At 70.6% G+C, this 57,459-nt stretch carries 51 protein-coding genes and 2 tRNA genes (1 of these 53 only partly in view); 13 read left to right on the top strand and 40 right to left on the bottom strand.

Annotation, left to right across the window (positions count from 1 at the left end):
• The 5 genes from mltG to ABZ098_RS42880 all read right to left on the bottom strand — a co-directional run.
• A protein-coding gene (gene mltG, locus ABZ098_RS42900) for an endolytic transglycosylase MltG (protein WP_356600135.1) crosses the window boundary here: on the bottom strand, positions 1-480 show its start. The gene continues 1,254 nt to the left of window position 1, outside the view; only the first 480 of its 1,734 coding nucleotides appear in the window; it begins with the start codon at positions 478-480; its stop codon lies beyond the left edge, outside the window.
• 123 nt (positions 481-603) lie between these two features.
• The gene (gene ruvX / locus ABZ098_RS42895; protein ID WP_031056400.1) at positions 604-1,068 is read right to left on the bottom strand and encodes a Holliday junction resolvase RuvX; all 465 of its coding nucleotides are present in this window, start codon (positions 1,066-1,068) and stop codon (positions 604-606) included.
• Entirely contained in the window at positions 1,068-3,740 is a 2,673-nt protein-coding gene (gene alaS / locus ABZ098_RS42890) for an alanine--tRNA ligase (protein ID WP_356600133.1), read from the bottom strand. The genes ruvX and alaS overlap by 1 nt, the downstream gene beginning before the upstream one ends.
• Complete coding sequence (locus ABZ098_RS42885; RefSeq protein WP_356600131.1) at positions 3,740-4,090, bottom strand: hypothetical protein; 351 nt, start codon at positions 4,088-4,090, stop codon at positions 3,740-3,742. The genes alaS and ABZ098_RS42885 overlap by 1 nt, the downstream gene beginning before the upstream one ends.
• An 8-nt stretch (positions 4,091-4,098) precedes the next feature.
• Positions 4,099-4,548 carry a DUF948 domain-containing protein gene (locus tag ABZ098_RS42880; protein WP_356600129.1) on the bottom strand — a complete coding sequence of 150 codons (450 nt, stop codon included), beginning with the start codon at positions 4,546-4,548 and terminating at the stop codon, positions 4,099-4,101.
• Positions 4,549-4,700: 152 nt separating this feature from the next.
• Here ABZ098_RS42880 and ABZ098_RS42875 point away from each other — a divergent pair, with 152 nt between their 5' ends.
• Positions 4,701-6,863, top strand: coding sequence for an AAA family ATPase (locus tag ABZ098_RS42875; protein ID WP_356600127.1), 2,163 nt, complete (start codon positions 4,701-4,703; stop codon positions 6,861-6,863).
• Between the two features lie 30 nt (positions 6,864-6,893).
• On the opposite strand, the gene rpsD is transcribed toward ABZ098_RS42875, so the two are convergent.
• The 3 genes from rpsD to ABZ098_RS42860 form a co-directional block, all read right to left on the bottom strand.
• Entirely contained in the window at positions 6,894-7,508 is a 615-nt protein-coding gene (gene rpsD / locus ABZ098_RS42870; RefSeq protein ID WP_015661793.1) for a 30S ribosomal protein S4, read from the bottom strand.
• Between the two features lie 295 nt (positions 7,509-7,803).
• A complete protein-coding gene (locus tag ABZ098_RS42865; RefSeq protein WP_356600125.1) occupies positions 7,804-9,159 on the bottom strand; it encodes a replication-associated recombination protein A in 1,356 nt (451 codons plus the stop codon).
• A 40-nt stretch (positions 9,160-9,199) separates the two neighbouring features.
• Positions 9,200-9,862: a vitamin K epoxide reductase family protein gene (locus ABZ098_RS42860; protein ID WP_356600123.1), complete on the bottom strand. Its 663-nt coding sequence runs from the start codon at positions 9,860-9,862 to the stop codon at positions 9,200-9,202.
• A 145-nt stretch (positions 9,863-10,007) separates the two neighbouring features.
• On the opposite strand from ABZ098_RS42860, the gene ABZ098_RS42855 reads away from it, so the two are divergent.
• Genes ABZ098_RS42855 through ABZ098_RS42840 form a run of 4 tightly spaced genes read left to right on the top strand, consistent with a single transcriptional unit; the run spans position 10,008 to position 13,532 of the window.
• A complete protein-coding gene (locus tag ABZ098_RS42855) occupies positions 10,008-10,874 on the top strand; it encodes an ABC transporter ATP-binding protein (protein WP_356600121.1) in 867 nt (288 codons plus the stop codon).
• The gene (locus tag ABZ098_RS42850) at positions 10,871-11,716 is read left to right on the top strand and encodes an ABC transporter permease (RefSeq protein WP_356600119.1); all 846 of its coding nucleotides are present in this window, start codon (positions 10,871-10,873) and stop codon (positions 11,714-11,716) included. The genes ABZ098_RS42855 and ABZ098_RS42850 overlap by 4 nt, the downstream gene beginning before the upstream one ends.
• On the top strand, positions 11,713-12,912 hold the full coding sequence (locus tag ABZ098_RS42845) for a sensor histidine kinase (protein ID WP_356600117.1): 1,200 nt from the start codon (positions 11,713-11,715) through the stop codon (positions 12,910-12,912). Before ABZ098_RS42850 ends, ABZ098_RS42845 begins: the two co-directional genes overlap by 4 nt.
• Positions 12,909-13,532 (top strand): response regulator transcription factor, encoded by a 624-nt coding sequence (locus ABZ098_RS42840; protein WP_356600115.1) that lies wholly within the window; start codon positions 12,909-12,911, stop codon positions 13,530-13,532. The genes ABZ098_RS42845 and ABZ098_RS42840 overlap by 4 nt, the downstream gene beginning before the upstream one ends.
• 2 nt (positions 13,533-13,534) lie before the next feature.
• On the opposite strand, the gene hisS is transcribed toward ABZ098_RS42840, so the two are convergent.
• Positions 13,535-14,797: a histidine--tRNA ligase gene (hisS, locus tag ABZ098_RS42835; protein ID WP_356600113.1), complete on the bottom strand. Its 1,263-nt coding sequence runs from the start codon at positions 14,795-14,797 to the stop codon at positions 13,535-13,537.
• Between the two features lie 11 nt (positions 14,798-14,808).
• Positions 14,809-15,531, bottom strand: a complete 723-nt coding sequence (locus ABZ098_RS42830; RefSeq protein ID WP_356600111.1) for an MBL fold metallo-hydrolase — start codon at positions 15,529-15,531, stop codon at positions 14,809-14,811.
• Between the two features lie 180 nt (positions 15,532-15,711).
• On the opposite strand from ABZ098_RS42830, the gene ABZ098_RS42825 reads away from it, so the two are divergent.
• Both ABZ098_RS42825 and ABZ098_RS42820 read left to right on the top strand, forming a co-directional pair.
• On the top strand, positions 15,712-16,530 hold the full coding sequence (locus ABZ098_RS42825) for a peptidylprolyl isomerase (protein ID WP_356600109.1): 819 nt from the start codon (positions 15,712-15,714) through the stop codon (positions 16,528-16,530).
• Positions 16,531-16,665: 135 nt separating this feature from the next.
• Positions 16,666-17,895: a DUF349 domain-containing protein gene (locus tag ABZ098_RS42820; protein ID WP_356600107.1), complete on the top strand. Its 1,230-nt coding sequence runs from the start codon at positions 16,666-16,668 to the stop codon at positions 17,893-17,895.
• A 67-nt stretch (positions 17,896-17,962) separates the two neighbouring features.
• On the opposite strand, the gene ABZ098_RS42815 is transcribed toward ABZ098_RS42820, so the two are convergent.
• The 16 genes from ABZ098_RS42815 to pgsA all read right to left on the bottom strand — a co-directional run bounded on the left by ABZ098_RS42815 (position 17,963) and on the right by pgsA (position 34,432).
• On the bottom strand, positions 17,963-20,497 hold the full coding sequence (locus ABZ098_RS42815) for a bifunctional (p)ppGpp synthetase/guanosine-3',5'-bis(diphosphate) 3'-pyrophosphohydrolase (RefSeq protein ID WP_356600105.1): 2,535 nt from the start codon (positions 20,495-20,497) through the stop codon (positions 17,963-17,965).
• Between the two features lie 280 nt (positions 20,498-20,777).
• Positions 20,778-21,317 (bottom strand): adenine phosphoribosyltransferase, encoded by a 540-nt coding sequence (locus ABZ098_RS42810; protein ID WP_356600103.1) that lies wholly within the window; start codon positions 21,315-21,317, stop codon positions 20,778-20,780.
• Positions 21,314-22,423 carry a protein translocase subunit SecF gene (gene secF / locus ABZ098_RS42805; protein ID WP_356600101.1) on the bottom strand — a complete coding sequence of 370 codons (1,110 nt, stop codon included), beginning with the start codon at positions 22,421-22,423 and terminating at the stop codon, positions 21,314-21,316. Before secF ends, ABZ098_RS42810 begins: the two co-directional genes overlap by 4 nt.
• A gap of 2 nt (positions 22,424-22,425) precedes the next feature.
• Positions 22,426-24,183 (bottom strand): protein translocase subunit SecD, encoded by a 1,758-nt coding sequence (gene secD, locus ABZ098_RS42800; RefSeq protein ID WP_356600099.1) that lies wholly within the window; start codon positions 24,181-24,183, stop codon positions 22,426-22,428.
• A gap of 132 nt (positions 24,184-24,315) precedes the next feature.
• On the bottom strand, positions 24,316-24,852 hold the full coding sequence (gene yajC / locus ABZ098_RS42795) for a preprotein translocase subunit YajC (protein ID WP_356600097.1): 537 nt from the start codon (positions 24,850-24,852) through the stop codon (positions 24,316-24,318).
• 174 nt (positions 24,853-25,026) lie between these two features.
• Complete coding sequence (gene ruvB, locus ABZ098_RS42790) at positions 25,027-26,097, bottom strand: Holliday junction branch migration DNA helicase RuvB (RefSeq protein WP_356600095.1); 1,071 nt, start codon at positions 26,095-26,097, stop codon at positions 25,027-25,029.
• Positions 26,098-26,107: 10 nt separating this feature from the next.
• The gene (gene ruvA, locus ABZ098_RS42785) at positions 26,108-26,713 is read right to left on the bottom strand and encodes a Holliday junction branch migration protein RuvA (RefSeq protein ID WP_356600093.1); all 606 of its coding nucleotides are present in this window, start codon (positions 26,711-26,713) and stop codon (positions 26,108-26,110) included.
• A complete protein-coding gene (ruvC, locus tag ABZ098_RS42780) occupies positions 26,710-27,252 on the bottom strand; it encodes a crossover junction endodeoxyribonuclease RuvC (RefSeq protein WP_356600091.1) in 543 nt (180 codons plus the stop codon). Before ruvC ends, ruvA begins: the two co-directional genes overlap by 4 nt.
• 117 nt (positions 27,253-27,369) lie before the next feature.
• Complete coding sequence (locus ABZ098_RS42775; RefSeq protein ID WP_053849910.1) at positions 27,370-28,122, bottom strand: YebC/PmpR family DNA-binding transcriptional regulator; 753 nt, start codon at positions 28,120-28,122, stop codon at positions 27,370-27,372.
• 49 nt (positions 28,123-28,171) lie between these two features.
• Positions 28,172-28,777 carry a pyridoxal 5'-phosphate synthase glutaminase subunit PdxT gene (gene pdxT, locus ABZ098_RS42770; RefSeq protein WP_356600088.1) on the bottom strand — a complete coding sequence of 202 codons (606 nt, stop codon included), beginning with the start codon at positions 28,775-28,777 and terminating at the stop codon, positions 28,172-28,174.
• A 6-nt stretch (positions 28,778-28,783) separates the two neighbouring features.
• A complete protein-coding gene (gene pdxS, locus ABZ098_RS42765; protein WP_123759535.1) occupies positions 28,784-29,689 on the bottom strand; it encodes a pyridoxal 5'-phosphate synthase lyase subunit PdxS in 906 nt (301 codons plus the stop codon).
• A 120-nt stretch (positions 29,690-29,809) separates the two neighbouring features.
• The gene (locus tag ABZ098_RS42760; protein ID WP_356600086.1) at positions 29,810-30,082 is read right to left on the bottom strand and encodes a DUF6210 family protein; all 273 of its coding nucleotides are present in this window, start codon (positions 30,080-30,082) and stop codon (positions 29,810-29,812) included.
• A gap of 159 nt (positions 30,083-30,241) precedes the next feature.
• Positions 30,242-30,784, bottom strand: coding sequence for a hypothetical protein (locus ABZ098_RS42755; protein WP_356600084.1), 543 nt, complete (start codon positions 30,782-30,784; stop codon positions 30,242-30,244).
• An 812-nt stretch (positions 30,785-31,596) separates the two neighbouring features.
• On the bottom strand, positions 31,597-32,769 hold the full coding sequence (locus tag ABZ098_RS42750) for a glycosyltransferase family 4 protein (protein ID WP_356600082.1): 1,173 nt from the start codon (positions 32,767-32,769) through the stop codon (positions 31,597-31,599).
• Entirely contained in the window at positions 32,766-33,683 is a 918-nt protein-coding gene (locus ABZ098_RS42745; RefSeq protein ID WP_356600080.1) for a phosphatidylinositol mannoside acyltransferase, read from the bottom strand. The genes ABZ098_RS42750 and ABZ098_RS42745 overlap by 4 nt, the downstream gene beginning before the upstream one ends.
• On the bottom strand, positions 33,680-34,432 hold the full coding sequence (gene pgsA / locus ABZ098_RS42740; RefSeq protein ID WP_356600078.1) for a phosphatidylinositol phosphate synthase: 753 nt from the start codon (positions 34,430-34,432) through the stop codon (positions 33,680-33,682). Before pgsA ends, ABZ098_RS42745 begins: the two co-directional genes overlap by 4 nt.
• A gap of 273 nt (positions 34,433-34,705) precedes the next feature.
• Between pgsA and ABZ098_RS42735 the strand changes: the two genes are divergently transcribed.
• Positions 34,706-36,904 carry an elongation factor G-like protein EF-G2 gene (locus tag ABZ098_RS42735; protein WP_356600076.1) on the top strand — a complete coding sequence of 733 codons (2,199 nt, stop codon included), beginning with the start codon at positions 34,706-34,708 and terminating at the stop codon, positions 36,902-36,904.
• Between the two features lie 206 nt (positions 36,905-37,110).
• Positions 37,111-38,775 carry a hypothetical protein gene (locus ABZ098_RS42730; RefSeq protein WP_356600074.1) on the top strand — a complete coding sequence of 555 codons (1,665 nt, stop codon included), beginning with the start codon at positions 37,111-37,113 and terminating at the stop codon, positions 38,773-38,775.
• 166 nt (positions 38,776-38,941) lie between these two features.
• Here the strand turns inward: ABZ098_RS42730 and ABZ098_RS42725 are convergent, their stop codons facing one another.
• Positions 38,942-39,502 carry an HIT domain-containing protein gene (locus ABZ098_RS42725; RefSeq protein WP_356600072.1) on the bottom strand — a complete coding sequence of 187 codons (561 nt, stop codon included), beginning with the start codon at positions 39,500-39,502 and terminating at the stop codon, positions 38,942-38,944.
• A gap of 511 nt (positions 39,503-40,013) precedes the next feature.
• On the opposite strand from ABZ098_RS42725, the gene ABZ098_RS42720 reads away from it, so the two are divergent.
• The gene (locus ABZ098_RS42720) at positions 40,014-40,625 is read left to right on the top strand and encodes a potassium channel family protein (RefSeq protein WP_356600152.1); all 612 of its coding nucleotides are present in this window, start codon (positions 40,014-40,016) and stop codon (positions 40,623-40,625) included.
• A gap of 28 nt (positions 40,626-40,653) precedes the next feature.
• Here the strand turns inward: ABZ098_RS42720 and thrS are convergent, their stop codons facing one another.
• From thrS to ABZ098_RS42705, 3 genes are all read right to left on the bottom strand, one after another.
• Positions 40,654-42,630 (bottom strand): threonine--tRNA ligase, encoded by a 1,977-nt coding sequence (gene thrS / locus ABZ098_RS42715; RefSeq protein ID WP_356600070.1) that lies wholly within the window; start codon positions 42,628-42,630, stop codon positions 40,654-40,656.
• A 90-nt stretch (positions 42,631-42,720) separates the two neighbouring features.
• A complete protein-coding gene (locus ABZ098_RS42710) occupies positions 42,721-43,959 on the bottom strand; it encodes a hypothetical protein (protein WP_356600068.1) in 1,239 nt (412 codons plus the stop codon).
• A complete protein-coding gene (locus ABZ098_RS42705) occupies positions 43,956-44,522 on the bottom strand; it encodes a DUF4365 domain-containing protein (RefSeq protein WP_356600066.1) in 567 nt (188 codons plus the stop codon). Before ABZ098_RS42705 ends, ABZ098_RS42710 begins: the two co-directional genes overlap by 4 nt.
• A 190-nt stretch (positions 44,523-44,712) precedes the next feature.
• Here ABZ098_RS42705 and ABZ098_RS42700 point away from each other — a divergent pair, with 190 nt between their 5' ends.
• Positions 44,713-45,438: a 3'-5' exonuclease gene (locus ABZ098_RS42700; protein WP_356600064.1), complete on the top strand. Its 726-nt coding sequence runs from the start codon at positions 44,713-44,715 to the stop codon at positions 45,436-45,438.
• A gap of 61 nt (positions 45,439-45,499) precedes the next feature.
• On the opposite strand, the gene ABZ098_RS42695 is transcribed toward ABZ098_RS42700, so the two are convergent.
• The 3 genes from ABZ098_RS42695 to ABZ098_RS42685 form a co-directional block, all read right to left on the bottom strand.
• Positions 45,500-45,913 carry a hypothetical protein gene (locus ABZ098_RS42695; RefSeq protein WP_356600062.1) on the bottom strand — a complete coding sequence of 138 codons (414 nt, stop codon included), beginning with the start codon at positions 45,911-45,913 and terminating at the stop codon, positions 45,500-45,502.
• 86 nt (positions 45,914-45,999) lie between these two features.
• Positions 46,000-46,071, bottom strand: a tRNA-Val gene (locus tag ABZ098_RS42690).
• Positions 46,072-46,110: 39 nt separating this feature from the next.
• Positions 46,111-46,557, bottom strand: coding sequence for an SRPBCC family protein (locus ABZ098_RS42685; protein WP_356600060.1), 447 nt, complete (start codon positions 46,555-46,557; stop codon positions 46,111-46,113).
• An 84-nt stretch (positions 46,558-46,641) separates the two neighbouring features.
• On the opposite strand from ABZ098_RS42685, the gene ABZ098_RS42680 reads away from it, so the two are divergent.
• Positions 46,642-49,029 (top strand): hypothetical protein, encoded by a 2,388-nt coding sequence (locus ABZ098_RS42680; RefSeq protein ID WP_356600058.1) that lies wholly within the window; start codon positions 46,642-46,644, stop codon positions 49,027-49,029.
• A 72-nt stretch (positions 49,030-49,101) separates the two neighbouring features.
• On the opposite strand, the gene ABZ098_RS42675 is transcribed toward ABZ098_RS42680, so the two are convergent.
• The 7 genes from ABZ098_RS42675 to ABZ098_RS42645 form a co-directional block, all read right to left on the bottom strand.
• Positions 49,102-51,840 (bottom strand): Tat pathway signal sequence domain protein, encoded by a 2,739-nt coding sequence (locus tag ABZ098_RS42675; RefSeq protein ID WP_356600056.1) that lies wholly within the window; start codon positions 51,838-51,840, stop codon positions 49,102-49,104.
• Between the two features lie 91 nt (positions 51,841-51,931).
• Entirely contained in the window at positions 51,932-52,528 is a 597-nt protein-coding gene (locus tag ABZ098_RS42670) for a hypothetical protein (RefSeq protein ID WP_356600054.1), read from the bottom strand.
• Positions 52,529-52,538: 10 nt separating this feature from the next.
• On the bottom strand, positions 52,539-53,411 hold the full coding sequence (locus tag ABZ098_RS42665; RefSeq protein ID WP_356600052.1) for a carbohydrate ABC transporter permease: 873 nt from the start codon (positions 53,409-53,411) through the stop codon (positions 52,539-52,541).
• Positions 53,408-54,364: a sugar ABC transporter permease gene (locus ABZ098_RS42660; RefSeq protein ID WP_356600050.1), complete on the bottom strand. Its 957-nt coding sequence runs from the start codon at positions 54,362-54,364 to the stop codon at positions 53,408-53,410. The genes ABZ098_RS42665 and ABZ098_RS42660 overlap by 4 nt, the downstream gene beginning before the upstream one ends.
• A 14-nt stretch (positions 54,365-54,378) precedes the next feature.
• Positions 54,379-55,668 (bottom strand): extracellular solute-binding protein, encoded by a 1,290-nt coding sequence (locus tag ABZ098_RS42655; RefSeq protein ID WP_356600048.1) that lies wholly within the window; start codon positions 55,666-55,668, stop codon positions 54,379-54,381.
• Between the two features lie 382 nt (positions 55,669-56,050).
• Positions 56,051-56,122: transfer RNA gene (locus ABZ098_RS42650), tRNA-Val, on the bottom strand.
• A gap of 76 nt (positions 56,123-56,198) precedes the next feature.
• The gene (locus ABZ098_RS42645) at positions 56,199-56,660 is read right to left on the bottom strand and encodes a TIGR02611 family protein (protein WP_356600046.1); all 462 of its coding nucleotides are present in this window, start codon (positions 56,658-56,660) and stop codon (positions 56,199-56,201) included.
• A gap of 191 nt (positions 56,661-56,851) precedes the next feature.
• On the opposite strand from ABZ098_RS42645, the gene ABZ098_RS42640 reads away from it, so the two are divergent.
• A complete protein-coding gene (locus tag ABZ098_RS42640) occupies positions 56,852-57,265 on the top strand; it encodes an SsgA family sporulation/cell division regulator (protein ID WP_004002642.1) in 414 nt (137 codons plus the stop codon).
• Positions 57,266-57,459 lie beyond the last annotated feature (194 nt).

The raw sequence follows: 57,459 nt of genomic DNA, 5'->3' as shown, positions 1-57,459 counted from the left end.
CGGCGGGTAGGCGTCCGGGCCACCGTACTGGTCCTGCTGCTCGGCGCCGTACGCGGCGGCCTGCTGGCCGTAGGGGTCCGACGGGTCGGCGGGGTACGGGACCTGCGCCTGGGTGCCGCTCGCCCAGCCGTTGTGGTCGTACGACTGCTGCGACTGGTCCTGGTAGGTCTGCTGGTCGTACTGCTGCTGACCGTACTGCTGCTGGTCGTACTGGTGGTTGTACTGCTGGTGCTGGTCGTACTGGCCGTCGTGCTGCGGGTACTGCTGCTGCCCCTGGCCATAGGCGGCCTGCTGGCCGTCGGCCCAGCCGCCGTTGTCGTACTGCGTCTGCTGCGGCTGCTGCGGGTAGTGCTGCGGCTGGCCGCCGTAGGGGGACTGCTGGCCCGCGTGGGCCTGCTGTCCACCCCATCCGTCATCCCCGTACAACGGGTCCTCCGGATGCCACGGTTCGGAGCCTTCGCCCCGGCCATACTCAGTCATCGATCCCCTAGAGCCGCGAGGCGGCGGTCTCCTGCTTCCACGATCCGGCTACCGGTTCCGCCTCTTTCTGTGCGGTGACTGTTCGAATGTCGCCGCATCGCGCGGAACGTTACCGTATCGCGATCAGATGACCACTTCGACGCCCTCGCCGGGTGCTTTACCTGACACCCGTTCGGATTCCAGGGCCTGCTGGAGAATGATCACGGCCGCTGCCTGGTCGATGACCGATCTGCCCTTTTTGGATTTCACTCCGGATGCGCGCAGTCCCTGGCTGGCCGTGACGGTCGTCATCCGCTCGTCGACCAGCCTGACCGGCACGGGCGCGATCCCCCGGGCGAGCTCCTGGACGAAGCCGCGGACCTTCACGGCGGCCGGGCCCTCGCCTCCCTTGAGGGAGCGAGGGAGACCGACGACGACCTCGATCGGTTCGTACTCCTCGACCAGCTGCTTCAGCCGGCGCTGGGCCGCCGGGACGTCCCGGCCCGGGACCGTCTCCACCGGGGTGGCGAGGATCCCGTCGGGGTCGCACGAGGCGACCCCGATACGGGCGTCCCCGACGTCGATCGCAAGCCTGCGGCCTCTGCGCATTACTTGGCCGTCTCCCCGACCGCGCGCTCCACGGCGTCCACGGCCTCACCGATCGCGGCCGCGTTCTGGCCACCGCCCTGGGCGACGTCCGGCTTGCCGCCACCGCCGCCGCCGAGGGTCTTGGCGGCGGTGCGGACCAGGTCACCGGCCCTGAGACCGCGCTCACGGGCGGCCTCGTTGGTGGCGATGACGGTCAGCGGCTTGCCGTTGTTGACCGTGAAGAGGGCGACGACGACGGCCCGGCCGCCCTGGATGCGGCCCCGCACGTCGAGGACGAGCTTGCGCAGGTCGTCTGCGGTGGTGCCGTCCGGGACCTGCCCGGTGACGACGGCGATCCCGCGGACGTCCTTGGCGGACTCGGCGAGACCGGCGGCGGCCTGGAGCACCTTCTCCGCGCGGAACTTCTCGATCTCCTTCTCGGCGTCCTTCAGCTTGCCGAGCATGGCGGAGACCTTCTCCGGGAGCTCCTCCGGACGGCCCTTGATCAGCTCCTGGAGCTGGGCGACGACCGTGTGCTCACGGGCGAGGAAGTTGTACGCGTCCACACCGACGAGCGCCTCGATACGGCGCACCCCGGAACCGATGGACGACTCGCCGAGCAGCTTGACCAGGCCGAGCTGCGAGGTGTTGTGCACGTGCGTGCCGCCGCACAGCTCCTTGGAGAAGTCGCCGATGGTCACGACCCGGACGCGCTCGCCGTACTTCTCGCCGAACTCGGCGATGGCACCCTGCTTCTTGGCCTCGTCGATGCCCATGACGTCGGCGCGGACGTCGAGGTCCCGGGCGAGCACCTCGTTGATCTTCTGCTCGACATCGGTCATCACGGCCGTGGGAACGGCGGACGGGGAACCGAAGTCGAAGCGGAAGCGGCCGGGCTGGTTCTCGGAACCGGCCTGGGCGGCCGTCGGGCCGAGCGCGTCCCGCAGCGCCTGGTGGGTGAGGTGGGTGGCCGAGTGGGCGCGGGCGATGGCGGTACGCCGGCGACTGTCGATGGAGGCGTGCGCCTTGGCCCCGACGGTCACCTCGCCGAACTGCACGACGCCCTTGTGGACGTACACGCCCGGGACCGGCTTCTGGCAGTCGCGGATCTCGATGACGGCACCGGAGTCGACCTTGATCCGACCGGTGTCGCCGATCTGGCCGCCGCCCTCGGCGTAGAAGGGCGTGCGGTCCAGGACGATCTCGACCTCGTCGCCCTCGGTGGCGGCCGGGGAGGAGGCGCCGTCGACGAGGATGCCGACGATCGTGGACTCGCCCTCGGTGTCGCTGTAACCGATGAACTCCGTCTCGCCGGTCCTGTCGGCGATCTCACGGTAGGCACCGGCGCCGGCGTGCCCGGTCTTCTTGGCCTGGGCGTCGGCCTTGGCGCGCTCCCGCTGCTCCTTCATCAGGCGGCGGAAGCCGTCCTCGTCCACGGACAGCCCCTGCTCGGCGGCCATCTCTAGGGTGAGGTCGATCGGGAAGCCCCAGGTGTCGTGGAGCAGGAACGCCTTGTCGCCGGCGAGGACCGTGCCACCGGCGGCCTTGGTCTCGGTGACGGCGGTGTCGAGGATGTTCGTGCCGCCCTTGAGGGCCTTCAGGAAGGCGTTCTCCTCGGCGACGGCGACCTTCTCGATGCGCTCGCGGTCGGTGACGAGCTCCGGGTACTGCTGGCCCATCATGGCGATCACGGTGTCGATCAGGTCCAGCACGACCGGACCGGTGGCACCGAGCAGGCGCATGTTGCGGATGGCGCGGCGCATGATGCGGCGCAGGACGTAACCGCGGCCCTCGTTGCCGGGGGTGACACCGTCGCCGATGAGCATCACGGACGTCCGCATGTGGTCGGTGACCACGCGCAGGGAGACGTCCGAGTCGTGGGCGTCGCCGTACGCGACACCGGTCAGCTCGGTGGCCTTCTTGATGACGGCCATGGAGGTGTCGATCTCGTACATGTTCTGCACGCCCTGCAGGATCATCGCCAGGCGCTCGAGTCCGAGGCCGGTGTCGATGTTCTTGCTGGGGAGCTCGCCGAGGATCTCGAAGTTGTCCTTGCCGATGCCCTCGCCGCGCTCGTACTGCATGAAGACGAGGTTCCAGATCTCCACGTACCGCTCGTCGTTGACGGCGGGGCCGCCCTCGACGCCGAACTCGGGGCCGCGGTCGTAGTTGATCTCGGAACACGGTCCGCAGGGTCCGGGGACGCCCATGGACCAGTAGTTGTCCTTCATGCCGAGGCGCTGGATGCGCTCCTTCGGCACCCCGACGACCTCGTGCCAGATGCGCTCGGCCTCGTCGTCGTCCTTGTAGACGGTGATCCAGAGCTTCTCCGGCTCCAGGCCGTAACCACCCTTGTCCTGGGGCGTGGTGAGCAGCTCCCAGGCGTACTTGATGGCGCCTTCCTTGAAGTAGTCGCCGAAGGAGAAGTTGCCGCACATCTGGAAGAAGGTGCCGTGGCGGGTGGTCTTGCCGACCTCTTCGATGTCGGGGGTGCGCACGCACTTCTGCACGCTGGTGGCGCGCGCCCATGGCGGCTTGACCTCACCGAGGAAGTACGGCTTGAAGGGGACCATGCCGGCGGGGACCAGGAGCAGAGTCGGGTCGTCCGCGATGAGCGACGCCGAAGGGACGACGGTGTGACCGCGCTCCTCGTAGAAGCTCAGCCAGCGGCGGCGAATCTCGGCCGACTCCATCAGTGGTCCTCATTCCGGTTGTACGAGTACGTCGTCCTGTCGCTGTCGACGGACTTCGGGTTGGTGCGGTTCTCGATGGCGGTGTACCGCCGGGGCGCGGGGAGCTCGGGGTCGCTGTTGATGCCCAGGGCCTCCCCCAGCTCCTCCTCCCGCTGGGCCATGTTGTCCCGGACGTCGAGCGCGAAGCCCACCGCGCGGTCCTTGATGCGGTGGCCCGTCTCGATCGCCTTGTTCGCCGCGGTGACGGCGAGGTTCTCGGGGGTGAGCTGTTTCAGCTTGCGGTTGACCTTGGTGGTGGCCCACACACCGGCGGCGACGCCCGTGCTGAACCAGAAGGTACGGCGGAACATGCTGGCTCTCAGTCCCTCTTTCCGCGGAGGTTTCGCTTGCCCCGCCCAGAGACCGTGCGGCCCACGATCACGGTACGCCGGGGCTCCCGGGCGGGCACGTCGTCCTTGCGGCCGCTGATCGCGCGGCGCACGCCGTAGCCGAAGGCCGCGACCTTGACCAGGGGGCCGCCGAAGGTGGAGGCGACGGTGGTGGACAGCGCGGAGGCGTTGGACGTGACCTCCTGGACGTCCGAGGCGATCGCGTCGACCCGCTCGATCTGCGTCTGCGCGGAGCGCACCGCGGTGGAGGCGTCGGCCAGCAGCGGGACGGCCTGGTCGGTCACGTCCGCCACGAGCTTGGTGGTCGCCTTGAGCGTCTGGGCCAGCCTCGCCAGCGCGACGGCGAGGAAGGAGACCAGGATCGCCCAGAAGACGGCCACCAGGATGCCGGCAACCTCTCCACCGGACACTGTGTGCACCCGCTCCCTGAATACGTGCTGTCTATGGAAAAAGTCTCCGCCGAGCCTATCGCGCCGGGGACGGCGGTCCGCACCGGATTACCCCGTGCCCGCACCCGAGTTGCCCATGACGATTGTACGGAGTGCATACGCTTGAGTACGCTCCGTGTCCCATGCGCAGTCATCGGCCCGACGGCACCGAGGTGAACGGCAATCTTCCGCTGGAGCTCGACGGCTTCGTGGGCCGGCGCGCGGAACTCCCGCGGCTGACACGGGTGCTCGACACCTCACGGCTGGTGACGGTGACGGGCCCCGGCGGTATCGGCAAGTCCCGGCTCGCGGCGCGGGTGGCGGGTGGCCGGTGCGCGCCGCCCGACGGGGTGTGGCGCGTCGAACTGGCCGCCGTACGCGATCCGGAGTTCGTCGACTACGCCGTCGTGGAGGCGCTGGGGCTGACGGACCACACCGCGCGGCCCCCGCGCGAGACGCTCCTGGCCCACCTCGCCGGGCGTGAACTCCTGCTGGTCCTCGACGGTTTCGAGCACCTGGTGGAGGCGTGCGCGGCCCTGGTCGTCGACCTGCTGGGGCGGGTGCCGGGTCTGGCCGTCCTCGCCGTGGGGCGACGGCCGCTGGCCGTCGCGGGCGAGCGGGTCTTCGCGCTGGGCCCCCTGGACGAGGACGAGGCCGTGGAACTGTTCGCGGAGCGGGCCGGGTCGCAGACGGTAGCGGCCGCTGACGACCCGCGGGTACGGGAGCTGTGCCGACGTCTGGACGGCATCCCGCTGGCGATCGAGCTGGCCGCGGGCCGACTGGGGGCGCTGTCCCTGGGGCAGTTGCTGGAGCGGCTCGACGACCGGTTCCGGCTGCTGACGGGCGGTGGCCGGGACACCCTGCCCCGCCATCGGACGCTGCGCACGGCGATCGGCTGGAGCCACGAACTGTGCACGCCCGAGGAGCGGTTGCTGTGGTCACGGCTGTCGGTGTTCGCGGGGCAGTTCGACCTGGAGGCCGCGGAGTACGTGTGCAGCGGCGGCGGTCTGCACTCCGACGACGTCCTCGACGTCCTGTCCGCGCTGCTGGCCCAGTCGGTGGTGGCCCGCGAGGAGACCGCGAGCGGCGTGCGCTACCGGATGCTGGACACGGTCCGGGCGTACGGCGCCGAGTGGCTGGAGGCGACGGGCGACGCGGTACGGCTGCGCAGGCGGCACCGCGACTGGTACGTGGGCCTGGCCACCTGGTGCGAGCTCGACTGGTTCTCGCCGCGCCAGAACGAGGTGGCCGCGCGGATCGAGGCCGAGCTGCCGAATCTGCGCTGCGCCCTGGAGTACTGCCTGACCGAGCCGGACGGGGCGGAGCTGGCCCGGCATCTCGCGGGCTCCCTCTGGTTCTGCTGGGTCGGCTGCGGCCGGCTCTCGGAGGGACGGCACTGGCTGGAGCGCAGCGTCGAACTGGAGCCGGGCCATGAGCACACCCGCCTGAAGGCCCTGTGGGTCCTCGGCTATGTGGCGATCCTCCAGGGCGACACCGTGGCCGCCCTGACGGCGCTGCGGGAGTGCCGGGAGGAGGCGGAGCGGTCCGCGAACCCGACGGCGGTGGCCTACGCCGAGCACCGCACCGGCTGTCTGGCGCTCGTCTCGGACGACATGCCCCGCGCAGAGGGGCTGCTGCGCTCGTCGCTTGACCGGTATCAGGAGATCGGCGAGCTCAACAGCAACGTGCTGATGGCCCAGGTCGAGCTGGCGATGGCCCGCGCCTTCCTGGGCGATCTGCCGGACGCGGTGAAGCTGTGCGAGGACGTGCGCCGGGTGTGCGAGGACCACGGCGAGCGGTGGGCGCGGTCGTACGCGCTGTACGTGCTGGCGTACGCGGCCTGGAGCGAGGGGGACGCGGCACGCGCGCGTGAGCTGCTGACCGACTGTCTGACCTGCGCGCACACCTTCCACGACCTGTTGGGCTCGGTGCTGTCCATCGAGCTCCTCGCCCTGGTCACGGTGGCGCAGGGCGACGCGGTGGAGGCCGCCGTGCTCCAGGGCGCGGCGGCCTCGCTGTGGCCGTCGGTGGGCCTGCCCCTGTTCGGCTCGGCCTACTACAACGCCCCGCACGAGCTGTGCGAGGCGACGGTCCGGGAGCGGCTGGGCGACGAACGGTACGAGGAGTGCGTACGACAGGGCCGGGCGCTCGGGCGCCAGGCTGCGGTGTCCCAGGCGCTGGGCCGCGGACGTCCGCTCGACGGGCTGCCGGCGCCGCGGGACGCCGTGCGGCGCACCGGGGTGAGCCTGGACACGCAGCAGCCCGCCGCCCCGCCCACCCGCAAGGGTGGGGAGACGGCGGGCTGAAGTGGTGCGGGTATTACGGCCTGCCGGTGATCAGCGGGCGTAGTACTCGACGACGAGCTGCTCGTCGCAGATCACCGGGATCTCCTTGCGGTTCGGCTCGCGGTCCAGGCGGAACGCCAGGGCCTTGAGGTTCACCTGGAGGTAGCGCGGGGTCTCGCCCTCGGGGGCGAAGCCGCCCTCACGGGCGATCGAGAAGAGGGTCTTCTCGCGGCTGCGCTCGCGGACCATCACGACGTCGTCGGGACGGACGCGGAAGGACGGCTTGTCGACCTTCTGACCGTTGACCTCGATGTGGCCGTGGACGACCATCTGGCGGGCCTGGTAGATCGTGCGGGCGATGCCCGAACGCAGGACCAGCGCGTCGAGACGACGCTCGAGCTCGATGATCAGGGCCTCGCCGGTCTTGCCCTGAACCTTGGAGGCACGCTCGTAGGCGCGGACGAGCTGACGCTCGGACACGTCGTACTGCGCACGCAGACGCTGCTTCTCGAGCAGACGGACCTTGTAGTCCGAGTTCTGCTTGCGGCCACGGCCGTGCTCACCCGGGGGGTAGGGACGGGCCTCGAAGTACTTGACGGCCTTCGGGGTCAGCGCGATGCCGAGGGCACGCGACTTCTTGACCTTGGGGCGGGACTGGTTCGCCACGATCTCTCATCTCTTGGTGTTCGGCTCGTCAGAGTTATGGGAGGTCGCAATCCGCAGCCGGGGAAACCCGCCGGATCCGCGAGGACCTGGTGGGCAGCCGCTCCCCTGGTCTGGGCACATACGTGCAGCACGCGAGTGGCCCACCGACCGGTCCCGTCGTGCGACGAGTGGTGGTGGGCTGCCCGCGACACCTTTCGAACGGTGCGCGACGCTCCTGGAACCCACAAGGGGTTCCGGCTGACCGTCCCGTTCTGACTGCACGGGACACAGCACTTCGAGGGATTCTACAGGGTGCTCAGGACCGCTTGCGACCGAGGTGCCTGCGGGTCCACTCCACGGCGTCCGCGTACCTGGCCTCGGCTCCGTGCCGGGTGGGTTCGTAGTACTCGCGGTCCTTGATGGCGTCCGGGGCGTACTGCTGCTCGGCGATCCCCTCGGGCAGGTCGTGCGGGTAGACGTACCCCTGCGCGTGCCCGAGCTTGGCGGCGCCCTTGTAGTGGCCGTCACGCAGATGCGGCGGCACCGGACCGGCCAGTCCCTTGCGTACGTCCTCCATGGCGGCGCCGATCGCCATGGTCGCCGCGTTGGACTTCGGGGCCAGGGCGAGGGCGATGGTCGCGTGGCTCAGCGTCAGCGCGGCCTCGGGGAAGCCGATCATCGCGACGGCCTGGGCGGCGGCGACGGCTGTGGGCAGCGCGTTGGGGTCGGCGAGGCCGATGTCCTCGCTGGCGGAGATCATCAGTCGGCGGGCGATGAAGCGGGGGTCCTCGCCGGCCTCGATCATGCGGGCCAGGTAGTGCAGGGCCGCGTCCACGTCGGAGCCCCTGATGGACTTGATGAGGGCGCTGGCGACGTCGTAGTGCTGGTCGCCGTCGCGGTCGTACTTCACGGCCGCGCGGTCGACCGTCTCCTCCAGCGTGGTGAGGGTGATCTCCGGCTCGCCCTTGTCGAGGGCGGCCCCGGCGGCGGCCTCCAGGGCGGTCAGGGCGCGGCGGGCGTCACCGCCGGCGATCCGCAGGAGGTGGTCCTCGGTGTCCTCGGGGAGGGCGACGGCGTCCTTCAGGCCGCGCTCGTCGCCGAGCGCCCGCTTCAAGAGGCCTCTGAGGTCGTCGTCCGTGAGGGGTTCGAGGGTCAGCAGGAGGGAGCGGGACAGCAGCGGGGAGATCACCGAGAAGTACGGGTTCTCGGTGGTCGCGGCGATCAGGGTCACCCAGCGGTTCTCGACCGCGGGGAGCAGGGAGTCCTGCTGGGCCTTGCTGAAGCGGTGGATCTCGTCGAGGAAGAGGACGGTCTCCTTGCCGAAGCCGCCGGTGGCGCGGCGGGCGCCGTCGATGACCGCGCGGACCTCCTTGACACCGGCGGTGATCGCGGAGAGCTCCACGAAACGCTTGTTGGTGGCCTTGGAGACGACGTACGCCAGGGTGGTCTTGCCGGTGCCGGGCGGGCCCCACAGGATCACCGAGGAGGGTCCGGCGGGGCCGCCGCTGCCCTCGCCGACGAGCCGGCGCAGCGGCGAACCGGGCTTGAGCAGGTGCTGCTGGCCCACCACCTCGTCGAGGGTGCGCGGGCGCATCCGGACCGCCAGGGGGCTGCCGGCCGGGTCCTTCTCCTGGCGCTCTTCCGCCGCGGCGGTGAACAGATCGGGCTCCACGTCCAAAACCCTATGTCACCGCACTGACAACGCCCCGGGCTCAGGCCCAGAGGCTGGAGCCCCAGCGGGTCAGGATCATCATCGCGATGATGCCGCAGTGCGTGACCGGCAGGACCCAGGTGAACTCGGAGAGGAAGCGCTTGAGCCAGCCCGGGGACGGCAGGAGGTCGTTGCGGATGTTGAACGAGGTGACGTACCAGAACATCGTGATCGTGGCGACCCAGGCCAGCGAGCACCACAGGCACAGCGCGTTGATCCGGTACAGCGACTGGAACTGGAGCCAGGTGCAGAAGGCCACGCCGAAGAGCGTGCCGAAGTTGAAGGTGAGCCAGTACCAGCGCGGGAAGGTGGCGCGGGCCAGCAGGCTCATGCCGACGCAGACGACGATGCCGTAGGCGACCAGGCCCAGCATCGGGTTGGGGAATCCGAAGGCGGCGGCCTGCTTGCTCTCCATCACGCTGCCGCAGGAGACGATCGGGTTGAGGGAGCAGCTCGGCGTGAACGTCTTGCCGCTGACCTTCCCCTCGAGGATCTTGAACTTGTCGATCGTGATGACCCACGCGGCGAGCAGTCCGGCGGCGCCGGTGATCACCAGCAGGAGCGCGAAGGCACGGCTGCCCCCCACTGTCCGGTGCGCGGCGTCGGTGCTCGCCGACGCGGGCTCGGGCTCCGTGGAGACGTCTTTCACTGTGGTCTTGCTCATCACGCCGATCCGTCTGCTTGAGAGTTGGACCTTCTTCGGGCAGGGGCCATTGTGCCGCACGCGGGGGCTTGTCCACCGTTCGGTGGACATAAGGAAGTACGCGTGGTCGTCCCCGAGCGTTCGGTTCCGGCCGATGCTCGTGGACATGGCCACACACGCGAACGAACTGGCGGTGGACGTTCGAGGGCTGCGCAAGCGGTACGGCGACGTGACCGCGCTCGACGGAATCGATCTCGGCATCCGTCGGGGCGAGGTCTTCGGCCTGCTCGGGCCCAACGGCGCGGGCAAGAGCACCACCGTGGAGATCCTCCAGGGCAACCGGGACCGGGACGCCGGTGAGGTGTCCGTGCTCGGCGCGGACCCGGCGCACGGCACACGCGCGTGGCGATACCGTGTGGGAATCGTCTGGCAGGACGAATCCGCGCCCGCCGAGTTGACGGTCGCCGAGACCGTCCGGCATTTCGCCCGCTACTACCCGCGGCCACGGAACCCCGAGGAGGTCATCGCCCTGGTGGGTCTGGAGGCCAGGGCGGGCAGCCGGATCAAGGCCCTGTCCGGCGGTCAGCGCCGACGTCTCGACGTGGCGCTCGGTGTGATCGGAGGCCCCGAGCTGCTGCTCCTGGACGAGCCGACGACCGGTTTCGACCCGGCGGCCCGGCGGCAGTTCTGGGAGCTGATCCGCAAGCTGGCCGCCGAGGGCACGACGATCGTGCTCACCACGCACTACCTGGAGGAGGCCGAGGCGCTCGCCGACCGGCTGGCCGTGGTCGCCCGTGGGAGGGTCGTCGCCGAGGGCGAGCCGGCCGCGCTGCGGGAGCGGCACGGCACCGCCGCCACCGTCGAGTGGACCGAGCCGGACGGCACCCCACGCGCGGAACGCACCGAGACGCCGACCAGGACGCTCGCCGAGCTGACGCGCCGCTTCGACGGCGAGATCCCCGGACTCCAGGTCCGCCGCCCCACGCTGGAGGACGTCTACCTCCGGCTCACCGGACAGGAGGACGGGTCGTGACGACGGCCGCAGCGAGGGAAGCCCGCAGCCATGTCCAGGTACGACTGCCCGGCGTGTGGGGGCTGGGACTCCGACGGGGCGCCCTGGAGCTCAGGCAGTTCTTCCGCCAGCGCGACCACGTGGTGTTCACCTTCGCCTTCCCGGTGGTCCTCCTGTTCCTGTTCGCGTCGATCTTCAGCGACGACGTGGAGGGGGCGGGTATCAAGGCCTCGCAGCTGTACGTGCCGGCGATGATGGCCGCCGGCATCATGTCGACCAGCTTCCAGTCGCTCGGCGTCTCGATCGCGGTGGAGCGGGACGAGAAGGTGCTGCGCCGCTTGCGCGGGACCCCGATGCCGCCGGCGGCGTACTTCCTCGGCAAGATCTGGCTGGTTCTCGCCACCGGCATCCTGGAGACGGCGATCCTGCTGCTCGTCGGCACCACGCTGTACGACATCCCGCTGCCGTCGGACGCCGGCCGGTGGTTCGCCTTCGCCTGGATCTTCGTGCTCGGCCTCATCGCGTGCGCGCTGCTCGGCATCGCGATCGGTTCGGTGCCCAAGTCCAGCAAGAGCGCGAGTTCCGTGGTCGTCCTGCCCTTCCTGGTCCTCCAGTTCATCTCCGGGGTGTACATCGCGATCGACACGATCCCCGGCTGGATGCTGGACATCGGCGCGCTGTTCCCGCTCAAGTGGATGTGCCAGGGGTTGCGCGGGGTGTTCCTGCCGGACTCGGCGCAGGTCCTGGAGCAGGCCGGAAGCTGGGAGTTCGGGCGCACCGCCCTGGTGCTGGGGGCGTGGTGCGTCGGAGGATTGCTGCTGTGTCTGCTGACCTTCCGGTGGAAGAACCGGCGCGACGGATGAGCGGTCCGGCGGACGCCGGGGGCGCGTACTCCTGGGACCGTTCCTTCCGGCTCTGGGACACCTACTTCGCGCTGATCTGGCTGGCCACCCTGGTGTTCGTGCTGGGCACGGCACATCCGGGGTGGCCGGTCCGGGTCACCGCGGCGGCCCTGCTGGTGCCGCTGGTCCCGCTCTTCGTACGGGTCGGGCGCCCCCTGCTCCGGCAGGATCCGCCCGACGCGCGCGAGGCCCTCACCTACCTCGGCGCGATGATGGCGCTGTTCCTGCCGTCGGCGATCCTGGTCGGCGAGACCCGGCTGATGACCTTCGCGCTCGTACCCCAGTGCTTCATGACGCTGCGGATGCGGTGGGCCCTGACCGCCGTGGCCGTGATCAATCTCGCGCCCGTGCTGGGCTGGGCCCTGGTGTGGTGGCCGAGCGACCAGGACGTCTTCTTCAACGGCCTGTTCGCCGTCGTCACCCTGGTCTTCTCGGTGGCCGTCGGCAGCTATGTCGTCCGGATCATCGAGCAGAGCCAGGAACGGGCGGCCCTGATAGCCGAGTTGGACTCCAGTCGGCACGAGGTCGCGCGGCTGTCGGCGGCGCACGGGGCGCTGGCCGAGCGGGAGCGGATGGCCCGGGAGATCCACGACACCCTCGCGCAGGGCTTCACCAGCCTGCTGATGCTGGTCCAGGCCGTGGACGCGGAACTCGACCACGACGTGCCGCAGGCCCGGCGTCACCTGGCCCTGATGGACGAGACGGCCCGGCTGAACCTCGCCGAGGCACGGGCCCTGGTCGCCGACGGCACCCCCGCCGACCTGGACGGCGCGACGCTGCCGGACGCCCTGTTCCGGCTGGCGGCCCGGCACTCCGCGAAGCTGGAGGTGACCGGACAGGTCCGTCCGCTGCCCGCGGGAGGCGAGGTCGTCGCCCTGCGTTCGTGCCAGGAGGCGCTCACGAACTGCCGTAAGCACGCGGGGGGTTCGGCGACGGCGGGGATCGACCTCGCCTACGCCGACGACAGCCTCACCCTCGTCGTACGGGACGACGGTCACGGCTTCGCCCCCGGGGCCGTCCGTGACGGCTACGGCCTGGCGGGGCTCCGCGCCCGTGCCGCCGAGGTCGGCGGGACGGTCCAGGTGCACAGCGCGCCCGGCGCCGGCACCACGGTCACCGTCCGTCTGCCCGTGCCGTCCCCGAGGAGCCGTTCATGATCCGGATCATCCTGGCCGACGACCACCCGGTCGTGCGGGAGGGCCTGCGGGCCATGCTGACGGCGGACCCGGACCTGGAGGTGGTCGCCGACGCGTCCAGCGGACCGCAGGCGGAGGCGCTGGCGGCCGAACTGCGGCCCGACATCGTGCTGATGGACCTGCGGATGCCGGGCGGCTCGGGCGTGGAGTCGATCGTGCGGATGACGGAGGCGAACCTGCCCTGCCGGGTGATCGTCCTGACGACGTACGAGACGGACCGGGACATCCTGCGGGCCGTGGAGGCGGGGGCGGCGGGCTATCTCCTGAAGGACCTGCCCCGCGGCCAACTGGCGGAGGCGGTACGCCGTGCGGCGCGCGGGGAGACGGTGCTGGCCCCGTCGGTCGCGGCGCGGCTGGTCGACCAGCTGCGCACCAAGCCGGAGCGGCCCCGCCTGTCGTCCCGTGAGACGGCGGTGCTCCGGCTGGTGGCCGAGGGCTGCACCAACGCGGAGATCGGCAGGCGCCTGTTCATCGGGGAGTCGACGGTGAAGACCCATCTCCTGCGTGTCTTCGCCAAGTTGGGCGTGGCCGACCGCACGGCAGCTGTCACCAGCGCCATGCGGTACGACCTCCTGGACTGACCTCAGCCCAGCCTGGACTCCAGCTCCGCCACGATCTCGTTGACCCCGACCGCCGACTGCTCCCCGGACTCCATGTCCTTGAGCTGTACGACGCCTTCGGCGAGGTCGCGTTCACCGGCCACGATCGTGTAGCGGGCACCGCTGCGGTTGGCGTTCTTCATGGCGCCCTTGAGGCCCTTGCCGCCGTAGGAGAAGTCCGTCGCGATGCCCAGCTTGCGCAGCTCGGTGACCTTCGCGAAGAGGATCCGCCGGGCCTCCTCACCCAGCGGCACCACGAACACGCTGGTCGTGGAGGGGAGTTCGAGCTCGACGCCCTCCGCCTCCAGCGCGAGGACCGTGCGGTCGACGCCGAGCGCCCAGCCCACGGACGGGAGCGCGGGACCGCCGATCATCTCCGACAGACCGTCGTAGCGTCCGCCGCCGCCCACCGCGGACTGCGAGCCCAGACCGTCGTGGACGAACTCGAAGGTCGTACGGGTGTAGTAGTCGAGGCCGCGCACCAGCTTCGGGTCGTCCTCGAAAGCCACGCCCGCCGCGGTGATCAGCTCACGGACCTCCTCGTGGTACGCCTTGCAGGCGTCGCAGAGGTAGTCCCGCAGCAGGGGGGCGTCCCCGAGCTGCTTCTGGACCGACTCGCGCTTGTCGTCGAGGACGCGCAGCGGGTTGATGTCCGCCCGGCGCAGGGTGTCCTCGTCGAGGTCCAGGCCGCGCAGGAAGTCCTGGAGCGCGGTCCGGTACACCGGCCGGCACTCCTTGTCGCCCAGGCTGTTGAGCAGGATGCGGAAGTTCCTGAGGCCCAGCGAGCGGTACGCCTGGTCGGCCAGGATGATCAGCTCGGCGTCAAGCGCCGGGTCCTCCGCGCCGATCGCCTCGGCGCCGACCTGGGAGAAGTGCCGGTAGCGGCCCTTCTGCGGACGCTCGTAGCGGTAGTACGAGCCGGAGTACCAGAGCTTGACCGGCAGGTTGCCGGTCTTGTGGAGGTTCGCCTCCAGCGCCGCCCGCAGCACGGACGCGGTGCCCTCGGGACGCAGGGCGAGCCTGTCGCCGCCCTTGGTCTCGAAGGCGTACATCTCCTTGGTGACGATGTCGGTGGACTCACCGACACCGCGCGCGAACAGTTCGACGTTCTCGAAGCCGGGCGTCTCGACGTAGCCGTAGCCGGAGGTGCGCAGCGGCGCGGCGATCGCCTCGCGGACGGCCAGGAACTTGGCGCTGTCCGGCGGGAGCAGGTCGTACGTGCCCTTGGGGGCCTGAAAGGTGCTCACGAAGTCTCTCGTCACATTCCTCGTCGGGGAGGGGTGTTCGAACCCGCTCCGCGATCTTGGCGGCCTGCGGCCACCTGCCGCAGATACGGGTTGGTGGCACGCTCCTGGCCGATGGTCGTCTGGGGGCCGTGGCCGGACAGCACCACGGTCGAGTCGTCGAGGGGCAGGCACACACGCGCCAGCGAGTCGAGCATCTCGGCCATGTCACCGCCGGGCAGGTCGGTGCGTCCGATGGAGCCGGCGAAGAGCAGATCCCCGGAGAAGAACACCGACGGGATGTCGGCCGTCTCCGGCATCTGGAAGGTCACCGACCCCTTGGTATGGCCCGGCGCGTGCGCGACGGACAGTTCCAGGCCCGCGAGCTCCAGCTTCACGCCGTCGGACAGCACACGTACGTCGTCCGGCTCCCCCACGGTGATCTCGCCCATGAGCGGCATCCCGACGGAACGCCCCAGACCCATCGACGGGTCCTTCATCATGTAGCGGTCCTCGGGGTGGATCCAGGCCGGCACGTCGTGCGCCCCGCACACCGGGACGACCGAGGCCACATGATCGATGTGGCCGTGCGTGAGGACGACGGCGACGGGCTTGAGCCGATGCTTCTTCAGTGCTTCCTCGACGCCTTCGGCGGCCTGGTGGCCGGGGTCGATGATCACGCACTCCTCACCGGCGGCGGGGGCGACGAGATAACAGTTCGTCCCCCAGGCCCCGGCGGGGAACCCGGCAATGAGCACGATCGTCCTCGGTTTGTGTCGGTACGGGCGGTCTTCCGGGCGGCTGCCCCAGTGGTCAGAGCCTACCGGCGCTGCCGATTCCTCAGCGAACCCATATACGGTACGGGGCACACGCAGGCGGTCGGTTCATAGGACGCATGCGTACCGGTCGGCGTACGAGACGCATGAGGAGAGAACCCCGTGGTCACCCAGGAACAGCGGAAGCGGCAGCTCGCGCGGGAGAAGTTCTTGCGGCAGCAGCAGCGGCGCACGGCCGCGCGCCGCAAGGCCCGTGTACGCAACTCTGTGATCGCGTCGGTGCTCGGCGTGATCCTGGTGGGCAGTCTGGCGCTCTACACGTCCGGGGTCATGAAGGACGACGACAAGGCCAACGCGAGCTCCGAGACGAGCCCCAGCGCGGCGCCCACCAGCAAGGCGCCGGACCCGTGCGACAAGGCGGCCCCCGGCAAGGTCAAGACGGAGACCTGGAAGAAGGAGCCGGCGATGTCCATCGACAAGTCGGCCAAGTACACCCTGGACCTCGCGACGACGTGCGGGAAGATCGACATCGCGCTGAAGGCGTCGGCGGCCCCGCACACCGTGAACTCGTTCGACTTCCTCGCGGGCAAGGGCTACTTCGACCACACCAAGTGCCACCGGCTCACCACCAACGGCATCTACGTCCTGCAGTGCGGCGACCCCACGGGCTCCGGCAGCGGCGGACCGGGCTACACCATCCCGGACGAGAACCTGAAGGACAAGAGCCTCAAGTCCAACGTCTACCCGGCGGGCACCGTCGCGATGGCGAACACCGGTCAGGCGCACACCGGCGGCAGCCAGTTCTTCCTCGTCTACCAGGACAGCCAGCTCCCTCCGAGCTACACCCCGTTCGGCACCATCTCTCAATCCGGTATGAAGGTGCTGAAGAAGATCGCCGCGGCTGGTGAGAGCACCGGCGCGGGCGACGGCGCGCCGAACGCGACCGTCGTGATCAACAAGGCGACCGTCACCAAATCCTGACCGTCAAGTGCGAAATTTCGGTCGCGCGGGATGCGGACAGGCAACCCGCCGGTCGCCTATGTTGGCCGTGACGAAACTGTGGACGATGCCCGGGGGAGCACAAGCCCCTCGCAGGCATCATGTGGAGGAGGCGCTGTGAGCAGCGACCCGTGGGGCCGCGTCGACGAGACGGGGACCGTGTACGTGCGTACGGCCGACGGCGAGCAGGTCGTCGGTTCCTGGCAGGCCGGCTCCCCCGAGGAAGCCCTGGCCTACTTCGAGCGCAAGTACGAGGGCCTGGTTGTCGAGATCGGCCTCCTCGAGAAGCGGGTGAAGACCACCGACCTGTCGGCGAAGGACGCGCAGGCGGCCATCGACCACATCCGCGAGCAGGTCGACGCGCATCACGCGGTCGGCGACCTGGACGCGCTCAAGGTGCGCCTGGACAAACTCGTGGAGACCGTCGACAAGCGCCGCGAGGAGCGCAAGCAGCAGCGCGCCAAGCAGTCCGACGAGGCCCGGCACGCCAAGGAGGCGCTGGTCGTCGAGGCGGAGGAGCTGGCCCAGTCCGACCAGTGGCGGGCCGCCGGTGAGCGGCTGCGCGCGCTGGTGGACACCTGGAAGGGCCTGCCGCGCCTGGACCGCAAGTCGGACGACGAGCTGTGGCACCGCTTCTCGCACGCCCGCTCGGCGTTCTCCAAGCGCCGCAAGGCCCACTTCGCGTCGCTGGACGCGCAGCGCGAGGAGGCCCGCCGGACCAAGGAGCGGCTGGTCGGCGAGGCCGAGGCACTGTCCGGGTCGACGGACTGGGGTCCGACGGCCGCCCGCTACCGCGAGCTGATGGCCGAGTGGAAGGCCGCGGGCCGCGCCCAGCGCGAGCACGAGGACGACCTGTGGAACCGCTTCCGCGGCGCCCAGGACGTGTTCTTCGCCGCCCGCAGCTCGGTCTTCGCCGAGCGGGACGCCGAGCAGACCGAGAACCTCAAGCTGAAGGAGGAGCTGGCCGAGGAGGCCGAGAAGCTCCTGCCGATCGGCGACCTGAAGAGCGCCCGCGCCGCCTTCCGTGCGCTCAACGAGCGCTGGGAGGCCATCGGGCACGTCCCGCGGGACGCCCGGCCGAAGGTCGAGGGCCGGATGCACGCCGTGGAGCGCGCCCTCCAGGAGGCCGAGGAGACCGAGTGGCGCCGGACCAACCCGGAGGCACGCGCGCGTGCCGCGGGTCTCACCGGCCAGCTCCAGGCCGCCGTGGACAAGCTCCGGGGCCAGATCGACCAGGCGCGCGCCCAGGGCAACAACGCCAAGGCCGACAAGCTGGAGCGTGAGCTGGAGGGCCGCCAGGCGCTCCTGGACCAGGCGCTCAAGGGTCTGCAGGAGTTCGGCGGCTGATCAGCTGCCCCTGCTACGACGAGAAGGGCCCCGTACGTCGCGTACGGGGCCCTTCTCGTCGTATGCCCTACGACCGGTTCCGCGCCGAGGTCACGCGGTAGACGTCGTACACGCCCTCCACGCCCCGGACCGCCTTCAGGACGTGGCCGAGGTGCTTCGGGTCGCCCATCTCGAAGGTGAAGCGGGAGGTGGCGACGCGGTCGCGGGAGGTCTGGACGGCCGCGGAGAGGATGTTCACGTGCTGGTCGGACAGGACGCGGGTGACGTCGGACAGGAGCCGGGAGCGGTCCAGGGCCTCGACCTGGATGGCGACCAGGAAGACCGAGGACTGCGTGGGCGCCCACTCGACCTCGAGGATTCGCTCGGGCTCGCGGGACAGTGACTCCACGTTGACGCAGTCGCTGCGGTGAACCGATACGCCACTACCCCGGGTGACGAAACCGATGATCGGGTCGCCGGGGACGGGGGTGCAGCAGCGGGCCAGCTTGACCCACACGTCCTCGACGCCCTTGACGATCACGCCGGGGTCGGCGCTGGAGCGGCGCTTGCGGCCGCGACCGCGGGTCGGCGGGACCGACTCGTCGATCTCCTCGGTGGCCGCCTCCTCGCCGCCGAGCGCCTGGACGAGCTTCTGCACGATGTTCTGCGCGGAGACATGGCCCTCGCCGATCGCCGCGTACAGGGCGGAGATGTCGGAGTACCGCATCTCGTGTGCGAGCGTGACGAGGGAGTCGCCGGTGAGGATCCGCTGGATCGGCAGGTTCTGCTTGCGCATGGCGCGGACGATGGCGTCCTTGCCCTGCTCGATCGCCTCGTCGCGGCGCTCCTTGGAGAACCAGGCGCGGATCTTGTTGCGGGCCCGCGGCGACTTCACGAAGTTCAGCCAGTCCCGGGAGGGCCCGGCACCGGGCGCCTTCGAGGTGAAGACCTCGACGAGGTCGCCGTTGTCGAGCGTCGACTCCAGCGGCACGAGTCGGCCGTTGACGCGGGCTCCTATCGTGCGGTGGCCCACCTCGGTGTGCACGGCGTAGGAGAAGTCCACGGGTGTGGCGCCGGCCGGCAGCGCTATGACGTCGCCCTTGGGGGTGAAGACGAACACCTCGTTGCGGGAGAGGTCGAAGCGCAGGGACTCCAGGAACTCGCCGGGGTCCTCGGTCTCCTTCTGCCAGTCGAGGAGCTGACGCAGCCACGCCATGTCGTTGAGGTGGTCGTCCTTGCCGGTGGTCCTCGGCTGGTCGGAGCGGACCTTGGAGGTGCCGGCGACGGCCTCCTGCTTGTACTTCCAGTGCGCGGCGATGCCGTACTCGGCGCGACGGTGCATGTCGAAGGTGCGGATCTGGAGTTCGACCGGCTTGCCGTTGGGCCCGATGACCGTCGTGTGCAGCGACTGGTACATGTTGAACTTGGGCATCGCGATGTAGTCCTTGAACCGCCCCGGAACCGGGTTCCAGCGGGCGTGGACCGTGCCCAGCGCCGCATAGCAGTCGCGGACGGTGTCGACGAGGACGCGGATGCCGACCAGGTCGTAGATCTCCGCGAAGTCACGGCCGCGGACGATCATCTTCTGGTAGACGCTGTAGTAGTGCTTCGGGCGGCCGGTGACGGTGGCCTTGATCCGGGCCGCGCGCAGGTCGGACTGCACCTCGTCGGTCACTATGGCCAGGTACTCGTCCCGCTTGGGCGCCCGCTCGGCCACCAGCCGTACGATCTCGTCGTACATCTTGGGGTAGAGGATCGCGAAGGCGAGGTCCTCCAGCTCCCACTTGATGGTGTTCATGCCGAGGCGGTGGGCGAGCGGAGCGTAGATCTCCAGCGTCTCGCGCGCCTTCTTCTCCTGCTTCTCGCGCTTGAGATAGCGCATGGTGCGCATGTTGTGCAGGCGGTCGGCGAGCTTGATGACCAGGACGCGCGGATCCTTGGCCATGGCCACGACCATCTTGCGCACGGTCTCCGCCTGCGCGGCCTCGCCGAACTTGACCTTGTCCAGCTTGGTGACGCCGTCGACGAGCAGGGCGACCGAGTCACCGAAGTCGCGGCGGAGCTGGTCGAGGCCGTACTCGGTGTCCTCGACGGTGTCGTGCAGCAGCCCGGCCATGAGGGTCGCCGGGTCCATGCCGAGCTCGGCGAGGATCGTGGTCACCGCAAGGGGGTGGGTGATGTACGGGTCGCCGCTCTTGCGCTTCTGGCCGCGGTGCCAGCGCTCGGCGACCTGGTAGGCCTTCTCGATCTGGCGGAGCGTCGCGGTCTCGATCTTCGGGTCGTTGCTGCGCACTATCCGCAGCAGGGGCTCGAGGACCGGGTTGTACGGGTTGGAGCGCTGCACGCCGAGGCGGGCCAGGCGGGCGCGGACGCGGTTGGAGGAGCCGGTGCGGGCGGGCTGGCCCGCGCTCGGGCGGGCCGCCGGGGGCGCCGACGCGGCGGGCTCGGGCGAGGCGGGCTTGGGCCGGGGCGGCTCGGCCGGCTTGTCGACGGGCGCGGGGGCGTGCTCGACCGGCCCGCCGGCGTCGTTCGTCGCGGTCTTCGCGTCCGGCGCGGGCTTCGCCGCGGGCGCCGAGGCGGGCTCGGGCTTGGCGGCGGTCAGTGGCTGGGCCTCGTCTGGCAAGAGGACTCCTCGTGCGCGATCCGGGTCCCCCGGTCAGGCTCCGGAGAACCCATGGTAGCGATCCTGCGCCCCGGGATCGCCTTCAGGCCGATGTGAGAGGCGTCTACCTCTGGAACAAGAGAGGCCGCCATCGGAATTCCGGGGGCGGCACACCCCCTGGGGGGCGGGGAACTGCGCGACCAGCCACGACGGCGCGACAGACGACGGAGCACCTGTCTCCCGCAAACGCAACGGCCGTCCCGGTGTCCCGGAACGGCCGTTGCGTCAGTGCTTCTGTCGGTCAGACCACCAGCAGCGCTTCCAGCGGGGCACCCGCCAGCGCCGGCTCCAGACGGGCCCGCCCGCCCAGGAAGCCCAGCTCCATCAGGACCGCGAGGCCCGACACCTCCGCACCCGCCCTGCGGATCAGCTCGATCGAGGCCTCGGCCGTGCCGCCCGTCGCCAGGACGTCGTCCACGATGAGGACGCGGTCACCCGCGGACAGATCCTCCGCGTGCACCTCGATCTCCGCCGAGCCGTACTCCAGGTCGTACGCCTGGCTGAGGGTGGCCCCGGGGAGCTTGCCCGCCTTGCGCACGGGGATGAAGCCGAGTCCCGCGCGGACGGCGACCGGGGCGCCGAGGATGAAGCCCCGGGCCTCCAGACCGACGACCTTGGTGGCACCGGTGTTCGCGGCGATCACCGCGAGCGCGTCGGTGAGCGCCGTGAACGCCGCCGGGTCCGCCAGGAGCGGGGTGATGTCCTTGAACATCACGCCCGGCTCCGGGTAGTCGGCCACGTCGCGGATACGGCTGAGCAGCAGCTCCTCGATGCCCGTCATCGGCGCTTCCCCGAAGGACGGCCGCGGCCACGGCCCCGGGACGCGGGCTGGGTGCGCGGACCGACGACCGCGTGGGCGGTGCCGTCGTCCAGCTCGTCGTCGGAGACGGGACGCGCGTCGGTCAGGTCCTCCTCGACGGACGCCTGGGCACGCTTGGCCAGGACCCGCTTCTTGAGGGCCTTCATCGCCGGCTCCTGCTCCTTGAGGTCGGCGACGAGCGGCGTGGCGATGAAGATCGAGGAGTACGCACCGGCGGCGAGACCGACGAACAGCGACAGCGAGATGTCGTTGAGCGTGCCCGCGCCGAGGAAGCCGCCACCGATGAACAGCAGGCCCGCCACCGGCAGCAGCGCGACCACCGTGGTGTTGATCGAGCGGACCAGGGTGCTGTTGATCGAGCGGTTGGCGATGTCGCTGTAGGTCCAGCGGTTCTGCTTGGTGATGTCCTTCGTCTGCTCCTTGAGGGAGTCGAAGACGACCACCGTGTCGTAGAGCGAGTAACCGAGGATGGTCAGCAGACCGATCACCGTGCCCGGTGTGACCTCGAAGCCGACGAGGGCGTAGATGCCGACGGTGATGGTGATGTCGTGGATCAGGGCGACGAGCGCCGCGATGGCCATGCGCCACTCGAAGGCGATCGCCAGATAGATCACGACGAGGACCATGAAGATCGCCAGGCCCTGCCAGGCCTTGTTGGCGATCTGGTCGCCCCAGCTCGGTCCGACAAGGTCGGCGGCGATGGTCTCCGGGTCGACCTTGAAGTCCTTCGCGAGATCGGTCTTGATCTCGTCGGACTGCTTGGTGTCCATGCCGGCGATCTGGATGCGCAACGTGCCGTTGCCGAGCTTCTGCACCACGGCGTCGTGGCCGGAGGCCTCCTTCGCGTACTCCTCGGCCTGGGAGACCGAGACGCTGGTCTTCTCGGTGGTGAAGACCGCGCCGCCCTGGAAGTCGATGCCCATGTTGAGGCCGCGTACCGCGAGGCCCACGATCGCCGTGATGGTGATCAGGATCGAGATGCCGTACCAGAGCTTGCGGTGACCGATGAAGTCGTAGCTGATCTCGCCACGGTGCAGTCGGGCGCCGATGTTGCCGAGTTTCGACATGCTCACGCCTCCTTCGTGTGGGCGGGGGCGGGGCGGCGGGTGCGGCGCAGCGGCGGCTGGGCACCCAGGCTCTTCGGGTCGAGGCCGGACCACTTGCTGCCGCTCGCGAAGAACTTCCGGCGGGCCAGCAGCGTCATCAGCGGCTTGGTGAAGAAGAAGACCACGACGACGTCGAGCACGGTGGTCAGACCGAGCGTGAACGCGAAGCCCTGGACCTTGCCGACCGTCACGATGAACAGCACCGCGGCGGCGAGGAACGACACGAAGTCGGAGACCAGGATGGTGCGCCGGGCACGCGGCCAGGCCCGCTCGACGGCGGGGCGCAGCGAGCGGCCCTCGCGGATCTCGTCCCTTATGCGTTCGAAGTACACGATGAACGAGTCCGCGGTGATACCGATCGCGACGATGGCACCGCACACGGCCGGCAGGTTCAGCGCGAAGCCGATGGCCGGGCCGAGGAGGGCCATGAGCACGTAGGTGAGGATGCCGGAGACGAGCAGCGAGGCCATCGCGACGAGCGACAGGCCCCGGTAGTACGCCACCAGGTAGACCACGACCAGGAGGAGGCCGATGGCACCGGCGAGGAGACCGGCGTGGAGCTGGTCACCTCCGAGCGCGGCGGTCACCGTGGTCACGCTCTGCTCCTGGAAGGAGAGCGGGAGGGCGCCGTAGGACAGCATGTTCGCGAGGTTCTGGGCCTCGTCCTGCGTGAAGCTGCCGGAGATCTGGGCGTTGCCGCCGGTGATCGAGGAGCTGACGTAGGGGCTGGAGACGACCTCGCCGTCGAGGACGATGCCGAACTCGTTCTGCGGCTGGGTGTTCTTCGCGAGCTGGCCCGTGATGTCCGCGAACTTCTTGGCGCCCTTGCCGTTGAAGGTCATGGTGACCTGCCAGCCGGCCGCGGTCTGCGTGTCGAAGACCGCCTGGGCCTTCTTGACCTCGGTGCCGTCGACGGCGGCCGGGCCGAGCAGGTACTTGTACCAGACGCCGGACATCTCGCCACAGCCCAGAGTGGGCTCGCCCGGCTTGGCGCCCTCGCCCGCGGTAGTGCGCTGTGCCTTCTTGGAGCAGTCCAGGGCGGCGTACTGGGCCTGGAGCTTGGCCTGGGCGTCGGAGGGGGCGCTGCTCGCGGGGGCCGACGGGGAGGCGGAGCTCGACGCGCTCGCGGACGCCGACGGCGTGGAGTCGGCCTTCAGCGCGTCGGTGACCGCGCGGCCCTGCGAGGTGGCGGAGGCCGACGGGGAGGACGACGAGGTCGCCTTCTCGCCCGTGGAACCGGACTTGCTCGCGGAAGGGCTCGGCGAGGCCTTCGAGGAGCCGCTGGCGGACGGGCTCGGCGAGGCGGCCGCGGCGGGGCCGGTGGCGTCCTGGGCCAGGACCGGACGGAAGTACAGCTTGGCGGTGGTGCCGACCTGGTCGCGGGCCTCCTTGGAGTTGGTGCCCTTGGGGATGTTCACGATGATGTTGCGATCACCCTGGGTCTGCACCTCCGCCTCGGTGACGCCCAGACCGTTGACACGGCGGTTCATGATGTCGACCGCGGTGTCCATGTTGGCCTTGTTGATCGCGGACCCCTGGTCGGCCTTGGCCTCCAGCGTGATACTGGTGCCTCCGGCGAGGTCGATGCCGAGGCGCGGGGTGGTGTGTCCGGAGAGGAACATTCCACCGGTGAGCGCCACGATGGCGATCAGGATCAGGGCCAGCGTGCGCCCTGGCTTGCTCTGGGCACTCGCGCTCCGGCCCCTGTTAGGTGCTGCCACCTTCTCGTACTCCCTCTCGGGCCGCTCTCGCGCCGGGTCGGCGGGCGGGCGGCCATGACTGGTGTCGGGACCCCATGCGATCCGCGCAGGTCCGGGGCGCGCCGAGCTCGTGGCGCGCGCCCCGGAGTGCGACTACTTCGCGTCGGAGTCGCCGTCGGTCTTCTTCGGCTCGTCGTCCGACTTCGCCTCCGCGGTCCCGGTCTCGGCGTCAGCCTTGGCGGGCGCGTCGACGGCGGGCTCCTCGGCCGTGTCCTTCTTACCGAGGTCGACGGACTTCTCGTCGGAGGCGGCGGCAGCTTCGTCGGCGGACTCGTCGGTGTCGGAGAGGTCAGCGAGAGAGGAGGCGTCGTCCGGGACGACGTCGGAGTCGGACTTCAGGTCGTGCTCGATGCCGTGGACGATGCGGTTGTACTCGTCGTCCGTCAGTACGGCACCGATGGCGTTCTTCGCGAAGAGGAGGTCCACACCCGGGCCCGCGTCGAGGAGGACGGTGTCGTCGTTGACCTCCTTGACCGTCGCGTACATACCCCCGATCGTGCGGACGCCGCTGCCGGGCTGCATGTCGTTCCGCATGTTGGCGGCCTGCTGCTGCTTCTTCTTGGCCGACCGGGTCATCAGGAACATGGCCCCGATGAGCACGATGAACGGGAGGAGGGTCACGAGACTCACGGGTCGGAACTTCCTTCACGCGACCGCGATGGTGAGCGGCCTGATGGTTGGGGGTGTGTGCACCGCCGACAAAGGCGGCATCGGCGGAGTCTAAGCGAGTCCGCGCGCAGGGAACAACGCTCAGCATCGCACCTGGGTTCCGGACCGGGCCAATGCTTCGCCGTCACAAAGGCATCACGTCCCGAACAGGTCCTGTTGTCCGTTTCCGGTGGAGGCCGAGCGGGGCGGGGTGAGGCCGAGGTGGGCCCATGCGGCGGGAGTGGCGACCCGTCCGCGCGGGGTGCGGGCGAGCAGGCCCTCCCGTACGAGGAAGGGCTCGGCCACTTCCTCGACGGTCTCGCGCTCCTCCCCCACCGCGACGGCGAGCGTGGACAGGCCGACCGGGCCGCCGCCGAAGAGCTTGAGCAGGGCCTCCAGGACTCCGCGGTCGAGGCGGTCGAGGCCGCGGGCGTCGACCTCGTAGACCTTGAGGGCCGCCGCGGCGATGTCGCGGGTGATGACCCCGTCGGCCTTGACCTGGGCGTAGTCGCGGACCCGGCGCAGCAGACGGTTGGCGATACGGGGCGTGCCGCGGGAGCGTCCCGCGATCTCGGCGGCGCCGTCGGAGCCGATCTCGACGTCGAGCAGGTGGGCCGAGCGGTGGATGACGCGCTCCAGTTCGGCGGGCTCGTAGAACTCCATGTGCGCGGTGAAGCCGAAGCGGTCGCGCAGCGGGGGCGGCAGCAGTCCCGCGCGGGTGGTGGCGCCGACCAGGGTGAACGGGGGCAGCTCCAGTGGGATGGCGGTGGCGCCGGGGCCCTTGCCGACGATGACGTCGACGCGGAAGTCCTCCATCGCCATGTAGAGCATCTCCTCGGCGGGCCGCGACATGCGGTGGATCTCGTCGAGGAAGAGGACCTCGCCCTCCTGGAGGGAGGAGAGGATCGCGGCGAGGTCGCCGGCGTGCTGGATGGCGGGGCCGCTGGTGATGCGGATGGGGGCTTCCATCTCGGCCGCGATGATCATCGACAGGGTGGTCTTGCCGAGGCCGGGGGCACCGGAGAGCAGCACGTGGTCGGCGGTGGCGCCGCGCGCGCGTGCTGCCCGCAGGACCAGGTCGAGCTGTTCGCGGACCTTCTCCTGGCCGATGAACTCGTCCAGGTCCTTGGGGCGCAGGGCGGCCTCGACGGCCTGGTCCTCGCGGTCGGCGGACGCACCGACGAGCCGCTCGGCGGCGGTCTCGTCGGTGGTGTCGTCCCAGTTCACTGACGTTCTCCTAGCGGGCGCGGTTCAGGGTCTGCAGGGCGGCCTTCAGGAGTTGGCCGACCTGGGGGGTGCCCTCGGCGGCCTCCGCCTGCGGGGTGACGGCGGTCACGGCCTCGTCGGCCTCGCGCGTGGCGTAGCCGAGGCCGATCAGGGCGGCGTGCAACTGGTCGCGCCAGCCCTGGGTGACCGGTGCGCCGACGGCGGGGGCGCCGATCGGCTCGCCCAGCCGGTCCTTGAGCTCCAGGAGCAGTTTCTGGGCGCCCTTCTTGCCGATGCCGGGCACGGCGATGAGCGCCTTCTCGTCACCGGTGGCCACGGCTCGGCGCAGCGCGTCCGGCGCGTGCACGGCCAGCATGGCCTGGGCAAGGCGCGGGCCGACTCCGCTGGCGGTCTGGAGCAGTTCGAAGACCTGGCGCTCGTCGTCGTCGACGAAGCCGTACAGGGTGAGGGAGTCCTCACGTACGACGAGGGAGGTGGCGAGCTTGGCGGGCTGTCCGAGCCGGAGCGTGGACAGGGTGTTCGGGGTGCACTGGACGGCCATGCCCACACCACCCACCTCGACCACCGCGGCGTCGGGGGCGAGGGCGGCGACGGTGCCGCTGACGAACGCGATCATGCGAGACGGCCTTTCGGTGCTGCTTTGGCGGTGTGCAGGGCGACGGCCTGCTGGAGTCGGTTCTGGGCGGGGGCGCGCCAGATGTGGCAGATGGCGAGTGCGAGGGCGTCGGCGGCGTCGGCCGGCTTGGGCGGCGCGTCCAGCCGCAGCAGGCGCGTGACCATGGCGCCGACCTGGGCCTTGTCGGCGCGGCCGCTGCCGGTGACGGCGGCCTTGACTTCGCTCGGGGTGTGCAGGGCGACGGGGAGGCCGCGGCGGGCGGCGCAGAGCATGGCCACGGCGCTGGCCTGAGCGGTGCCCATCACCGTTCGGACGTTGTGCTGGCTGAACACCCGCTCCACGGCGAGGCATTCGGGCCGGTGCTCGTCCAGCCACTGCTCGATGCCCTGCTCCACGGCGACGAGCCGCTGCCCCAACTCGGCGTCCGCGGGCGTGCGTACGACCCCGACGCCGATCATCGTGAGCGGCCTGCCCGCGACCCCCTCGACGACGCCGACACCGCATCGCGTGAGACCGGGGTCCACCCCGAGTACGCGCACCGCGCCCCCCTCCTTCGATCTCCTGTTTGTGCAGGCTATCCGCTGCCACCGACAACGGCGGCGGGCCGGTGGGGTGTGTCCCACCGGCCCGCCGGACTCGCTCAGTTCGCGGCAGCGTTACGCGTCGACCTTCTCCATGACCTCGTCGCTGACGTCGAAGTTGGCGAAGACGTTCTGCACGTCGTCGCTGTCCTCGAGGGCGTCGATCAGCTTGAAGATCTTCTTGGCGCCTTCCTCGTCCAGCTCGACCTGCATGGTCGGGACGAAGTTGGCGTCGGCGGAGTCGTAGTCGATCCCGGCGTCCTGGAGGGCGGTGCGGACGGCGACCAGGTCGGTGGCCTCGCTGAGCACCTCGAAGGACTCGCCCAGGTCGTTGACCTCCTCGGCGCCCGCGTCCAGGACGGCGGCGAGGACGTCGTCCTCGGTCAGCTCGCCCTTGGGGACGATGACGACGCCCTTGCGGTTGAAGAGGTACGACACCGAGCCGGGGTCGGCCATGGAGCCGCCGTTGCGGGTCATGGCTACGCGGACGTCGGAGGCGGCGCGGTTGCGGTTGTCGGTGAGGCACTCGATGAGCACCGCGACGCCGTTCGGGCCGTAACCCTCGTACATGATCGTCTCGTAGTCGGCGCCGCCGGCCTCGAGACCGCCGCCACGCTTGATCGCGGAGTCGATGTTCTTGTTGGGAACAGACGACTTCTTGGCCTTCTGCACGGCGTCGTACAGCGTCGGATTGCCGTCCAGGTCCACGCCGCCCATGCGCGCCGCGACCTCGATGTTCTTGATCAGCTTCGCGAAGAGCTTGCCGCGCTTGGCATCGATCACGGCCTTCTTGTGCTTCGTCGTAGCCCATTTAGAGTGGCCGGACATCTGCCTGTCTCCTTCGCGTAACCCATCCCTGCAACCAACGCCTGAGATCCTACAAGGACTCCCGCGTCCGGTTCGCGCGCACCATGTCGACAAAGAGAGAGTGCACGCGGTGGTCGCCGGTCAGTTCGGGGTGGAACGACGTGGCGAGCGCGTTGCCCTGGCGCACGGCGACGATGTGGCCGTCGTGCTCGGCGAGCACCTCGGCCTCGGCTCCGACGGACTCCACCCAGGGGGCGCGGATGAAGACGCCCTCCACGGGATCGCCCGGAACACCCTTGACGTCGACCGCCGCCTCGAAGGACTCGTTCTGCCGTCCGAAGGCGTTGCGGCGCACGATCATGTCGATGCCGCCGATGGTCTCCTGGCCCGAGCGCGGGTCGAGGATCTTGTCGGCCAGCATGATCAGTCCCGCGCAGGTGCCGTAGACGGGCATGCCGTCGCGCACGCGCGCGCGTAGGGGCTCCATCACGCCGAACAGGACGGCCAGTTTGGAGATGGTGGTGGACTCGCCGCCGGGGATGACGAGGCCGTCCACCTCGGCGAGTTCCTCGGGGCGCCGCACCGGCCTGGCCACGGCGTCGGCCGCGGCCAGGGCGACGAGGTGCTCCCGGACGTCGCCCTGGAGGGCCAGGACGCCTATGACAGGAGTGCTCATGAGTGGTTACCAGCCGCGGTTGGCGTAGCGCTCGGTCTCGGGGAGGGTGTCGCAGTTGATGCCGACCATGGCCTCGCCGAGGTTGCGGGACGCGTCCGCGATGATCTTCGGGTCGTCGTAGAAGGTGGTGGCCTTCACGATGGCGGCGGCGCGCTTGGCCGGGTCGCCGGACTTGAAGATGCCGGAGCCGACGAAGACGCCCTCGGCGCCGAGCTGGCGCATCAGCGCGGCGTCGGCCGGGGTGGCGACACCGCCGGCGGAGAACAGCACGACCGGGAGCTTGCCGAGTTCGGCGACCTCCTTGACGAGCTCGTACGGGGCGCGCAGCTCCTTGGCGGCGGCGTACAGCTCGTGGTTGTCGTAGCCCCGCAGGCGGGCGATCTCGTTCTTGATCTGGCGCAGGTGGCGGACGGCCTCGACGACGTTGCCGGTGCCGGCCTCGCCCTTTGAGCGGATCATGGCCGCGCCCTCGGCGATGCGGCGCAGGGCCTCGCCCAGGTTGGTGGCACCGCAGACGAAGGGGGTCGTGAAGGACCACTTGTCGGAGTGGTTGACCTCGTCGGCCGGGGTGAGGACCTCGGACTCGTCGATGTAGTCGACGCCGAGGGACTGCAGGACCTGGGCCTCGACGAAGTGGCCGATGCGGGACTTGGCCATGACCGGGATCGAGACGGCCTCGATGATGCCCTCGATCATGTCCGGGTCGGACATCCGGGCCACGCCGCCGTCCTTGCGGATGTCGGCGGGGACCCGCTCCAGGGCCATGACGGCGACGGCGCCCGCGTCCTCCGCGATCTTCGCCTGCTCCGGCGTGACGACGTCCATGATCACGCCGCCCTTGAGCTGCTCCGCCATACCGCGCTTCACGCGCGCGGTGCCGGTCTCGGGAGCCTGGTTCTCGGTGCTGGACACGGGTTGACCTCGCTGAAGTGAAAGGGGGATTACTGCAGCACCGAGGAAACGTCACCGCAGCAGGCCACAGCAAGGGCCAATGGGGAGGAGGTGGCTCGTTTTGCTCCCCCAGGGGCCGGGTCAGTCGGAGTTCTCCCAGGTCAGAACGCCGGGGCCGTCGGGTGTGAGCACCGGCACCCATGCCTCGTCGGCCTCGGCCGGGCGGGACGCGTCGAGGACCGGTGGCGCGGGCCACAGGTCGTCGCGGTTCGCGGAGCCGTGGACGTGCAGGGTGACGGCGCTCCTCATCCGGTCGAGCAGTTCGGGCGGCCAGGGCGGGCCACGGGAGCCGGACCCCTTCAGCTCGTCGGCGAAGATCTCCTTGAGCTCCTGGTCGAGGGCGCGTCCCGGCACGGGGAGCAGCTACCCCTCCTGCTCGTACGGGACGCAGCCGTGGCCGCCGCCCTGCACCTCGTGGACGACGCCGGTGGGCGCCGCCACGATCACGAAACCGTGCCGTTCTCGTTGCCCTCCAGGTCGAGGAAGACCCGGCGCCGCGCGTCGGTCATCGTCCTACGCGGCCCGGTCCACCAGAGCGGCGGGCGGTTCGTCGTCCATCTCGAAGGCCATCGGGAAGGGGGCGTGACCGGCCAGGCGGAACCAGCGGACCTTGCGGTGCTGGCGCAGTCGGCGGGCGGCGCCGACGGCGTCGTTGTGGAAGCGGCGGGCCATGGGCACCCGGCGCACCGCCTCGGTGAGCTCGTGCGCGGCCGCCTCTCCGCCGGGCGCCTCACGCACCGCCTCCACCTGGGCAGACTCCGCGAACACGGCCCTCAGTGCCTGGCTCAGCTCGCTCTCGGCGACCTCCCGCTGCTCCTCCTCGGCCTGCCGGGCGGCGTGCGCGGCCTCGTACAGGACGATCGACGCGGCCGGGTCGAGCACGCCCGCGGTGGCCAGCTCCTGGGCGACGGAGGCCCGGCGGAGCAACTGCGCGTCCAGGCCCGCGCGTGTGGCGTCGATCCTGGCGTGCAGCCGGTCGAGACGGCCCGCGGTCCAGCTCAGATAAAGGCCGACCGCGACGAGCGCGACGATGATCCAGATGAGGGTGGGAGTCACGGGCAGCAAGGCTATCGGGGCGGGGTCGGGCGGGGCAGGTCAGGACGGGACGGGGAGGACGTGTGCGGGCGCGTTGGCGGCGGGCGTACGCGGTCCCCGGCACTACGGCGGCGACGGCGAGGTGCGTCCCACGCGAGCCGCCCCTGGCCCGCAACACCTCGCCCGGCCCTCGGCGCAGCCGTCCCGCGCCTGGCACGGCGGCGGGCACGTGACCTGCGGCGCCATGGACCCACGCCAGCCCCGCCCGCGCGTGCGAGACCGAACCGGCGAGGGTGCCGCCCAGCCGCGTGCCTGCACAGCGGCAAGCGCGTGACCTGCGAAGCCATGGACCCACGCCAACCCCGCCCGCGCATGCGGGACCGAACCGGCGAGAGTGCCGCCCCAGCCGCGTGACCGCACGGCGGCGGGCACGAGAACTGCGAAGCCATGGAGCCACACGTCACGGCTCACCCGGAGGCCGTCGACGTGGCGGCCCGGCCGTACGGTCAGTGCGGCCTCCCCCGGCACTCGGCCACCCCTACGCCGCACCCGCGCCGACTCCGTCCCGCGCCTGCGCCTGCGCCTCGCCCCCAGCGTGCCTGCACATCGGCGGCCCTGTCACGAGTGACACCAAGGCAACCACCACACCGGCCCCGACCACGTCAACGGCCCGCCTGAACGCCGTCGGGGCGAGGTGGCTCGGCCTGGTCCGTGCAGCCAGTGCGGGTGCCCGTGGCCTGCCTACGCCGCACGCTCGCCCCGTCGGCCCTGGCAGCAACAGCCCCGACCACGCTGGGCCGACCTCAGCCGGTCCCCGGTCGCCGGAGGCCAGGTCAGTCCCGCGCCAGCCCCAGCCGCGCCCTGAACCCCGTCCACCGGTCGTCGTCGTCCGCTGCCGCCACCGCCGCCGCGCCCGCCGTCACCGTCTCGTAGACGGACAGGATGTCCGCTCCGACGGTCGACCAGTCGAACCGGCGGACGTGCGCGCTGCCGCGCTCGCGCAGTTCGGCCAGCCTCGCCGGGTCGCCGAGCAGTCGTAGCGCCGCCTCGGCGAGCGCGTCCGCGTCCTCGTTGGCGAAGAGCTCGCCCGCCGTGCCGTGGTCGAGGACCTGGGCGAAGGCGTCGAGGTCGGAGGCGAGCACCGGGGCTCCCGCCGACATGGCCTCGACCAGGATGATCCCGAAGCTCTCGCCGCCGGTGTTGGGGGCGACGTACAGGTCGACGCTGCGCAGGAAGCGGGCCTTGTCCTCGTCGCTGACCATGCCGAGGAACTCGACACGCGCGCGTAGCTCTTCGGGAAGCGACTCCACCGCTTCCTCCTCGTCGCCGCGCCCGGCGACCAGCAGCCGGGTCTGCGGGCGCTCGGCGAGGATCTTGGGCAGGGCCTTCATCAGCACCGGCAGGCCCTTGCGGGGCTCGTCGATGCGGCCCATGAAACCGATGGTGTCGCCCTGCCACTCGGGCTTCGGCTCGGCCTTGGCGAAGAAGTCGACGTCCACGCCGTTGGGGATCACCACCGCGTCCCCCCCGAGGTGTTCGACGAGCGTGCGGCGGGCGTACTCGCTGACGGCGATCCGGGCGCTGATCTTCTCCAGGGCGGCCTGGAGGATCGAGTACGCGGCGACCATGACCCGCGAGCGCGGGTTCGAGGTGTGGAAGGTGGCGACGATCGGCCCCTGCGCGATCCAGCAGGTCAGGAGACCGAGCGACGGCGAGGACGGCTCGTGGATGTGGACCACGTCGAACTCGCCGTCGTGCAACCAGCGACGCACCCGTGCCGCCGACAGGAAGCCGAAGCTCAGCCGGGCCACCGAGCCGTTGTACGGCACCGGGACCGCTCGGCCGGCCGAGACGACGTACGGGGGCAGCGGGGTGTCGTCGTCGGCCGGGGCGAGGACGGACACCTCGTGGCCGAGGCGGATGAAGTACTCGGCCAGATCGCGGATGTGGAACTGGACGCCACCCGGCACGTCCCAGGAGTACGGGCAGACGATGCCGATCCTCACGGGCGGGCCCCGTCCGACGGTCGGGGCTCGAGGTCCTTCAGCCACAGACGCTGCAGCATGTGCCAGTCCTCCGGATGGTCGGCGATCCCGGTGGCGAAGGCATCGGCCAGCGCCTGTGCCATGACAGACGTCTTTTCGGCCCGCGTACCTGACTCGGGTACCTCGACCGGGGGATGAACCCTTCCCTGCATGACGGGCGAGTCGTCGTACCAGAGTGTCACCGGCAGCAGCAGGGCGCCCGTCTGCTGGGCCAGCAGGGCCGGGCCCGCGGGGATGCGGGTGGCCTCGCCGAAGAACCGCACCTCGACGCCGGACGACGACAGGTCACGCTCCGCGACCAGGCAGACCAGGCCGCCGTCCCGCAGCCGCCTGGCCAGCGTGCCGAAGGCGGTGCCGCCGCTGTGCGGGAGCACCTCCATGCCGAGGCCCTCGCGGTAGGCGACGAAACGGTCGTACAGCGTCTCCGGCTTGAGCCGTTCGGCGACCGTGGTGAACGGCGTCTCCAGCTTGGTGGTGACCCAGGCGCCGGCGAGGTCCCAGTTGGCCATGTGCGGCAGCGCGAGGATGACGCCCTTGCCGGCGGCGAGCCCGTCGGTGAGGTGGTGCAGGCCCTTGGGGTCGAAGCCGGCCTTGATGCGGTCCTTGCTCCAGGCGGGCAGCCGGAAGGACTCCATCCAGTAGCGCAGGTACGACCGCATGCCCGCGCGGGAGAGCTCGGCGAGGCGCTCGGGGCTCGCGTCGGGCACCACGCGCGCGTAGTTGCTCTCCAGACGCAGGACGCCCTTGCCGCGCTGCTTCCAGGCCAGGTCGGCGATGCTCCGGCCGAGGCGCACGGCGACCGGCTCGGGGAGCTTCTTGACCACGCCCCAGCCGAGGCCGTACAGCGAGTCGGTCAGCCGGTCCTGGGCGCTCACTTCGCGGCCTCGCTCCCCTGCTGCCGGGACGTCTCCCCGGCCACGTCCGGCTCGCCGGCCACGTCCGGCTCGGCGGTCCCTGATGCCGTATCCGACGCGGCACCCGCTTCCGCGGCCGCCTCCTCGGCCTCCGCCGACTCCCGGCGGACCGTGACGACCCGCTGGATCAGCGTGACCAGGCTTCCGACGGCGACGATCCACAGGGCGACCGGCAGCAGGTACTGGATGCCGGGCACGCCGAACTTGTGCAGGCCCGCGAGGCCCGCCAGGGTCAGGGAGATCACCAGGCGCTCGGCGCGCTCGACGAGCCCGTTGACGGCGACCGGCAGTCCGATCGACTCGCCACGGGCCTTGGTGTACGACACCACCTGGCCGCTGGCCAGGCAGAAGATGGAGACCGCGCACAGGGCGATGTCGTCGCCCCCGCCCGCGTACCAGAGGGCGAAGCCGCCGAAGATCGCGCCGTCGGCGACCCGGTCGAGCGTGGAGTCCAGGAAGGCACCCCAGCGGCTGGAGCGGCCGAGCTGACGGGCCATGTTGCCGTCGACGAGGTCGGAGAACACGAACAGCGTGATCACGACCGTGCCCCAGAAGAACTCGCCCATGGGATAGAAGACCAGCGCGCCCGCGACCACTCCGGCGGTGCCGAGGAGCGTGACCGTGTCGGGGCTGACGCCCCTTCTGATCAGAAATGAGGCGAACGGAGTGAGAACACGCGTGAAGAATGCACGCGCGTACTTGTTCAGCATGGCCTTCCCGACGGTCGGTGTGGCCGGCTCGGCCCCTGCTGGCCACCGGCTGGCCCATCGTAGCCACGCGCGCGCGTGGGCGACGGCCGGGCACCCGGAGCCCGTGTCACGGGCCCGTGGCATCCCGGTCACGGCGCGATCGCGTCACTCGTATGGACGAGCCGTGGCGGGAGTGGAAAGCTCGAAGAACCGCGGGCGTCACCGGAGCCGCACCGCACGCGGGTCCGCATGTCCGCGCCCACAGAGACCTCACCGTGCACGGGAGGCAAGGCCATGGGCGACAAGGCGAACGCACACCCCGGAGCCGCCGGCAGGGCAACAGCGGCCGACCACCCCGCGTCCGTACGGAATGTGGTGCTGGTCGGCCACTCCGGATCGGGCAAGACGACTTTGGTGGAAGCTCTCGCGCTGACCGCGGGAGCAGTGAACCGGGCGGGCCGCGTGGAGGACGGCGGCACCGTCTCGGACTACGACGAGATCGAGCACCGGCAGCAGCGCTCGGTACAGCTCTCCCTGGTGCCCGTCGAATGGGACGGGTACAAGATCAACCTTCTGGACACCCCCGGATACGCCGACTTCGTCGGAGAACTCAGGGCCGGTCTGCGCGCGGCGGACGCGGCCCTTTTCGTCGTCTCGGCCTCGGACGGGGTGGACGGCTCCACGCGCATGGTGTGGGAGGAGTGCGCGGCCGTCGGGATGCCCCGGGCGATCGTCATCACGCACCTGGAGGCCGCGCGGGCGGACTTCGAGGAGATGACGCGGATCTGCGCGGAGGCGTTCGGCGGCGACGACCCCGACGCCGTGCTCCCGCTCTACCTCCCGCTGCGCGGACCGCAGGGACCTGACGGGCACGCGCCCGTGACCGGGCTGACCGGACTGCTGTCGCAGAAGCTGTTCGACTACTCGTCCGGGGAGCGCAAGGAGTCCGAGCCGGGCGAGGACCTGCTGCCGGGGATCGAGGAGGCCCGCAACCGGCTCATCGAGGGGATCATCTCGGAGAGCGAGGACGAGACCCTCATGGACCGCTATCTGGGCGGCGAGCAGATCGATTTCAAGACCCTCGTGGAGGATCTGGAGCGGGCCGTCGCGCGCGGGGTGTTCCACCCGGTCCTGGCCGCCGCCCCCGCGGCCGAGGGCGCCCGGCAGGGGCTCGGTACGGTCGAGCTGCTGGAACTGATCACGGGCGGGTTCCCGACGCCGTTCGAGCACCCCACGCCGGGCGTCACGACCATCGACGGCAAGCCGCGCGAGATCAAGGCGTGCGACACCCAGGGGCCGTTGGTCGCGGAGGTCGTGAAGACGGCGTCCGACCCGTATGTCGGCCGGATCTCGCTGGTGCGGGTCTTCTCCGGGACCCTGCGTCCGGACGAGACGGTCCATGTCTCCGGGCACGGGCTCGCCGACCGCGGGCACGAGGACCACGACGTCGACGAACGCATCGGCGCCCTGTCCGCCCCCTTCGGCAAGCAGCAGCGCCAGCTCTCGCACTGCATCGCGGGCGACCTCGCGTGCGTGGCCAAGCTCAGCCGCGCGGAGACCGGCGACACACTGTCGGCCAAGGACGACCCGCTGCTCATGGAGCCGTGGGAGATGCCGGATCCGCTGCTGCCGCTCGCCATCCAGGCGCACAGCAAGGCGGACGAGGACAAGCTCTCCCAGGGGCTGGCCCGGCTGGTCGCCGAGGACCCCACCATGCGGCTCGAACAGAACCAGGACACCCACCAGGTCGTCCTGTGGTGCCTGGGCGAGGCACACGCCGACGTGGCCCTCGAACGGCTGCGCAGCCGCTACGGCGTGCAGGTGGACGTCGTACCGCACCGGGTGCCCCTGCGGGAGACCTTCGCCGGCCCGTCGGCCGGGCGCGGGCGGCACGTGAAGCAGTCCGGCGGGCACGGGCAGTACGCCATCTGCGAGATCGAGGTGGAGCCGCTGCCCGGCGGCTCGGGCATCGAGTTCGTGGACAAGGTCGTCGGCGGCGCGGTGCCGCGGCAGTTCATCCCGTCCGTCGAGAAGGGCGTACGGGCGCAGGCGGCCAAGGGAGTCGCCACCGGTCATCAGCTCATCGACGTCCGGGTGACGCTGCGGGACGGCAAGGCGCACTCGGTGGACTCCTCGGACGCCGCGTTCCAGACGGCCGGGGCGCTGGCGCTCCGGGAGGCCGCGGCCGACGCGAAGATCCATCTGCTGGAGCCGGTCGCCGAGGTGTCCGTGCTCGTCGGCGACGACTACGTGGGCGCCGTGATGAGCGACCTGTCCGGGCGGCGCGGCCGGGTGCTCGGCACCGAGCAGACCAGCGGCGGGCGCACGCTCATCAAGGCCGAGGTGCCCGAGATCGAGATCGGGCGGTACGCGGTCGACCTCAGGTCCCTGTCGCACGGCACCGCGCGCTTCAGCCGCTCCTACGCCCGGCACGAACCCATGCCGCCGCAGATCGCCGAGAGGATCCGCGAAGAGGCGCGGGTCGCCTCGTAGTTGGGTCCGGGCGCCGCACAAGTGGCGTTCGGGGCCCCACGGGTGACGTTTGAGGAACGCTCCCCTCCGAATCGGCGGGCGGCTTCGGCCGTCCGCCGATCGATGTCAGTACGGAGCGATACGCTGATGACCTGATCAACAGGTGTGCGAAGCAAGGAAGTCGGGAAGGCCGCAGTGGGTGAGTCCGGCGGCGATCGGGGGCGGGAATGACCGTTGACAGCGGCTACGCGGACATCTTCGGTCCGCAAGTGCCGCGCACGGGCGACGAGGCGCAGACGGCGACGTTCGCCCTGGCCTCGGCAGCCTATCGCGACAATCCGGTGGAGGAGATCCTCAAGGCCAACAACGAGTGGCACGAGTCGGCCGTCAAGGGCGGCCGCAGGTGGGCGAAGATCTTCCGCCCCAACCTGGGCGAAGCGTTCTCCACGGCGGTGATCACCCGCATGCTCGGCGCGGGCCGCAAGCCCCTGATCCAGTCCTTCGGCGCGGAGCCGCAGGTCGTGGTCGAGCACTGTCTCGCGGCGAACAACATCCGCCGAGAGCGGGACAACTGGCTGACCGCCGTGATGGTGCTGTGCGGTGTGCTCTTCCTGCCGGGGCTCCTCGTCTGGCTGCTGGTGTTCACGCTGCGCACCACCATCGCCAAGCGCGAGGACAACAAGCAGGCGGGCGCGCTCGCCACCGCGCTGCTCGTGGCGATGGGCGCGCTGGCCCTGCTCTTCCTGATCAAGATGCCCTTCGGAGGCTTCTGGGGCTGGTACGCACGCGCGTGCGTGGCTCTTCCCGTGGTCGGCTGGTTCTGGGCCAAGCAGATCTGCGAGCGCACCGCGAGGGATCTGCGGGAGCGCTGGGCCAGTCTGCTGGCCGGCAGCAGCGTGGGCGCCAAGGTGCCCGAGGCGGTGCCGAGCAACCCGGGCGAGACCGCGGCCGAGCAGCTGCGCCAGTCCCTGGCCATGCTGAGCGCCGAGCAGCAGTCCAACTCGGTCTTCTACGCCGGCCCCAAGGGCATACTCGGCATGGGCACCCGGTGGGGCAGCTGGCAGCTGGCCGAGGACCTGGTGTCCGCCGACCCCACCCGGGAGATCCACCCGTTCCGCAGCTGGGACGTCATCCGCTCCATCCACGACCAGCTCCGCATGCTGGAACGCAACACCATCAACACCGGCGGCTTCCCGAAGCCGTCCGTACGGCACTGGATCGTCACCCCGATCGCCGAGGGCGCGAAGGAGGTGTCCCGGCCCGGCGGCACCGACGTGGACGCGTACCAGGTCAAGTCCCACGCGATACAGGACATCTGCAACAAGCAGCAGTTCGGCGGCGGCGACCGGCACTACCTGGGCGTCCAGTGGACGCTGTGGGAGGGGCAGCTCGTCCTGACCATGCTGATCACGGTGACCGTGCTGCACGAGACGCTGCGCATCGAGGTCACCGGGCACGCGCTCGGGCCGGTGCACGGGCTGTTCACCTCGAAGCCGGCGGCCAAGGAGAAGGAAGTCGCCAAGCAGCTCCGGTTCTGGGAGACCAAGAAGATCAAGCTGCCGCTGGTCGACGCGGACGAGGTGGTCCGCCTCACCGCCCGGGCGCCCCTGACCTGGTATCCGCCGCTGCTCAACTGGCTCGGCGGCTCGCTCGCGCTGCCCGAGCCGTTCGGTCTGCGGCACGCCTGGGCGGACAAGCCGTGGCGGCACCGCTTCATGGCCGACGACGCGCTGCGCGCCGCGACGCCGGTGCTGCGGGTCGTGCACTCCGCGGCGATCCGGGTCCTTCAGGAGAACGGCGTGGACACCGAGAAGTTCGGCACGCGCGCGGGCTTCCTGAGCACGCAGGTGCAGGACGTGTCGCCGCGCCAGGCGGACCTGTACGACGCGTAGGCCTGCGGCGGTCGGGCCGGGTCTGGGTGCGGGTGGGTCCGGGTGCCGGCCCTGGGGGCTGCGCGCCCAGACCCCCCTTGAGTCTGGCGGCCTCGTCCTCGAACGCCGGACGGGCTGAAGAAATGCCGGAGTCGGCTGGGACGGGAGCTGCCGGCCTCGGCCGGGATCAGACCGTCGGCCAGGCCTCCGCCAGCATCTTGCGGGTGTCGCCGAGGAGCTGCGGCAGCACCTTCGTGTGGCCGACCACCGGCATGAAGTTCGTGTCGCCGCCCCAGCGCGGGACGATGTGCTGGTGGAGGTGGGCGGCGATGCCGGCGCCGGCGACCGTCCCCTGGTTCATGCCGATGTTGAAGCCGTGCGCCCCGGAGGCCGTCCGCAGGGCCGTCATCGCCTGCTTGGTCAGCGCCGCCAGCTCGGCGGTCTCCGGCTCGGTGAGGTCGGTGTAGTCGGCCACATGACGGTAGGGCACGACCATCAGATGGCCACCGGTGTACGGGTAGAGGTTGAGCACCGCGTACACCAGCCGGCCGCGCCGGACGATCAGACCGTCCTCGTCGGACTTGGCCGGAATCGAGCAGAAGGGACAGCCGTCGTCGGCGCCCGGGCCGGTCGGCTTGTTCTCGCCCTGGATGTAGGCCATCCGGTGGGGTGTCCACAGACGCTGGAACGCGTCCTGCGTCCCCACTCCCAACTGCTGCTCCGGCTCACTCGTCATGCGAAGCAGCATATTGCTTCGCCCGTTCGCGCCGTGTCGGCGGGGTTGTGGGAAAAGCGGCCCGGGCCAAGCTGGGCGGGTGGACGACGACAGCGGCACGCGCCCCGGCGGCGACGGGCACGGGACCGACGGCACCGACGCTCGCGAGGCCCACGGCACCGACTCTCACGAGGCCTATGGCACCGCCCGGCGAGAAGACCGCACCGCAGCCGATCACGACACCCCCGCCACCGACCCCCGCGAAGCCCACGCCACCAACGCCCACCAAGCCCACCGCACCGCCCGGCGAGAAGACCGCACCGCAGCCGATCACGACACCCCCGCCACCGACCCCCGCGAAGCCCACGCCACCGACCCCCGCGAAGCCCACCGCACCGCCGGGCGAGAAGCCCACTCGACGGCAGATCACGGGCCCCACAGCGCCGACGACGGCCGGACCTCCCGCCCCGCCCGCCCCGGCACCGGCAGCCCCGAACCCGCCGACACCGCCGACCGCCGGACCCGCTGGGAGCAGCGCACCGAGATCCCCCTCGCCGTGGCCGCCCTGGCCTTCCTCGCCGCCTACGCGCTCCGGGTCCTGGCGCACGATCTCCCGAAAGCCGCGCTCGACCTCTGCCTGGCGGTGACCCTGGCCGCGTGGGCGTCGTTCGCCGTCGACTACGCGGTGCGCTGGCGCCTCAGCGGGCAACGGCTGCGCTTCGTACGGACGCACGCACTGGACACCGTGGTCCTGCTTCTGCCGCTGCTGCGCCCCCTCAGGGTCGTGAAGCTGTACGAGGCCGTGCAGCGCCGCCGCGGCCGGCCCCGGCTCGCCCTGCACGCGCGCGTGATGGTGTACGCCGGTCTGTCGGCCCTGCTGCTGGGCTTCACCGGCGCCCTCGCCGTCTACCAGCAGGAACACCACGCTGCTGGTACGACCATGCGCACCTTCGGCGACGCCGTCTGGTGGACCTGCGCCACCCTCGCCACCGTGGGCTACGGCGATGTCGTACCGGTGACCCCGCTGGGGCGTCTGGTCGCGGTCGGTGTGATGGCCGTCGGGCTGGCCCTGCTCGGCGCGGTGACCGGGACCTTCGCCTCCTGGCTGCTCCAGGTGTTCGCGCGGGAGGACGACGAAGGGCCCCCGGGGAGCTGAACTCCCCGGGGGCCCCGCCGTACGCGGATCAGACCTGCGCCCGCTCCTCCACGACCTTCACGATCTTCGCGATGGCCTCGTCGAACGGGATGCCGTTCTCCTGAGATCCGTCGCGGTAGCGGAAGGAGACCGAGCCGCCCGACATGTCCTCGTCGCCCGCGATGACCATGAAGGGCACCTTCTGCTTCTGGGCGTTGCGGATCTTCTTCTGCATCCGGTCGGACGAGGAGTCCACCTCGACCCGCAGGCCCTGCTTCTTGGCCGCGGCCGCGAACTTCTCCAGGTACTCGACGTGCGCGTCGCCGATCGGGATGCCGACCGCCTGGACCGGGGCCAGCCACGCCGGGAAGGCGCCCGCGTAGTGCTCCAGGAGCACCGCGAAGAACCGCTCGATGGAGCCGAACAGCGCGCGGTGGATCATGACCGGGCGCTGCTTGGACCCGTCCGGCGAGGTGTACTCGAGCTCGAAGCGCTCCGGCAGGTTGAAGTCGAGCTGGATCGTCGACATCTGCCAGGTACGGCCGATGGCGTCCTTGGTCTGGACGGAGATCTTCGGGCCGTAGAAGGCGGCGCCGCCCGGGTCAGGGACCAGCGGCAGGCCCTGCTTCTCGGCAACCTGGCGCAGGGTCTCGGTCGCCTCCTCCCAGACCTCGTCCGAGCCGACGAACTTCTCCGGGTCCTTGGTGGACAGCTCCAGGTAGAAGTCGGTCAGGCCGTAGTCGCGCAGCAGGCCGAGGACGAAGGTGAGCGTCTTGTCGAGCTCCTCCGACATCTGCTCACGGGTGCAGTAGATGTGCGCGTCGTCCTGCGTGAAGCCACGCGCACGCGTGAGGCCGTGCACGACGCCCGACTTCTCGTACCGGTACACGGTCCCGAACTCGAACAGGCGCAGCGGCAGTTCGCGGTAGGAGCGGCCGCGCGCGTCGAAGATCAGGTTGTGCATCGGGCAGTTCATGGGCTTGAGGTAGTAGTCCACGCCCTCGTCGAGCTGCATGGGCGGGTACATGCCGTCGGCGTACCAGTCCAGGTGCCCGGACTGCTCGAAGAGCTTCCCCTTCGTCGCGTGCGGGGTGTAGACGAACTCGTAGCCCTCCTCCTCGTGGCGGCGGCGCGAGTAGTCCTCCATCACGCGGCGGATGATGCCGCCCTTGGGGTGGAAGACGGCGAGGCCGGAGCCGATCTGCTCGGGGATGGAGAACAGGTCGAGCTCGGAGCCGAGCTTGCGGTGGTCGCGCTTCTCGGCCTCGGCGAGGAAGTCGAGGTGCGCCTTCAGCTCGTCCTTGGTGGGCCACGCGGTGCCGTAGATGCGCTGGAGCATCGGGTTCTTCTCGCTGCCGCGCCAGTAGGCGGCCGCGTTGCGCATCAGCTTGAAGGCCGGGATCGCTCGGGTCGACGGCAGGTGGGGACCGCGGCAGAGGTCCTTCCAGCACAGGTCGCCGGTCTTGGCGTCGAGGTTGTCGTAGATCGTCAGCTCACCGGAGCCGACCTCGACGTCCGCGCCGTCGTCGGAGGAGGCCGAGCCCTTGAGGCCGATCAGTTCGAGCTTGTACGGCTCGTCCGAGAGCTCCTCACGGGCCGCCTCGTCGGTCACCACGCGGCGGGAGAACTTCTGCCCCCGCTTCTGGATCTCCTGCATCTTCTTCTCGATGGCCTTGAGATCCTCGGGCGTGAACGGCTTCTCGACGTCGAAGTCGTAGTAGAAGCCGTCCTTGACCGGCGGGCCGATGCCCAGCTTGGCCTCCGGGAAGAGCTCCTGGACGGCCTGCGCCATCACGTGCGCGGTGGAGTGGCGCAGGATGTTGAGACCGTCCTCGGAGGAGATCTCGACGCCTTCGACGGTCTCGCCGTCGCTCAGCTCGTACGCGAGGTCCTTGAGCTCGCCTCCCACGCGCGCGGCGACGATCGAGCGCTCGCCGGCGAAGAGCTCGGCGGCCGTAGTGCCCGTCGTCACCACGCGCTCTTCCCGCTCGGAATCGCGTTGGATGATCACACGGACGTCTGACACCGGTCTCTCCTGACTGAAGGTGGGTGCGGCGCCATACCGGGAGCGCGCGCAATAGGGGATCGTACCGACCCGGCCCCCACCTCCGCGAAATCAGTCCCCTCCGAGAGACTCCTCGCCGGACTCCCCGCATGCCTCCTCGAAGAAGTCGAGATTCTCCTGGAGGGACTTCATCAGCCGGTCCCGCTCGGCCTCGTCGACCTGCACGGGCGCCACGCCCGTGGCCCCGGTGAGCCTGCGGAACCCGCCGCGGCTCTCCAGCCTGCCGTGCACGCGGACCGGGAGCCCGACGAGGTGGGCGTGCCCGGCGATCCGGTACGCCTCCTCGTCCAGCGTCAGTCGCAGGTGCGGGATCTCGGCACCGGCGATCACCCGCAGCCGTACCGACCCGTCCCCGCGCGGCCCCGACCTGCGCATCCGCACCACCGTGCCGGTGATCCGCACCGGGACGGAAGGCTCCTCGCGCAGGAAGCGGGCTCCGGCCTCGCGCAGCACGGGCAGGTCGCCGGGCGAGAACTCGACGGCCTCCGCGGACGCCGCGCATCCTGCGGGGACCCCGGCCGCGGGCGCCCACTCGACGGCGACGCGCGCGCCCTCCGTACCGCGCACGAGGGCGATCAGCGCCTCGGTGAGCTCCCGGCTGACGCCCGCCTCCACGGCCCCGTCGAAGGCGTCCATGCCGCCGGTGGCCCGCTGGTAGTCGATGGCCTCGCGGGTGGCGTACAGAGCCTGGTGGAGGCGGACGGCGAGCGGGCGGGCGGTGCCGACGGGCACGAAGGCGGTGAGCCGGCGCCCGCCGACGGCGGAGCCGACCAGGACGGTGTCGAGGGACGCGGCGGCCGTACGGCGGTAACGGGCGCCGTAGTAGCCGGCACGCGCGCGTGTGGCGAGCGCGCCGGCGAGGAGGGTCTGGCGGGCGGCGGCGCGCAGCTGCTCCTCGACCGCCCAGGGCGTGGCGTCGGCGGGGCCGGTCGGGACGTCCCGCCACCAGCGGATCTCGTCGCTGGGCACGGCAAGGCCCACGAGCACCTCGCGCGCGGACGGCGTGCCGCTGCGGGACAGGGCGACGAGGGCCTCGCCGAGGAGGTCCTCGCTGTCGGGGAAGGCGCGGCTCTCGGGCACGAGCAGGCTGGTTCCGCCGCCGCCCGGCCCCGGCGGGGTCCAGCGGCCGTAGCGGCCGGGGGCGCCGCCGCGCCGCTGCCAGCCGTGCCGGTGCAGCAGGGCGCTCAGGACGGCGGGGTCGACCTCGGCGGGGGTGGGCGGACGGTCCCAGTGGGCCTCCGGATGGGGGCGTACCGCGCGCAGTGGCTCCTGAAGCGGGCGGTGGGTCATGGTCTGCCTCCCGTCCCGACCCGCGTCATGATCTCGCACAGCGCCCGGTCGTCGAAGATGCGGTTGGTGGGGATCCGCACGGTGGTCCGGGTCCGGCCGGTGATGGGGTGGCCGGCGAGGTTGACCCAGTAGCAGCAGTGTCTGAGGTCCAGGCGGTCGTGGCCGGCGCGCAGCCAGTCGTCCTGGGTCCTGGGCACGAGCATGACCACGAGGATCTTGTGGACGGACACCGGGGTGCGGGCGAGTTTGCGCAGGTGGTCGTTGTCGAGCGTGAAGGAGAAGAAGCGCCCGGCCGGGTTGGGGGCCACCTGGTAGGTGCATTTGAGCTGCACCTTGATGGTGACCTCGTCGTCGACGGTGTGTCCGGGCGAGCCGTGGCTGACGTGCCAGTCGATGCCGTTGTCCGGGAAGGGCTGTGACAACGAGCAGCCGGCCGCCGCCGCGACGGCGTGCAGATAGCCCACCTGCAGTGTCTCCATGCAGGCGGTGGTGGCGAGCGTGCCGCGAAGGGGGCCCGTGCGTTCGGGCAGCAGCCCGCCCCGCTCGGGCTGCGCTATCGCCATGACCAACAGCCTTCCCAGCCAAGTGACATGCCCGCACAGGGGCCACAGGAATCGCACACCGGGCCGCTGAACTGCAAAGACCCGCACTCCTGTTGTGTCCTTCCGGCGTACGTCGCAAACAGCCCGGGTATCACCAAACGGGCAGAAGACGGTGCGTCACCTGCCGTGGGTGAACGAGGGGTTGTGAGTTATGACGTGCTGGTACGAAGGACCCTTGGCCGCTTTCGACACCGAGACCACCGGCGTGGACGTCGAGACCGACCGGATCGTGTCGGCCGCCGTCGTCGTCCAGGACGCGGCGGGCACCCGGCCGCGGGTGAGCCGATGGCTGGTCAACCCGGGTGTGCCGGTGCCTGCGGGCGCGACTGCGGTGCACGGGCTGACGGATGAGCATCTCCAGCTCAACGGCCGCTGGCCGGCGCCGGTGATGTTCGAGATAGCCGAGACACTGGCGGAGCAGGCGGCCGCGGGCCGGCCGCTGGTGGTGATGAACGCTCCGTTCGATCTGACCATCCTGGACCGGGAGTTGCGCCGCCACCGCGCCTCGTCACTGGACCGCTGGCTGGACTCCACACCGCTGCTGGTGCTGGACCCACGGGTCCTGGACAAACACCTGGACCGCTACCGCAAGGGCCGCCGCACCCTCACCGACCTGTGCGAGCACTACGGCGTCGCGCTGGACGGCGCGCACGACGCCGCCGCCGACGCCCAGGCCGCGCTGGAGGTCGTACGGGCGGTCGGGCGCCGTTTCGCCGCCCGGCTGGAGCGGCTGGAACCGCCGGAGCTGCACAGCCTCCAGGCGGTGTGGCACGCGGCCCAGGCGCGGGGCCTGCAGGCCTGGTTCGCGCGCAGCGGCTCGGAGGAGTCGGTGGACCCGGCGTGGCCGTTGCGCCCGGATCTGCCCGCGGCGGCGTGACGGGACGGGGCGCCGAAACCGACGCCCCGCACCTCACGAGGAGCAACCGCGTCCGCATCAGTCACCAGGAGCCGCCGCCACCGCCCTGGCACCTCCGCCCGGAGCTGGAAGACGGGCTCACGGCGGACAGCACGACCCCGGTGAGCAGGACGTCGGTGACGTCGAGGGAGAAGCACCGGCCCCGCCCAGGTCGAGCCGTCGACGGGCTGACCGCCCGCTCCCAGGCGGAAGGCCACCGCCCAGGCCGCGTCGCGGTCCGCCCGCTCCCGACGGGCGGTGCGTCGGGACGGCTGCCCGGGTCGGCCAGGTAACGCCGGAACGCCTCGACCTGGAGCCAGAGTCGGGTGCCGCGTGGGGTGCGCTGGTCGGCGACGACGGCGCCCAGGAGCATGACGGGCATTCCGGCCGCGATCCGTCGGCCGATCAGGATGCCGCCGGTGAGCGCGAGGACGAGGCCCAGCGCCAACGCGGCCACGTTGCCCCACCGCTCATGCCGCCCCCACAGGACACACAACCGGACACAAAAAACCGGCCTGCGGATGCAGACCGGTCTTTTCCGGGTGGGCGATACTGGGTTCGAACCAGTGACCTCTTCGGTGTGAACGAAGCGCTCTCCCACTGAGCTAATCGCCCGGGAACGCACTGAACAATACAGGTCCCCGCGGCCTTCCTTCAAACCGCTTCCAGGTGGGCGACGAGCCCCCGCCGGCCGGCGCGCATCATCAGCCGGTGATTGGCCAGGAAGACCGGCCGGCCGGGCACGGCGAAGCGCCGGAGCAGCGGTTTGTTCACCTCGGTGAACTGGTCGTAGTGGGCGAGGCTGCCGTCGCCGTCCGGGGTGATCGTCCAACGCGCCCAGCCGTCGAGATCGCCGTCCATCGCGATCTCCAGCACCCCGGCCGCCGGGTCGCGCCGCACCTCCCGGGCGGTGAAGACCAGGTCGTACGGCAGCACGGCGCGGATCGTGATCACGCCCGTGGTGTCGTCGAGCCGGCGCACCTCGCGCACCTGGGGCCACCAGCGCGGATACTCCTCGGCACGCTCCAGCGCGTCGTAGACGACGGCGGGCTTCGCGGGCAGGGACCACAGGCTGCGGAAGCGGTATCGGGTCCAGTCCATGGGGCAAGTCTGGCATCGGATCCGAGTACGTTCTGAGTACGTGTACTCATGTCGCGCCGCGTGACCGAGCCCACACTTCAGGGCATGACGCACACCCCGCCCCCGGCCGAGGAGCTGCGGCTCCTCGATGCCGAGCTGTGGCAACTGGACGCCCGCCGGGCCCAGTTGCTGGCCCGCCGGGCCTGGCTGGTCGCCGCCCTCCAGCCGAAGTGGCAGGCGCCGCAGCCGACCGGCCCGACCCCCGCCGCACCTCCTCGCCCCGAGGCGAGCGCACCGAGCGTCCAGAACGTGCTCCTGGTTCTCGGCGGTGTCCTGCTCACCGTCGCGGCGATGGTGTTCACGCTGGTGAGCTGGGGTCACCTGGGGATCGCCGGCCGGGCCCTGGTGCTCGGCGCGGTCACGGTGGCCGCGCTCGCCGCGCCGCTCCCGCTGCTGGGGCGCGGGCTGCGCTCGACGGCCGAGTCGGTGGCGGGCCTGGGTCTGGCTCTGACGGTCCTGGACGCGGTCGCGCTGCACGGGGCCGTGTTCCCGGAGACCTCCGGGGCGCCGTACACCGCGCTCGTCTCGGCGCTGCTGGCGGGACTCTGGGCGGCGTACGGCCTGCTGCCGCGCGCGTCCGAGCTGCGCCTGCCCCGGCCGGCCGCCCTGGTCGCGGCCCAACTCCCGCTGTTCTTCTGGGCGGTCGCCGCCGACGCGGGCTCGTACGGGCTCACGGCCGCGCTCCTGGTGACGGCCGGGTTCGACACGGCCGTGGCCCTCCGGTTGACGTCCCGGCCCCTGCGCGTGGTCGCCGCGATCGGCGCGTACGGAGTGGGTGCCCTCGGCGTCCTGGCCGCCGGCTGGCTGACCTGGTCGGCCTCCGGCCCGAGCGCCGCCGCCCGTGCGGCGGCGCTCCTTCTCCTCGCGAGCGCGATCGCGCTGACGGCGGCCTGGCAGACCGACGGCCCCGGCCGTTCCACCCCGGCGGGCGGCCGGTCCGTCGGTCTCGCCGTCGCCTCCGGGCTCCTCACCGTGGCCGCCCTCGGCGGAGTGGCACGTTCGGCGCTCCCCGAGCTGTGGACGGTTCCGGCCCATCTGGCCTTCGGCATCGCCCTGTTGGCGGCACTGAGGCTCGATCGCCTGCCGGGCACGGTACGGCGGGGTCTGGCCTGGGCCTCCGGGGCCGTACAGGCGCTGTCCCTGCTGTGGGCTCTGCCGGTCGTCGGTGTCGTCGTGCTGGGCCCGCTCGCCTGGGCCTCGCGAGCGTGGACCGGCGCCCCGTCGGACGCCCGCACCGCGGTGACCGTGGACGTGACCTGGCCGCCGCACGCGGAGGCGGTGCCCCTAGTGCTGGCCGCCGTCGCGGGCGTGCTCGCCCTGGCGGTACGGGAGACGACCTGGCGCCCACGGGCCCTGACTGGGGCGTTGGGCCTGGTCTGGGCGACCGCGCTCATCCTCCCCGCGGTTCTGGAACTCCCCTACACCGCCGCTCTCTTGATCCAGGGCGCCACGACTGCGGGCACCCTCGCGGCCGCCGTGGTGTTCCTGCGACAGCGCCTCACCGCCCTGATCCTGGCGCTGGGCGCCTCCGCGAGCCTCGCGCTCCTGGCCCTCGCCTCGCAGACGGCGACGCTCATCGTGCTCTGCGCCCTGGTCGCGCTGTTCACGGCGGCCTCCTGGCGCCTGGCCCCTTTCACGGCCCCGGCCGCCCTGGGCCACGGCACCGCCCTCGCCGTCGCGCTCGGAGCCGCCGCGGAGTGGCCGCCGTCGCACACGGCCCTGCTGGTCCTGGTCGTTCCCGCGACCGCGGCCCTCCTCGCCGGGCGACTTGGCGACTCGAAGGCCACCGTGCCGGTCGAGGTGGCCGGAGCGGCGGCCGCGGTGCTCGCCATCGCGCTGGCCGCGACCGACCTGCCCCTGCTCGCCACGGTCCTGGCCCTGTGCGCAGTGATCGCGGCGGGCACGGCGGTCCGCGCGGACCGCCGCCCCGTCGGCTACGCGGCCGCGGCTCTGTTCGTCCTGGCCACCTGGGTCCGCCTGGCGGCCTGGGACGTGGCCGCCCCGGAGGCCTACACCCTCCCGGTCACGATCCCGGCGCTGCTGGTCGGTGCCCTGCGCCACCGCCGCGACCCGCGGACCTCGTCCTGGACGGCGTACGCCCCGGGCCTCGCCGCCACGCTCGTGCCGAGCCTCTTCGCGGCCTGGGGCGACGCCCACTGGACGCGCCCCCTGCTCCTCGGCCTGGCAGCGCTGGCCGTCACCCTCGCGGGCGCCCGCCACCACCTCCAGGCTCCGCTCCTGCTGGGCGGCGCGGTCCTGCTCCTGGACGCCCTGCACGAACTGGCCCCGTACCTCGTCCAGGTGACGGACGCCCTCCCCCGCTGGGTCCCGCCGGCTCTCGCGGGCCTGCTCCTGCTGGCACTCGGCGCGACCTACGAGCAGCGTTTGCGGGACGCCCGGAAGATGCGGGACTTCCTCGGAAACCTGCGCTGAATCCCACCTCAGGGGCGCGGGGAACTGCGCGACCAGCCACGACGGTCCCGCAGTTCCCCACCACCTCACCCCCTACGAAGGCATCTTGTTCCCGAGCAGTGCGAGGTTCTCGATGGCGGCGAGCCCGTACAGCGCGGTGTCGTTCGTCGCCACCCAGGCCGCCTCACTGCCCGCCACCAACGCGACCGGCCCGCTCAGCTTCTCCGTCTTCCAGGGCGCCGACTCCTTGTACCCGTCGGAGTTGTAGAACTTGTCCCAGGCGCGGGCGGCGAGCTTCGCGTCCCCGGTCTTGACGGCCGCGTACGCGTCGAGCCGCGAGTGCCCCTGGAACAGCAGCAGGGACCCGAAGTTGGACCCGTAGCGCGCCGCCTGCTCCGCCTTGGTCGCGTTGAAGTAGCGGCAGTAGTCGAAGTACGCCTCGTTGAACTTCGGCATGTCGACGAGGTCGATGAGCTCGGCGCACAGCTCGTTGAGACCGAAGACGGCGGACAGGTGGGAGACCGACACCGCGGGAGCGGCGGCCACCGCGAACTTGCCCGTGTCGAGGTCGTACAGGCCACTGCCCTGCACGAACCCGTTGGGCTGGGCGGCGATGCCCTCCATCGTCGACAACACGCGCGCCTTGGCCTTCTCCCACTTGGGGCCCTTGCGCTCCCACTCGGTCAGCCAGGCCGAGACCAGCCCGCTCCAGTCCGTGCCGAAGCCGACCGACAGGGCGTGCCGGTCGGGTGTGTACGGGTCGGTGCGTACCTTGCGCAGCGGGTCGAGCACGAGGAACGTCTCGTCGGAGTCGACGTTGGCGTGCATGAGGTCGCCGACGCGCTCGTCCGCGGTGAGGAAGTAGTAGTAGCGGCGGTACGTCGTGTTGGCGATGCGCTGCTGCTTGGCGCTGTCGGCGTAGTGCTGCACCCCGTGCCGGGTGCCGAGTCCGGCCCACTGACCCAGGTGGTAGACGTCCACTTCACCGGTGTGCCGGGTCATGGCCTCGGCGAACCGGAAGATGTCCGAGCGGCCCGACCTGATGTACGCGAACCACAGCCACAGGTCCGGCGAGAGCTCGGAGTTGTCCCAGGCGTAGCCGCCGATGTCGTACCGCCACTGGTGCCGGACGGTGTCGTAGGTGTGCATGATGTCGCCGTAGTCCCAGAAGCCGTACCAACGGCGCTGCTCCACCTGGTCCTTGTAGTAGGTGAAGAGGAAGTCGAGGTGGTCCTCGATCTTGGCCTTGGCCGGGGTCGAGCGGTCGGGCTCGGAGTAGAGGCCAGGACCGAAGACCTTCGCCTTGATGAGTTGCTTGGGGGGCGCGGCGAGCTGCGGCAAGACCCGTACGGCCTCGACCTGTTGGGCCAGGACCTCCGGTGCCGGTGTCGACTCGTTGGCCCAGAACATCAGTTCCGAGGTGCGGGCGATGCCGTAGGGGGTGCCGAACTCGGGCTCGTAGTCCTCGTAGGTGATGTTGAGGCCCTCGAGCTGTTCGGCGAAGGTGTCCTGGCCCATGCCGTCGTGGTAGAAGCGCAGGTCCATGGGCTGGGCCTCGGGCGACCAGAGCCAGAGGGTGACCTCGGCCTCGTCGGTCTGGGCGTCGCGGATGTCGAGCTGGGAGGGGTGCCGTTCCCAGAAGTCCCGCAGCCCGAAGGAGAGTCCGCCGCTCGCGCCGCCGACGTAACCGAACCCGGAGGCCCGCCCGCCCCCGCCGGCGCCGATCCAGCCGTGCCCCTTCTTGGTGCGCTTGCGCACGGTGAAGCCGTCGGCGGAGAGCTGGGAGAGGGTGTAGTCGCCCCACTCGGGGATGTACTGGAGCCGGGTGGTGACCCGCTGGTCCCAGGTGGACGGGTCGGGCAGCTTCTTGCCCGCGTACTGGGCCTCCTGCACGGCGATGCCGGGGTCGCGGCGCAGTCCGGTGATGCCCTTGACGGCCTCGCGCAGCAGACCGGTGCCCTCGCCGCCGATGCGGATGTGGCGGTCGTAGGACTGGTCGCGCATCGGCACGTTGAAGCGGACGCCGAGGCCGCGGATGAAGTCGCCGCTCGCCTTGCCGGGTTCCTGGGTGCCGTCGAAGGTGATGGTGTGCACCATGCGGAAGGAGTCGGCGCCCGCGTAGAAGTAGAGGCGGATCGAGAACGGCAGCCAACTCCGCTTGCCCTTGCGGTGCTTGCCGTCGATCTTGACGACCGCGCGGACCGGGCCGGACTGCTCGACGGTGACCTCGGAGATGGCCCCCTCGAAGCGCTCGGTCCTGACGGTTCCCTGGTCCTCGTCCTCGATCTCGGGCTGGCGGATCAGCACGAGCCGCCCGTTCCTGGCGATCTCCGTCGACCCGCGGGTGACCGACTTGATGAGGGTGGCGCCCGACTTGCCGATCTTCGCGGTGATCACGCCGGTGGAGACGGTGATCGTGCCGCCGCTCTTGTCGACGGTGACCTTCTTGTCGGGTACGGCGGCCGCACCCGCGGTCAGGGACAGCTTGCCGTTGCCCGAACTGACCGCGTGGGCGGTCCACTTGAGGGAGCCGTCGGGCCAGTAGGCGATCGGCCAGGACTGGACCGGCACGGCCTTGCCGTCGGCGTCCGTGACCGCGAACTTCTGACCCTCCTGGTACACGCCCTTGGGCCAGGGGACACCGACGGTGGAGCCGGGCGCGGCACCGAGACCGCTGTCCTCCAGCCAGTCCAGGGTCACGGGAGCGTCGTCGGCCTCGGCGGCTCTGGGCGCGGCCTGCGCGTCCTTGGTCCCTAGCGCCCAACTGAACTGCGCGGCGGCACCGGCGACGGCTGCGGCTTTGAGGATGGACCTGCGGGGGATGGGGGACATGGCCATTCCTTTCCATGGACAGGCTGGTCAGGGGCATGACAGAGAGAGGTACGGCGCCGAGGCGCCGACCTGGTGACGAGGGCACCGCCCGTCAGCGGTGCCGGTAGCGCTCCTCCACGGCCACGGCGGCCGCCGCGACGGCCCCGAGGACCGGGACCGCCAGGGGCGCGACGAACCCCGCGGACAGGGCTACGACGGCCAGTCCCGCGACGATCAGGAAGGACCCGGCGGGGTCGCGCAGGGTCCGGCGTACGGCGTCGGCGAGCAGCGCGCGCCAGGAGGCGCCCGGCGTCCAGACCGCCGCCGCGCGCAGCCCGGCCACCGCGAGGGCGATCAGCGCGAACAACCCGACCGCCCCGACCAGCGGACCGCCGGGGATCCCGGCCCGCGCGGCCTGGACGTCCACCCAGACCGCGGCCGCGGCGACCCACCCGGCGACCCCGACGAGCCAGCCGCGGCGCACGGCCGTACGGAAGTCCGCGACGAACTCCCGCCAGCCGCCGGCCTCATGGCTCGTACGGCGGCGCAGATGCCGTGCGCCCGCGGCGAAGGCCGCCGGATAGGTGACCAGGCCGAGACAGGCCACGGCGATCCACACGCCGGTGAGGAGCGCCTCGGCGAAGAGCGCGAAGCGCTCGCCACCGAACACGGACGCCCTGCGACGGGCCTTCACACGCGCTTGCGCCATGCTGACCGCCTCACTTCAGTCCGGACGTCGCCATGCCGTCGATCAGATACCGCTGGAAGGCCATGAAGAAGGCGATGACCGGCACCAGCGCCACCAGCGACATCGCGATCATGCTGCCGTAGTTGGAGATGCCCTCCTGGTCGCGGAACATCATCAGGCCGAGCGAGACGGTGTACTTGGAGGGGGTGTTGAGGTAGATCAACGGCCCCATGAAGTCGTTCCACGCGTTGATGAAGGTGAAGATCGCGCTGGTGATCAGGGCGGGCCGGCACAGCGGCAGCACGATCGACCAGTACGTCCGCAGGTGCCCGCAGCCGTCGAGCTTGGCGGCCTCGTCCAGCTCGCGCGGCAACCCGCGCATGAACTGCACCATCAGGAAGACGAAGAAGGCCTCCGTCGCCAGGAACTTGCCGGCCACGAGCGGCACCAGCGTGTCGACGAGCTCCAGCTTGCGGAACATCACGTACTGCGGGATGAGCAGCACGTGATACGGCAGCAGCAGGGTGCCGATCATCATGGTGAACAGCAGGTTCCGCCCGGCGAAGCGGATCTTGGCGAAGGCGTAGGCGGTCAGCGAGCTGGAGATCACCACGCCGGCCACGGCGAGGCCCGCGTACATCAGCGAGTTCGTGAAGAAGCTGCCGATGGAGATGCCGGAGATGCCGTCGGCGAGTCCGGAGAAGTTCGCCCAGACCGGCTTGGTGGGCAGCAGGTCGATGCTGGCGATGATGTCCTTGCTCGGCTTGAACGAAGCGCCGAGGACCCAGATCACGGGGTACAGGACGACCGCGAGGACGGCGAGCGCGCCCACGTGCCAGGCGATCGATCCGGTGCGCCGCCGCTCGTTGGCGGTGCGCACCGCGGGGGTGCTGACAGTGGTCACTTGGCGGCCTCCTCGTAGTGCACCCACTTCTTCTGCGACCAGAACAGGACCGCCGTGACCAGCGCCACCGCGACCACCAGCGACCAGGCCATCGCGGAGGCGAAGCCCATCTGGGCCTCCTTGAAGCCCTTCTGGTAGAGGTAACAGGTGTAGACGAGGGTGGCGTCGGCGGGCCCGCACCGGGTGTCGGAGACGACATAGGCGGAGCCGAACACCTGGAACGCGTGGATGGACTCCAGGAGCACGTTGAAGAAGAGCACCGGGGAGATCATCGGCAGGGTGATGTTCCAGAACCGGCGGAAGGGGCCGGCCCCGTCCACCTCGGCCGCCTCGTACAGCTCCCGCGGGACCTGCTTGAGTCCGGCCAGGAAGATGACCATCGGCGCCCCGAACTGCCAGATGCTCAGGGCCACCAGGGAGTAGAGGACGTAGTCCGGGTTGCCGATCCAGCCCCCCACCTCGACGCCGAAGATCTTCTGCGTACGGTCCACGATCGCGTCGTCGGAGAACAGCGCCCGCCACACGAAGCCGACGGAGACGCTGGCGCCGATGAGCGAGGGCATGTAGAACGCGGCCCGGTACAGGCCCTGGCCGCGCCGGCTCTGCGCGAGCAGCAGCGCGACGCCGAGCGCGAGCAGCAGCTTGAGCGGAGTGGCCACGACGACGTACTTGAGCGTGACCTCCACCGACTTCTGCCAGCGCGGGTCCTGGAACATCGTCGTGAAGTTGTCGAAGCCCACCCACTCGGGCGGGGTGAACAGGTTGTACCGGGTGAACGCGTAGTACAGCGACGCGATCATCGGCCCCGCCGTGAGCAGCAGGAATCCCGCGATCCACGGCGACATGAAGAGATAGCCGGCGAGGTTCTCGCGGCGCCGCCCGCGCCGCCCGGCGGCGGGAGCGGCGGGCCGCTTCCCGGCCGGGCGCGCGGGCGCTTCCTTGACGAGCGTCATGGTGGTACGTCCCCTCAGCCCGCGAACGCGGCCTTGGCCTCGCTGAACAGCGCCTTGGCGGCGTCGGCCGGCTTGGACTTGCCCTGGGCGACCTCACCGCCGAGACGCAGGAACGCCGCCTCGATGACGTCGGCGCCGGACGGGTGCGGGGTGATCTTCCCGAGCACCCCGGCCTTGGCGACCTCCTCCTCGTAGGCCGCGACACCCTTGTTGCTGGGGTCGGTGGGCTTGAACGCGTCGTACTGCTCGGTCGTGGCGAGGATGCCGCGGTCGTAGCCCATGATCTTGCCGACCTCGGGGTCGTGGACCATGAAGCTGATGAACTGGGCGACCTCCTTGGGGTGCTTGGTCCCGGAGAAGCCGCTGAGCATCAGCGAGCCGAGGTACTGACCGGTGTTCTTGCCGTCCGTGGTGGGGATCGGCGCGAGCCCGTAGTCCGACTCGCCCTCGCCCTCGTAGCGGATGGAGAAGTTGTCCCAGGTGAACTCGGACGCGGCGAGGCCCGCCGAGAGCCCGGACTTGGGCTTGACCTGCTCGATCTTCTTCGGGTCGGCGACCAGCCCGGACTTGACGCGCTTGTAGCCGTCCGTCCACCACTGCGTCAGGTCGTCCTCGGTGAAGCCGAGATCGGAATCGGTGAAGAACGCCTTGCCGTTCTGGCGCAGGTAAAGGTCGTAGAGGTACATGATGCTGAAGTAGCCGGTGTCGCCGGCGATCTTCAGCTTGTCCTGGATCGTCTGGAGCGCGGCGAAGTACTCGTCCCAGGTCCAGCCGAACTTCGCCTCGACGCCCGCCTTCTTGAAGGCCTTGAGGTCGATGACGAGCGACATGGTGTTGGCGCCGACCGGAATGGCGATCTGCTTGCCGTCGACCTGACCGTTCGCCAGGACGCCGTTGCGGAAGTTGTCCAGGCTCAGATTCCCGGCGTCCGCCTGCGACTTGAGATCCAGCAGAACACCGCGCTTGTCGTACTTGCGCAGGAAACCGACCGCATTCTGGAAAACGTCCGGCGGATTCCCGCCGGAGGCCTGGGTCTGGAACTTCTCCCAGAACGCCTCGTAGTCGGTGAATTCAGGCTTGATCTTGATCTTCGGATACTTCTTCTCGAAGAGCGCGATCGTCTTCTTGATGGCGATGGTGCGCGGCTCGCCACCCCACCACGCGTAACGCAGTGTCACCGTTCCGTCTCCGGAACCGCCACTGTCGCCACCGCACCCGGTCGTCGCGGCCAGCCCCAGCGTCGCCGCCGTAGCCCCGGCCGCCTTCAGGATCGTTCGCCTCTCAACATTCCTGCTGGTTCCCACAGTCGAGCCCCTCCCCGCAGCGTCGCCGCCTGCATGAATCGTTTCAAGTAAGCGCTTGCTGGCACAAGTTACGGAGGCCTCGGAGGTGCGTCAATGATTCGGACAGGAATTTGTTGTGAGGGTGGTGAGAGACCGGAGCGCCTCCAACGGCCGCCGGGCACCGGAGAACTGACGACGCCCCAGGTGAGAGCGGCGGGGTCGACCGATCGAACGCCCCGCAGGCTGTCGTACGTGATCGACGGGCGGCGAAAAAAGGACGGGCGGCGACAGAGCACGCCGGGGACCGGCACGCGGGTCGGAGCCGGCAGCACTCGGGCTTCAGCCGGTGCGCGCACACGCCGACGGCCCGTCCGCGATCTCGCAGACGGGCCGTCGGTCCGGGTGGGCGATACTGGGTTCGAACCAGTGACCTCTTCGGTGTGAACGAAGCGCTCTCCCACTGAGCTAATCGCCCGGACGCAGGAAGAACATTACCCCATGTCAGGGGGTGCCTGTGACCAGCGGTGACAGCCCCGGCACCCCCGCCCGGTTCACTGGTCCTTGATGTTCCAGGGCATCTCGAAGCCGAACTTCCACAGGTAGACCCCGAGGATCGCGCCGATGATCACCAGGCCGACCGAGGTCAGGATGATGTTGCGCCGCCGCACCTTGGGATCGAGGGCGCGGTGGGCCGCCTCGGTCACCTTGCGTTTGGTCCAGCGCAGGACGAGCTGGGCCCAGACGAACTCGGTCGCCCAGATCGCCATACCGCCGAAGATCACGACCCAGCCGGGCCCGGGCAGCGGCAGCATGATGATGCCGACGACCACGACCCCGAGGCCGATCACGAAGACCAGGACCTGCCAGCTCAGGTGCAGCAGCCGCCGCGACTTGATGAATTCCGGCGCCCTGGACCCGAGCCCCTGCTCGTCCTGCGCCTCGTCCGATTTCTTGCCGGTCTGCTCGTCCGGTGCCACAGCGACCTCGCGCGGCTCGTCACTCCCCGTATTCATACAGCCGAACCCTACCGGAGAGAAACCAGTCACCGGAATGGTCGTACCTCCCCAAGACGCTCTCGGCCGGATGAGTTACGTAAAGGCACGCAAAACACTCAGAGGGGTTTACAACGGCACCGTAGGTGGCATGTCGATTTCGCCGACGTGCGAATCCCCGAGCGCACACTGAGCGAAAGGCCCTGGCGCTTATGAACACCACGGTCAGCTGCGAGCTGCACCTGCGCCTCGTTGTGTCGAGCGAGTCCTCCCTGCCTGTCCCCGCAGGCCTGCGGTACGACACGGCCGACCCCTACGCCGTGCACGCCACCTTCCACACCGGAGCCGAGGAGACCGTCGAGTGGGTGTTCGCCCGCGACCTTCTCGCGGAGGGCCTCCACCGGCCCACCGGAACCGGCGACGTCCGAGTCTGGCCGTCGCGCAGCCACGGTCAGGGCGTCGTCTGCATCGCCCTGAGCTCCCCGGAGGGCGAGGCACTGCTCGAGGCCCCGGCGCGGGCCCTGGAGTCGTTCCTGAAGCGGACGGACGCCGCCGTGCCCCCGGGCACGGAGCACCGCCACTTCGATCTGGATCAGGAGCTCTCGCACATCCTGGCGGAAAGCTAGGCGAGGGCGCACAGAGCCGCCCGGCGCCGTCCACTCGGGGAGACGGCTCGGGCTGGTACAACCGCATAGGGAACGACAGGCGCCGTGGCTGCGGAGCGCCTACGCCGAAGCCCCTGCATGAAGACTTGATCACCATGGACACGTCTGAATTCCGCCTCGGCGCCTCCCGGTACTCCTGACGCGCTCAGGCATTG

This window comes from Streptomyces sp. NPDC006335 (genome assembly GCF_040612795.1).
Classification (GTDB): Bacteria; Actinomycetota; Actinomycetes; order Streptomycetales; family Streptomycetaceae; genus Streptomyces.
The sequence above is the reverse complement of the archived record's forward strand: the minus strand, read 5'-3'. Positions and strand labels throughout refer to the sequence as shown.

Bases quoted from the DNA above. Each gene is read 5' to 3' on its own strand.
- alaS (WP_356600133.1), bottom strand. From the start codon at position 3,740: ATGGAGTCGGCCGAGATTCGCCGCCGCTGGCTGAGCTTCTACGAGGAG.
- ruvX (WP_031056400.1), bottom strand. From the start codon at position 1,068: ATGCGCAGAGGCCGCAGGCTTGCGATCGACGTCGGGGACGCCCGTATC.
- ABZ098_RS42685 (WP_356600060.1), bottom strand. From the start codon at position 46,557: ATGGACTGGACCCGATACCGCTTCCGCAGCCTGTGGTCCCTGCCCGCG.
- ABZ098_RS42645 (WP_356600046.1), bottom strand. From the start codon at position 56,660: ATGAATACGGGGAGTGACGAGCCGCGCGAGGTCGCTGTGGCACCGGAC.
- ABZ098_RS42705 (WP_356600066.1), bottom strand. From the start codon at position 44,522: ATGGCGATAGCGCAGCCCGAGCGGGGCGGGCTGCTGCCCGAACGCACG.
- ABZ098_RS42775 (WP_053849910.1), bottom strand. From the start codon at position 28,122: ATGTCCGGCCACTCTAAATGGGCTACGACGAAGCACAAGAAGGCCGTG.
- ABZ098_RS42845 (WP_356600117.1), top strand. From the start codon at position 11,713: ATGAGCGGTCCGGCGGACGCCGGGGGCGCGTACTCCTGGGACCGTTCC.
- pdxT (WP_356600088.1), bottom strand. From the start codon at position 28,777: ATGAGCACTCCTGTCATAGGCGTCCTGGCCCTCCAGGGCGACGTCCGG.
- ABZ098_RS42840 (WP_356600115.1), top strand. From the start codon at position 12,909: ATGATCCGGATCATCCTGGCCGACGACCACCCGGTCGTGCGGGAGGGC.
- ABZ098_RS42875 (WP_356600127.1), top strand. From the start codon at position 4,701: ATGCGCAGTCATCGGCCCGACGGCACCGAGGTGAACGGCAATCTTCCG.
- ABZ098_RS42725 (WP_356600072.1), bottom strand. From the start codon at position 39,502: ATGCTGCTTCGCATGACGAGTGAGCCGGAGCAGCAGTTGGGAGTGGGG.
- ABZ098_RS42700 (WP_356600064.1), top strand. From the start codon at position 44,713: ATGACGTGCTGGTACGAAGGACCCTTGGCCGCTTTCGACACCGAGACC.
- ABZ098_RS42810 (WP_356600103.1), bottom strand. From the start codon at position 21,317: ATGACGGGCATCGAGGAGCTGCTGCTCAGCCGTATCCGCGACGTGGCC.
- pgsA (WP_356600078.1), bottom strand. From the start codon at position 34,432: ATGCTGAACAAGTACGCGCGTGCATTCTTCACGCGTGTTCTCACTCCG.
- ABZ098_RS42730 (WP_356600074.1), top strand. From the start codon at position 37,111: ATGACCGTTGACAGCGGCTACGCGGACATCTTCGGTCCGCAAGTGCCG.
- ruvA (WP_356600093.1), bottom strand. From the start codon at position 26,713: ATGATCGCGTTCGTCAGCGGCACCGTCGCCGCCCTCGCCCCCGACGCC.
- ABZ098_RS42670 (WP_356600054.1), bottom strand. From the start codon at position 52,528: ATGGCGCAAGCGCGTGTGAAGGCCCGTCGCAGGGCGTCCGTGTTCGGT.
- ABZ098_RS42660 (WP_356600050.1), bottom strand. From the start codon at position 54,364: ATGACGCTCGTCAAGGAAGCGCCCGCGCGCCCGGCCGGGAAGCGGCCC.
- ABZ098_RS42640 (WP_004002642.1), top strand. From the start codon at position 56,852: ATGAACACCACGGTCAGCTGCGAGCTGCACCTGCGCCTCGTTGTGTCG.
- ABZ098_RS42675 (WP_356600056.1), bottom strand. From the start codon at position 51,840: ATGTCCCCCATCCCCCGCAGGTCCATCCTCAAAGCCGCAGCCGTCGCC.
- ABZ098_RS42860 (WP_356600123.1), bottom strand. From the start codon at position 9,862: ATGAGCAAGACCACAGTGAAAGACGTCTCCACGGAGCCCGAGCCCGCG.
- ABZ098_RS42855 (WP_356600121.1), top strand. From the start codon at position 10,008: ATGGCCACACACGCGAACGAACTGGCGGTGGACGTTCGAGGGCTGCGC.
- ABZ098_RS42735 (WP_356600076.1), top strand. From the start codon at position 34,706: ATGGGCGACAAGGCGAACGCACACCCCGGAGCCGCCGGCAGGGCAACA.
- ABZ098_RS42885 (WP_356600131.1), bottom strand. From the start codon at position 4,090: ATGTTCCGCCGTACCTTCTGGTTCAGCACGGGCGTCGCCGCCGGTGTG.
- ABZ098_RS42680 (WP_356600058.1), top strand. From the start codon at position 46,642: ATGACGCACACCCCGCCCCCGGCCGAGGAGCTGCGGCTCCTCGATGCC.
- ABZ098_RS42710 (WP_356600068.1), bottom strand. From the start codon at position 43,959: ATGACCCACCGCCCGCTTCAGGAGCCACTGCGCGCGGTACGCCCCCAT.
- secF (WP_356600101.1), bottom strand. From the start codon at position 22,423: ATGTCGAAACTCGGCAACATCGGCGCCCGACTGCACCGTGGCGAGATC.